Here is a 54,915-nt window from a genome sequence, read left to right on the forward strand (position 1 = left end):
CCCGGCGCTATCGCGCAACCTGCGACTCGCAATCAAGAAGAACGACTACAATTGCGTCGTGGCGGATGAGCGGCAGGAGACGGTAATTGAATTCCTCGACAGCATCGATCTGTCCTTCGATTACCATCGCATCGAACCGGCGGTCATCGACTATGTGCTGGCCGAGATGGAGCGGGTCGAGAGCGCGGCCCGCGACGGTGGCTTCGACGCCGAGGCCTACCCCAGCGATCCCACCGAGTTCGAGCATTGGTGCGCCGCGCAGCTTCGCCGCTTCGGCTGGGATGCGGATGTCACCAAGCGCGGCTACGACCAGGGCATCGACATCGTCGCCCGCAAGGGTGCGCTGGTGATCGGCCTGCAGGTAAAGCGCTACAATTCGCCGGTCGGCAACAAGGCCATCCAGGAGGCTTTTACCGGCAAGAACTATTACGGTCTGGCCGGGGCGGGGGTGCTGGCGACCGCTGGCTTCACGCCGAGCGCCCGGCGGCTGGCGGCGACGACGGGCGTGCTGCTGCTCAGCCCGCACGACCTGCCGAGCCTCGACCGCGAATTCGGCGTCGAGGGTTTTACCGAAGCCTGGGCCATGTGAGGCCATGTGAGGCGATGTGAGGGGCCGCAGACCGGCTCTCGCCGCGTCTCGCCCCGAGGACGGCCACGGCGATTGACATGCGCGCAAAGGGCCGCAAGCTGAGCGAGGGTTCCGGCGCTTTCGGCACGATATGCGCGATCCGCGGGACCCACGGCACCGACGCAAGGGAGGGATGACATGATCGCACCGCGGCTGTCGTTGGGGGTGTTCGCCCTTGCTGCCCTTACCGGATGCACGTCAGCGCCCGGCACAGCTACCCTCGTTGCACAGGGCAGGCCGATCGAGGTGATCTACCCCATGAAGTCGGGCGCGACGCCGGGGCTGATGGAGCGCGATCTTGTCGCTTGCGAGATGGAGGCGGCCCAGAGCGTGCCGCAGCGGATCGCGCCGATGCTGCCCCCGGCCCTCCCGGGGCAGTCGCTGAACCCCTGCACCGAGATGGGCTATTCGGTGAGCTGCAGGGCGCCTGGCGGGCAGATTTTCGGCAGCGAGCGTTATTCGGCCTATTCCTACGATGCGACCGCGAGTGTCATGGCCGAGGTCGAAGCGCGCTGCATCCTGCGCTCCGGCTACCGGCTGGCGACGCTCCCAAGGTGCCCCGAGGGCGTGCAGACCAGACCGGTGGCGTCCCGGATGTATCCTCTCTCGGAGCGCACCTGCTATCTTCCCGACGCCGTGGCAATTTATGCGGTGACCGAGACCCTGCGCTGACCACCGGCGTCGCCCTCCAGACCGGTTCAGCGGAATTTGCGCATCGCTGGGGCGTGGGAAACCCTCTCCGCCGCAATGCCTGCCGTCCGGGGGGGCACGCGAGCGCGGGCTCCGACCCGGGGTCCGTCCGTCGGTCGGGGGACTCGCCGAGGGTGCGCTGCTCGCCCCGGGCGGCGTGGCGCCCGGGGAATTGTCCGGCAGGTCCGCTGCGTCAGGCGACCGCAGCACCCACCGTCAGGTTGGTGACCGCCCGCGCGAGGCTTTCCCGGTCCAGCCCGAAGTGCCGGTAGAGATCGCCGATGGTGCCGGTCTGGCCGAAATGCTCCACGCCGTGCGGGATCACCCGGTGTCCGGCCACCGCGCCAAGCCACGAGAGCGTTGCCGGGTGGCCGTCGATGGCAGTGACCAGTGTGCAATGGCGGGGCAGCTCGCCGAGCAGCGTCTCGACGTGCGAGCGCGCCGCGGGATTGCCGCGCGCCCGGTCGCGCTGCGCCGCGGTCCAGCCGGCGTTGAGCCGGTCCGCCGAGGTCACCGCCAGCACGCCAACGTCGCGGCGATGCTCGCCGATCATCCCCGCCGCGGCGATGGCCTCGTCGGCCACCGCGCCCTGGTAGGCGATGACCACCGAGCAGTTCGGCCCCGGCTTGCGCAGCCAGTAGGCACCGTCGATGGCGCCCTGCACGAAGGCATCATCATGCCGCTTGCCCGGCTGCTCGAGCGGCTTGGTGGTCAGCCGCAGGTAGACCGAGCCGCCGGTCTCGTCGCGCAGCCATGTCCGCTCGTCGGGATCGCCGCCACCATCCTTTTGCCCGTCGCGCTGCATGTAGTCGAAGGCCCATTCCATGATCACCGCCAGTTCGTCGGCAAAGGCGGGCTCGAAGGCCGCCAGCCCGTCCTGGCTCATGCCGATGAGCGGCGTGCCGATCGACTGGTGCGCGCCGCCCTCGGGGGCCAGCGTGACGCCCGAGGGCGTGCCGACGATCATGAAGCGCGCGTCCTGGTAGCAGGCGTAGTTCAGCGCATCGAGGCCGCGTGCCACGAAGGGATCGTAGACCGTGCCGATGGGGATCACCCGCTTGCCGAAGAGGCTGTGCGACAGTCCCGCCGCGCCGAGCAGCAGGAAGAGGTTCATCTCGGCGATGCCGAGTTCCAGGTGCTGCCCCTCGGGGGCGAAGTTCCACTTGGCGGTCGAGGGGATGCGGTGCTCGATGAAGGCGTCGCTCTGCGCTTCGCGGGCAAAGAGCTTGCGCCGGTTCACCCACGGGCCGAGCCCGGTGGTGCCCGTGACGTCGGGCGAGGTGGTCATGATCCGCGCCGCCAGATCGCTGTCCCCGCGCGCCAGCTCGTCGAGGATCTTGCCAAAGGCCATCTGCGTCGAGATCTCGCGGCTCGTATCCACCGCCACGGCGGGAACAGACAGTCGGACATCGGAATAGCGCCGCGCGCCCTTGGCAAAGAACGGCACGCGGGCGAGGAACTGCTGGAGCGCCTCGGCGTCCTTCACCGTGGCGAAGGGCTCCCATTCGTCACCCTCGGCGACACCCATATGCGCCTGCCATTCGGCCATCTGCGCCTTGGTCATCAGCCCGCCGTGGTTGTCCTTGTGCCCGGCGATCGGCGTGCCCCAGCCCTTGATCGTATAGGCGAGGAAGCAGACGGGGCGGTCATGATCCACCGCGGCAAAGGCCTCGGCCATGGTCGCCACGCAGTTGCCGCCGAGGTTCTCCATCAGTGCCGCCAGCTCGGCATCGCTGCGCCGCTCGATCAGCGCGGTGACCTCGCCCTGATCGCCCAGGTCCTCCATCAGTCGCTCGCGCCAGACCGCGCCGCCGCGATAGGTCAGCGCCGAGTATTCCGCGTTGGGGCAGGCGTCGATCCAGTCGCGCAGCCGCGCGCCGCCGGGCTCGTTGAACGCCGCGCGTTGCAGCGCGCCGTATTTCACCCGCACCACGTCCCAGCCGAAAGCCTCGAAGATTTTCTCGACCCGCTCGAACAGACCCTCGCGCACGATGCCATCGAGCGACTGGCGGTTGTAGTCGATCACCCACCAGCAGTTGCGCAGGTCGTTCTTCCAGCCCTCCTGCAGCACCTCGTAGATATTGCCCTCGTCAAGCTCGGCATCGCCGACCAGCGCGACCATGCGGCCCGCGTCGACCTCGGCCCCCCAGTCCTTGGCGCGAATGAAGTCCTGCACCATCGAGGCCAGCGCGGTGATGCCGACGCCGAGCCCGACCGAGCCGGTGGAGAAGTCGACGTCATCGATGTCTTTTGTGCGGCTCGGGTAGCTCTGCACGCCGCCGTAGCCGCGGAAGTTTTCCATCTTCTCGCGCGTCTGGTTGCCCATCAGGTACTGCATCGCGTGGAAGATCGGTGAGGCGTGCGGCTTCACCGCCACCCGGTCCTCGGGGCGCAGCGCCGAGAAGTAGAGCGCCGTCATGATCGACACCATCGAGGCGGAGGAGGCCTGATGCCCGCCGATCTTGATGCCATCCTCCTTGGGGCGGAGATGATTGGCGTTGTGGATCATCCAGTGCGACAGCCAAAGCAGTCGCTGCTCGATCACCCTGAGGTGCTGCGCGTCGTTGGTCATGAAATGCCTCCCTTTGCGCGCGAGGATACACGAGCCGGGGAAGCGGAAGCCGCTTTTCGCGTTGCCAGGAGTGCGGAACTGTAGTGGAAATGGGCGTCAAACCAGAAACCGGCGGCGGAAATCTGCGCAGATGAGCGAAGACCTCGATGAGATTGATCGAAAGCTCCTGCGGGAGCTCCAGAAAAATGCGCGGGCGAGTCACCAGGAGCTGAGCGAGCGGGTGGGGCTCTCGGCCTCGCCCTGCGCGCGGCGAATCCGCAGGCTGGAAGCCGAGGGCTACATCACCGGGTACAGCGCCCGCATCGACGAGGAAAAGCTCGGCTTCGGCTTCAGCGTGTTCATTTCTGTGCGGCTCGACCGGCAGATCGACGACCGGCTCGGGGCCTTCGAGACCGAGGTCAGGCGCTTTCCGGAGATCGTCGACTGCTGGCTGATGACCGGCAGCTTCGACTACCTGCTGCGCATCTCGGTGCGGGACCTTGCCGAATACGAGCGGTTTCTGACCGGCCGCCTGACCAAGCTGCCCGGGGTCGCCTCGCTGGAATCCTCGATCCCGATCCGCCGGGTCAAGTATCAGCCGGCGCGACTCGACTGAGTCATGCCGCCGCGGCCATGGCCGTCGACTGGGGTCAGGTGGGCGGCCACATGCGACTGAAGACGCCGTCCCGCTTGACCAGACCGTGGAGCGCCGCCGCGCCCACGTGCGCGGCGATCACGAAGATCAGGACCGACTTCAGCAAGTCGTGGAGCCCGCTTGCGGATTTTGCAAGCGCCTCGTCCTTGCCGAACATGCCGCCGAACAGCGGGTCCCAGACCTCCATCGGAAAGCCGCCGGCCTGCACCCGTAGGGTGCCCGAAATCACCAAGGCCACCAGCAACAGGTAGAGCAGCCAGTGCACCGTGCGCGCGATCATGGCCTGCAGTGCGGGCAGACTTTCCGGAAGCGGCGGTGGCGGCGAGATCAGCCGCACCGCGAGCCGCAGCACGACTAGCAGCAGGATGATCGGGCCGATGTTCTTGTGATAGAGAAACAGCCCGTCCTGCAGCGCCCGCGGCAGCCCCTCCTGCACCATCACGAGACCGGCGGGGATCGTGGTGAACACCAGCAGGACCGTGAGCCAGTGCAGCAGCCGTGCCGCCCGGCAATAGCGCGTCGGATTGTATGGCGAGGATGCGCTGACCATGCGCGGATCTCCCTGAGGTGCCCTCACAGGCTAGTGAGTGCTTTCCTCAACGTAAAGAGCAACGCTTGACAGCCGAGGGCAGGGCGGCACTTCTTTTCTTATGAGCCTGCCGTCCGATCCTTTGCCGCATGCCGTGGCCCTGACCCGCGCAAGGACACCCCTTGCGTCTCTGGTGATGCTGTCGGTCGGCCTGTCTTTGGCGCTTTTCGCGCTGTCGTCGTGGCTGGCCGGCTCCGCGGTGTTGCTGCCGGTGCTGGGCTTCGGGATGGGCGCGACCGTATCGTGCCTGTTCCTGATCCGTCACTGGCCGGCGCGGCGGCTCGGCTATGCCAATGCGCTCACCCTCGGTCGGCTGGCCCTGGCCGCGTTGATGCTTGTGCCGCTGGCCGAGCCGGGGTTGACCGAAGGCAGCAGCGGGTGGGTCTTTTTCTGTCTCGCGCTGGTAACGCTGTCGCTCGATGGCGTGGACGGCCCGCTGGCCCGGCGAAGCGGGCTGGCTGGCCCTTGGGGGGCGCGCTTCGACATGGAGGTGGACAGCGCCTTTGCCTTCGTTCTGGCGGCGGTGGCCTGGCGCAGCGAGGCGGCGGGCGGCTGGGTCCTGATGCTGGGCGGGCTGCGCTACCTGTTCGTCATGGCGGGCTGGTTGCTGCCCTGGCTCGATGCGCCGCTGCCGCAGCGCTTCCGCCGCAAGCTTGTCTGCGTCGTGCAGATCGCGGTTCTGGCCGGGCTCCTGGCGCCGATCGCGGTGCCGCCTTGGTCCGAGTTCGCGGCGCTGCTCGCACTGGCGGCGCTGGCGTGGTCCTTCGCGCTCGACGTTGTCTGGCTAGCGAGGCGCCGATGAGCGGGGTGGCGCGCCGCTGGCTGGCGCTGCTGCTTTCGGCGGTGCTTGTCTATCTGCTGCTCATCCTGCCGAACCACCCGGGCGCGATGCGCTGGCGGGCACTGGCCGTGGTGCCGCTGGAATTGCCGGTGCTGCTGCTCGGCATGCTGGCGCTGGGAGCGCGTGCCCGCCCCCTGGCATTCGCGGCGACAGCGGCGCTCACGTTGATGACCGTGCTGAAACTGGCGGACTTTTCGGCCTATGCCGCGTTCGGACGCAGTTTCGATCCGCTGGCCGACATGCACCTTCTACCCGCGGCCTCGCATCTGCTGCGCGGAAGCGCCGGTCTGGCGGGCACTCTGGCGGTCGGTGCCGCGCTGGTGCTGCTGCTGGGTGGCGCGATGGTCCTGCTCTACCGTGCATTGCGGTGTTGGGCGCGCAGCGGCAGCCGCCTGCCGCGCGGCGCGCGCGTGCTGGCGGGAGGTACCGCGCTGGTCTTCGCGGGGCTTTGCGCCGCCGAGATCCGCACCGCGCTCGACGGTTGGCAAGGCTGGCGCCCCCCGGGCAGTGCCTTCACCGCGCGGCTCGGGGCCGAGCACATCAGGGACTTCGCGCGCTCGCGGGTGGCGCTGGCCGACTTCGAGCGCGCCGCCGCAGCTGATCCCTGGGGATCTCGCGATGGTCTGCTGTCGGAGCTGGATGGCCGTGAGGTCGTGATCGTCTTCGTCGAGAGCTACGGTCGTGCCGGTTTCGACAATCCGCTCTACGCGCCGCAACATCTCGCGACGCTGGCCGAGGGCGAGGCGGCGCTTTCCGAGGCCGGGCTGGCGGCGCGCTCGGGCTGGCTGACCTCGCCGGTTCAGGGCGGGCAAAGCTGGCTGGCGCATGCGACGCTGGCGGCCGGGGTCGAGGTCAGCGACCAGCGCCGCTATCGCGCGCTTCTGGCAAGCAAGCGGCAGACGCTGTTCACCCTCGCCGCGGGCGCTGGCTACCGGACCATGGCGGTTGCCCCGGCGATCGTCATGGCCTGGCCCGAGGGGCCGGCCATTGGCTTTCAGGAGATACGTGCCGCCGCGGATCTCGGATACGCCGGGCTGCCGTTCAACTGGGTGACCATGCCGGACCAGTACACGCTCGCCGCCTTCGACCGGGAGGTGCTGGCGCGGCAGATGCAGGACGGGGCGGGGCCGGACGGGGAGGGGCCGGACGGGGCGCCGCTCATGGCCGAGATCGCGCTGATCTCCAGCCACGCCCCCTGGACGCCGGTGCCGCGGATGGTGCCCTGGGACGCGGTCGGGGACGGCAGCATCTTCGATGCCGAGGCTACCTCTGGCCCGAGCCCGAAGGAGGTCTGGGCCGATCCCGATCGCATCCGGGATCACTATGGCCGTTCGCTCGACTACGCGCTGCGCACGGTTCTCTCCTGGGCGGCGCTGCCACGCGGGGAGCCGCCGTTGATCATCATCCTGGGTGACCATCAACCCGCCGAGTTCGTCGCGCAGGCCGGGGGCAGGGACGTGCCGGTGCACCTCATCGGTCCGCCGCAGGTGCTGAGGCTCTTCGACGGCTGGGACTGGACCGAGGGGCTCCGGCCCGCCGGCGCGCTGCGCGCCTGGCCGATGCGCGATTTCCGCGACCGGTTCCTGGCCGCGACAAGCTCTGCGAACACCGATCTGCGGGCGGACGGGTCATGAGGGCGCTGCGCCTGATCCTGCCGCTGGCGCTGATCGGGATCTGCCTCGCGCTTGCAGGTGGGCGGGAGACGCTTCTGCGCCTCTCGGCGCTGTCGCCGGGCTGGGTTGTCATCACACTGGCCCTGCTCAACGGGGTCACCCTGCTCTCGGCGCTGCGCTGGCGACGAACCGCTGAGGCCTTGGATCTCAAGATGCCACGTGGCGAGGCGGTGCGGGAATATTACATGGCGCAATTCGTCAATCAGACGCTGCCCGGAGGCGTTCTCGGTGATGCGGCGCGGGCCGTGCGCAGCCGGCAGGGAGGCCCGATGAGCCGTGCCGCACAGGCGGTGGTGCTGGAGCGCGCGGCGGGGCAGGCGGGTATGGCGGCGATTTGCCTTTTGGGACTGGCTGCAGGCTTCGCCGAAGGCGGTACGGCGGCCCCGGGCCGCTCTTTGGGCATCTGGCTGGCCGGCGCTGCACTGGTGGCTCTGCTGGTCGCGCTTGTCTTGCGCGCCGGCCACGGCGGGCGTGCGGATGGCTGGCGCGCGGCGGCCCGCAAGGCGCTGTGGGAGCAGCTGCCAGCTCAGGCCGCGCTGTCCCTGCTGATCGCGGCGCTGACCGTTGCGGCCTTCGTCACCGCCGCCCGTGCCAGCGGCAGCGCGCTCACCTCTGGCATGGCCGCCCTCATCGTGCCGCTGATCCTGACCGCGATGTTGCTGCCAGCCTCGGTCGCCGGCTGGGGCTGGCGCGAGGGTGCGGCGGCGGCGCTGTTCCCGCTCGCGGGGCTGGGTCCCGAGGCCGGGCTGGCGGCCAGCATCGCCTTCGGCATCGCCGGGCTGATCTCTGCCCTGCCGGGGGCATTCTTCCTGCGGCGGACGGCGCCAGGGGCCGCCCGCGCCGCCACGCGCATTGCCTCACACCGCGAATAGCCTAGTCTCATTTTCAAACCGGGAGGGTTCCATGCATTTCCAGACACCCACACGCCGCCTGTTTCTTGGAGGCGCCCTGACCACCGCCGGGGCGGCGTTCATCGCCCCGCATCGGGCGAGGGCGCAGGACGCCGTTGCCCTGCAACTGTCTTGGCTGCACTCGGTGCAGTTTGGCGGCAGCTACATCGCGCAGAAGAACGGCTATTGGAGCGACGCGGGGCTCGAGGTCTCGCTGCTGCCGGGCGGACCCAACGCGCCGGTCGAGCCGCCGGTGGTGGCGGGCACGGCGCTGGTCGGCATCTCGGCGGCGGATTACACCGCCGCTGCGGTGAACCAAGGCGCGCCCTTCAAGATCATCGGCGTCGCCATGCAGAAGAACCCCTTTGCCATCGCCTCGCTGGCCGAGAACCCGGTGAACAGTCCCGCCGATCTGGTTGGCAAGAAGATCGGCATGGCGCTGGCCAATACCCCGGTGCTGGAGGCGCTCTGCACGATCAACGGCGTGGATATCGCCGGGATCGAGGTTGTGCCGACGCAATATGACGCCGCGCCGCTGGTGCAGGGGCAGGTGGATTGCCTGCTGTGCTGGGCCACGGACCTGCCCGTGGCGATGGAGATGCAGGGCGTCGAAAGCGTCACCATGCTGCTCGCCGATCACGGCTACGCGGTGCATTCGCAGACTTATATCGCCACAGAGGACAGTATCGCCAACCGCCGCGACCAGCTTGTGGCGCTGATGAAAGGCGAGGTCATGGGCTGGCAGGACTACCTCGCCGATCCCGAGGCCGCGGCGGAACTGACCGTCGAGATGTTCCCCGATGCGGGGCTCGATCTTGCGACGCAGAAGCTGCAGGCCGAGCGGCAGGTGCCGCTGATGTTCTCGGAGCTGACCGAGGCCGAGGGCTTTGGCTGGTTCACCGATGAGACCGTCGCCGCCAACGTCGAAACGTTGGCGCTTCTGGGCAAACCGGTCTCGCCCGACCTCTGGGACCGCTCGATCCTGGAAGAGGTCCATGGCTAGGCGGCGCCGCGTCATCTTGCGGGCCTCTGAGGGGGGATGACCGCGCGCCCGGATATCGTGCTCGCCGGCGTGGCCAAGAGCTTTGCCACGGCAGGCCGCCCGGTGGAGGCGGTGGCGCCGGTCGATCTCACCCTCGCGGGCGGGCAGATGACCGCGCTTGTGGGCCCCTCGGGCTGCGGGAAGTCGACGCTGCTGCGGCTGATCGCCGGGCTCGAGCTGCCCAGCGAGGGCCGGATCACCATCGGCAGCGAAAGCCCCGACGATCTGCGCCGGCGCGCCGGGGTCGCCATGGCGTTTCAGGACGCGGCGTTGCTGCCGTGGCGCACGGTCGAGGGCAATATCGCGCTGGGACGGGGGTTGGCGCGCAAGCCGCGCGACCCTGAAATGATCCGCGAGCTGATCTCGCTGGTCGGCCTCTCGGGCTTCGAGGGTCGCCGACCGGCGGAACTGTCGGGGGGCATGCGGCAGCGTGCCGCCATCGCCCGCGCGCTGGCCGGTGAGCCCGAGCTTCTGCTGCTCGACGAGCCGTTCGCCGCCGTCGATGCGCTGACCCGCGACCGGCTCAACACCGAGCTGCCGCCGCTCTGGGAGGCACGCGGCGCGACCTTGGTTCTGGTGACCCATTCGGTGGCCGAGGCTGTGCGCCTGTCGGACCGCATCCTCGTGCTGACCCCGCGCCCGGCGCGTGTCGCCGCCGACATCCCGGTGCCGCTGCCGCGCCCGCGCGGGCCGGAGGTGCTCGCCTCGGAGGCGTTCCGCGCGCTTTGCGCAGAGGTCACGGGCGCGCTGCGTGACCACCAGTATCCCGAGAGCGTCGCGGCGCAATGAGCGCAGGCCCCGCCGTATTGCGTCTGTCCCGCCCGCTGCCGCGCGGCCTCGGGCTTTTTCTGGGCCTGCTGATCTGGGAGGTGGCCGCCCGCGCCACCGCGGGCAGTTTCATCATCGCCGCTCCGAGCCAGATCGCCGGGTACATGGTCAGCCATTCCGGCCTGCTCTGGCGGGCGTTCGGCGCCACGCTGGCCTCGGCGGTGCAGGGGTTCGTCTGGGGCAACCTCGCCGGGGTGCTGCTGGCGCTGCTGGCGGTGCTGCTGCCGCGCAGCGAGCGTCTGCTGTTGACGCTGGCGCTGCTGGTCTTCTGCCTGCCGCTGGTGGCCACCGGGCCGATCCTGCGGGTGCTCTACGGGCCGGGCTGCGGACCGCAGGTGACGCTGGCGGCGCTGGCGGTCTATTACACCACCTTCCTGCCGGTGCTGGTGGGGCTGCGCGCCGCGCCGCAAGGCTGGTTCGATCTGCTGCGCAGCTACGGGCGCGGGCGGATGACCGCTCTGCGCGAGGTACGGCTGCCAGCGGCGCTGCCTTATCTGGTTGCCGGTCTGCAGATCGCCGCCCCGGCGGCCTTCCTCGGGGCGATGGTCGGCGAGTTCACCGGCGCCGAGCGCGGGCTTGGCGTGCTGACCGTGCGCGCGCTGCGGGCGCTCGATCTGCCCGCCACATGGGCGATCGCGGTGATCGCCGCCGGGGTCTCGATACTGGCCTTCGCGGCGGTGGGTGCGCTTGGCCGCAAGTTCGACCTTGCCCCGCCCGAAGTGCTGATGGCCGCGCCCGTCGCGCGCAGCCGCCGGCTGTGGGACGCGCCCGCGCAGGCGCTGCTGGCGCTTGGCGTGACGCTGCTGATCTGGAAGGGCAGCATGGAGATCTTCGGCCTGCCGCGCTTCTTTGCCAAACGCCCCGAGGACGTCTGGGGCTATTTGGTCACCAGCCCCGGCGCAGAGGCACAGCGTGCCCGGCTCTTCGGCGCACTTGGTGAGACCTTGGCGCTGGCCGGGCCGGGCTATCTTGCGGGGCTGGGGCTGGGCGCGGGGCTCGCGCTGCTGCTGGTGCTGCTGCCGCGCCTCGCCGGGGCGGTGATCCCGCTGTCGATCGCCCTGCGCTCTATCCCGATCATCGCCACGGCGCCGCTGATCGTCTGGGCGCTCGGGCGCGGCGCGGCGGGCACCATCACCGTGGTCGCGGTGATGATCTTTTTCCCGACGCTGATCGCCTGCCAGCACGGGCTGGCACGCACGCCGCGCGCGGTGCTTGATCTCTTCGAGGTCTATGCCGCCAGCCCGCTGCGCCGTCTCATCGGCGCGCAACTGCCCGCCATGCTGCCCGCCTTCTTCGCCTCGGCGCGCATGGCCATCCCCGCGGCCATCCTTGCCGTCACCACCGCCGAATGGCTGGCGACCGGGCGCGGCATCGGCGCGCTCATGGCGACGGTGGCCTCGACCTCGGATTACGGCATGCTGTGGAGCGCCATCGCGCTCGTCGGGCTGGCGGCGGTGCTCGCCCATGCGCTGGTGGCCGCGCTCGAGCGTGCGGTGCTGGCCCGCACCAGCGCGGAGCAGCTCGCCCGATGAGAGCCTGCGCCTTTGCCATCCCCGGCGATCATCGGCAGAAGACCGGCGGCTTCATCTATGAACGCCGCCTGCTCGAAGAGCTGCAGGCGGCGGGCCGTGAGGTGACGCATGTCGCGCTGCCCGCCGAGGCGGCCGCGGCAGAGCAGGAGGAGGCGCTGCGCCGCGAGGTGTCGGAGGTGCTGGAGGCCCTGCCGCCGGACCGGCCGCTGATCCTCGACGGGTTGGTCTTCGCCGCAATGCGCACCGGGGCGATGGCCCGGCTGTCCTGCCCGGTGGTTGCCATGCTGCATCATCCGATGGGTCTCGAACAGGGGCTGACGCCGGAGCTGTCGCGGGAACTTCTGGCGCAGGAGGCGGCCAATCTCGGCCATGCGGCGCAGGTCGTGGTCACCAGTCCGCACACCCGACAGACCTACATCGACCTCGGTGCCGACCCGGTGAAGATCACCGTGGCGCTGCCGGGCCATGACGGGCCACGGGATCTGCGGCGCGTCGAGGCGGGGCCCCACATCCTCTCGGTCGGCCTGCTTGCGCGCCGCAAGGGGCATGATGTGTTGATCCGGGCGTTGTCGCGGGTCTCCGATCTCGATTGGAGCGCGCAGATCGTCGGCAAGACCCACGACCCGGCGGTCGCCACGGAGTTGCAGGGGCTGATCGACGAGCTCGGCCTTGCGGGCCGGATTGCGCTGGCCGGCGAACTGTCCGACGAGGCGCTGGCAGAGGCCTACCGCAGCGCGCGCATCTTCGCGCTCGCGACCCGCTATGAAGGCTATGGCATGGCGCTCGCCGAGGCGCTCTGCCACGGGCTGCCGATCGTCAGCTGCGCCACCGGCGCCGTCCCCGGCACGGTCGGCGACGCCGCGCTCCTGGCACCGCCGGACGATCCTGCCAACTTCGCCGGGCACCTGCGGAGGCTGCTGCAATCGGGCGCAGCGCGGCAAAGGCTGTCGGCACGCGCGCGCGCACTGGGAAGGGCGCTGCCCCGCTGGCGCGAGACGGCGGCGGTCATGGGGGCGGTGTTGGACGGTCTGTGAGACAGAACGCCTTATATTTCAGATAGGGCGCATCAGGTGGTGTCCGGACCGCGACCGGAAAGCCGGGGCTGGCTGCGCGCGGGATATCATTGCTGCGCGGCGTGCTCGCGTGGCTCGGCGGACTCGTCGCCGGTCGCCCCGATGACCGAGGCCCGCTGAAGTTCCCGCAGCCGCGCCTCGGAATAGCCGAGCTTTTCGCGCAGCACCTGCGCCGTGTCCGCCCCGAGCCGCGAGGGTGGGGCAGCAGCCGACGGCCCCTCGCCATCGAAGAGGATCGGCCCGCGCACCAGCCGCATCGGGCCAAGCTCCGGGTGGTCCACGGTCTCGACCAGCCGGTGCGCCGCCACGTGCTCCTGCTCCAGCGCCTCGCCCACCGACAGGATCGGTGCGTTGGGCACGTCAAACTCGGACAGTCGCTCGAGCCAGTACGCCGTGCCCTCGCGGCCCATCGCGCCAAGGATGATCGGTTCCAGCTCGGCGCGGTTCTGCAGCCGTGTCTCATAGGCCGCGAAGCGGGGGTCCTCGATCAGCTCGGGGCGGCCGATGCAGCGGGCGAAGTTGTGCCAGAAGCGCTCGGTCAGGCAGGCGACGATGACGTGCCCGTCGGCGGTCGCAAAGGACCCGTAGGGCACGATACTCGGGTGCTGGGTGCCGACCGGCTGTGGCGTCTGGCCGGTGACGAAGTAAATCTGCGAAAGATAGCCCTGCATGGCGATCAGGCTGTCGAGCATCGCCACTTCGACGTGCCGCCCGTGGCCGGTGACATGCCGCTCGTGCAGCGCCGCCAGCACGCCGAAGAGCGAAAAGATGCTGCCCGCCATGTCGCCGAGCGGCAGGCCGAGCTTGTTCGGCGCCTGCCCAGGCTCGCGGTTCACGCTCATCACCCCGGAAAGCGCCTGCGCCACGATGTCGAAGGCGGGCTTGTTGCCATGCGGGCTGTCCTTGCCGAAGCCGGTGATCGAGCAATAGACCAGCTTGGGGTTCTCGGCCTTCAGCGCGGGATAGCCGAGGCCCAGCCGGTCCATCACCCCGGGGCGAAAGTTCTCGATCACGATGTCGCTCTGCGCCGCCAATTCCTTGGCGATGCGGATGCCCTCGGGCGATTTCAGGTCCAGCGTGACGCTTTTCTTGCTGCGGTTGAGGGCGATGTAATAGTGGCTCATGTCGCCGATGAAGGGTGGAAAGGCGCGGGTCTCGTCGCCGCGCTCCAGCGGTTCGATCTTGATCACCTCGGCGCCGAGATCGGCCAGCACCATGCTGGCATAGGGCCCCGAGAGGATGCGTGAGAAGTCGAGCACGCGAATGCCGGCGAGCGGGCCGCTGCGGGTGTCGGTCTGGGGGCTGCTCATGTCTCGGCTCCGGGTCTGGCGGATGGGGTGGCGGAAATCTTCATGACGGCGGTCGCGGTGGCCACCGGAGTGTCGCCGCGCAGTACCTCGCCGTCGACGAAAATCAGCGAGCGTGTCTGGTGGCGGACCTCGGCGCGGGCCTCGAGGAAATCGCCGGCCCTTGCCGAGCCCAGGAACCGCGTGTCCATCTGCACGGTGACCGTGGGCAGGCGGTCTGCCGCGTTCCAGGCGGCGATGGCGATCACCTGGTCGAGCAGCGTGGTCATCACGCCGCCGTGGATCAGACCGATCGGATTGCCGTGCATCTCGTTGGTCTGCAAACCGAAGCGGCTGCGTGCATCGCGCTCCACAGGGCGCAGCAGCGGGCCGACGAGGCTGGCGAAGCCCTTGATCTTCGCGATCTCCCAGCCGTCGAGAGAAATGGAGGTGTCATTCATGGTTCAACCTCCCACCGCGATCTGAGTGTCCTCGAGTTCGTCGCGGATGGCCTGCATCGCGCGCACGAGGCGGGGGATCTCGCCGTCCTTCAGACGCTCGGAAATGCCGATGGCGACCAGCGAGCGGATCATTCGCCCGTCAGGGCCGAACACCGGCACGGCGACGACCGTGACCCCCGAAATGTAGACGCCCTGGTCCACGGCGTATGCCTGTTCCTTTGCCTCGGCGACCTGTGCCTGCCAGTCCTCGAAGCTTGGCGGGTGGTCCCAGACGAGGCGCGTGAACTTCTCCCGAAGCCGGTTCTCGGACATGTCGCTGTAGGCGGCGAAGAGGCGACCGGTCGCGCTGATCAGTGCAGGGAAGCGGCTGCCGAGATCGACTTGCAGGCGGAAGGGCATGCTCGACTGCGACAGCGCGACCACCACCATCTGCGATGGCTCGGAGAGCTGCGTGGCGATGCCTGTGACGCCGAATTCCTGCGACAGGGCCGAGAGCCGGGGCTGCACCAGCGCCGAGAAACTGTTGCGCTGAAGCGCCGCGCGGGCGAGCGGGAGGATGCCGATTCCGATCGAGTAGCGCTTCGTCGCCGAATCGAAATCCACCAGCCCCTCGTCCTGCAACACGCGCAGGATGTGCAGGCAGGTGGAGGGGATCAGGCCCAGCTCGCGGGCGATGGGATTGACCCCGATGGGGTCGGGCGAGCGGCCAAGAAACCTCAATATTGCAACGGCCCGGGTGACCGCGGGCACCTGTCTCTTGCTGCTCGATTTGCTGTCTTCGGCGGCCATCTATCCCTCCCGATCCGGCGGCATTTTGTTGTCGTGAGACAATAATAATAGCGTGTTGACAATAATTCGCCTCGATCCCTACCCTTGTCAACGAGCCGGACGCAAAAGCCGCGACCGGCTCGAGGGAGAGGCTGGGAGGCAGGATCGGATGACCCGACTGACGGATTTCACGTCCTACGCGGAGGCTCAGGCGCAGTACTCGAAGGCGGGTCTGTGGGAGCTGTTCGACGGCACGCGGGAGCGGTTCAACATCGCGCATGAATGCATCGACCGGCACGCCGGCGGCGATGCGGTGGCGCTGCGGATTGCCCATGCGGATGGCGGGGACGAGATCATCAGCTTCGGGGAACTCTCGCGCCGCTCGTCGCAGATCGCGCATTTCCTGACGGCGCGCGGCGTGCAGAAGGGCGACCGGGTCGCGGTGATGATCGAACCCTCGCTCTCCTTCTACTGCACGCTCTTCGGCGCGATGAAGGCCGGGGCGGTGGCGGTGCCGATGTTTACCCTCTTCGGCCCCGACGGCATCAAGCTGCGGGTCGCGGATTGCGAGCCGACGGTGTTCTTCACCAATGCCGAGAAGGCACCCGAGGCCGTGGAGGGCGGGGCGCAAGATGTCATCGTCGCCGACCGCGATTTCCTCGACAGCCTGAACGCGCTGCCCGAAAGCTTCGACTGGGACACGGCGGGCGACGATCTGGCGGTGCTGCAATACACCTCGGGCACGACCCGGTTGCTGCCGGCGGCGGTGCACCACTCGCACCGCTCCATCGTCACGCTGATGGTCGCCGCGCTCTATGCCACCGGCATCCGCCCCGGCGACCGCTTCTTCTGCCCGTCCTCCCCGGCATGGGGCCACGGGCTCTGGCACGGTACGCTGGCTCCGTTGGCCATGGGGGTGTCGACCGGCACTTTCTCGGGCAAGTTCGACCCGGTGCGGCTGCTGAAGGCTTTGCACGACTTCGGGATCACCAATCTCACCGCCGCCGCGACGCATTACCGGATGATGCGTAACTCCGGCGAGGCGGAGCGCTTCACCTACGCCTTCGACAAGCTGTCGTTCACCGGCGAGCCGATCGACAGCGAAACCGCCGCCTACGTTGAACGCGTCTTCGGCACCAAGGTGTGCTCGATGTACGGCACCACCGAGATCGGCGTGATCATCGCCAACTATCCGGGTGCCGAGGACCTCGAGGTCCGCGACGGTGCCATGGGCAAGGCGGTGCCGGGGGTTGAGGTCGAGGTGCAGCGCGAGGACGGCGCGCGCTGCGCGCCGGGCGAGACCGGCGAGCTGATGGTCAAGAAGGGCGGCAAGTGGTTCCCGACCAAGGACTTGGGCCGGGTCGACGAGGATGGATATTTCTACCACGGCGGCCGAGCCGACGACGTGATCATCTCGGCAGGCTGGACCATCGGCGCAATCGAGGTCGAGGACGCCATCCTCAGCCATCCGGCGGTGGCCGAATGCGGGGTGATCGGCGCGCCCGACAGCCTGCGCGGGCAGGTGGTCAAGGCCTATATCATTCTCAAGGGCGCGCCCGAGGAAGGGCTCGACAAGGACATCCAGGAGCACGTCCGCGCCCGGCTCGCCCGCCACGAATACCCCCGTCAGATCGAATTCGTCACCGACCTGCCGAAAACCCCGGCCGGCAAGGTGAACCGCAAGATCCTGCGTGATTTGCAGGCAGAAACACTCGCGGCCGCGGGCTGAACGCCCCGCCGCACCGACATTCGAGGAGGAACAAGATGAACGACATGACCCGCAAGTTTCCGAAGATCACCGAGGAGGGGCTCGACGATCTGCGCCAGCGCATCGGCGTGAAGATCGAGAAGACCGTCGAGCCCTGGTGCTACGAGGCGACCCGCGACAACATCCGCCACTACGCCCACGGCATCGGCGACGACAACCCGCTGTGGTGCGATCCCGAGTATGCCAAGACCACCAAATATGGCGACGTGATCGCCCTGCCGAGCTTCTTGTTCTCCACCAGCCGGATCATCTCGGGCTACGTCGGCGGCCTTCCGGGGGTTCACGCCATGTGGTCGGGTGCCAACTGGACCTGGCACAAGGTCATCCCGCGCAACACCGAGTTCCGGACCGAGGCCTACCTCAAGGACCTCGTCGAGCATGACACGCGCTTTGCCGGCAAGGCGGTGCAGCAGATCTACCACGTCGACTTCTACGACGCGAAGACCGGCGACATGCTGGCCGAGGCCGACAGCTGGTGCTTCCGCACCGACCGCGACGCCGCGCGCGAGAACGGTACCAAGTACACCGAGGCCAAGGCCAAGGGCCGCCGCGTCTACACCGACGAAGAGCTGCAGCAGTTCTACAAGTACTACGAGCAGGAAGAGATCCGCGGCGCCGAGACCCGCTACTGGGACGACGTGAACGAGGGCGACGAACTGCCCACCATGGTCAAGGGCCCGATGACCGCCACCGGCTTCATCGCCTACGCGCAGGGCTGGGGCGGGCTCTATATCCGCGCCAACAAGCTGGCCTGGCAGTTGCAGCAGAAGCACCCTTCGGCCGGGATCAAGAACCGCTTCGGCATTCCCGATTGCCCCGAGCGCGTGCATTGGGAAGAAGAGTTTGCGCTCGAGGTCGGCGCGCCGGGTGCCTATGACTACGGCCCCGAGCGGACCTCGTGGCTGACGCATCAGGTGACCAACTGGATGGGCGATGACGGCTTCCTGCGGCAGGCGAAATGCCAGGTCCGCCGGCACAACCCCGAGGGCGACATCATCCTGATCCACGGCTCGGTGGTGCGCAAATACGAGGAGGACGGGCGCTACCTGCTGGAGATCCAGCAGCGCGCCGAACAGCAGGACGGCGAGATGTCGGCGATCGGCTCGGCCATCGTCGAGCTGCCGAAACGCTGAGGGCCGCGCGCCCGCGCCGGGACAGCCCGAGCGTCAACCAACTGGGAGGTAAGGTTGAACGTCATTGGCACCATCCTGAGAAAACTCGAGGACGCCCTGCATCTGCTGGGGTGCCTCGGCCTGCTGGTCGTGGTCGTATTGATCAACGCGGACATCCTCATGCGGCTGGTCCTGCACGTGCCCGTGCAGTTCCAGTTCGAGCTCACCGAGCTTTACCTGATGCCCGCGCTTGCCACGCTCTCGCTGTCGCGGGTGTTCCGCGACGGCGGGCACCTGGCGCTCGACTTCGTGCCTGAACACCTGCCCGGGGTGCCGGGGGTGGTCGTCGACAAGCTGCGCCTGCTGCTGCCGGCGCTGTTCTTCGGCCTCGTCGTCTGGATGTCCGGGAAATTCGCGCTGCATGCCTTCCAGAGAGGCGAGGTCGAATACGGGGTGGTCGATTGGCCCCTCGGCTGGGCCTACGCAATCGTGCCGCTGGGATGCGGCGTTCTGGTGCTGCGGCTGATCTACGACGCGCTGACGCGGGAGGCGCCAGCGCAGGTCTGAGGAAGATCTGATTTTGTCTATAGGGAGGAGGACAAGATGAAGATGACGAACAAGGTGGTCGCTGCCCTTGCAGGGGCGCTTGCGCTCGGAGGCAGCCATGTGAGCGCCGAAACGCTGCGGCTCGGGGATTTCCAGTCCACCAGCCACATCGTCTCGGTCGAGGGAACGACGAAATGGATCGCCGCGGTCGAGGAGGCGACCGGCGGCGAACTGTCGTTCCAGCACTTCCCGTCCGAGCAGGCGGCGAAATCCAAGGCGCAGCTCGACGCGGTGAAGAGCGGCATTCTCGACGCCGCCCTGCTGGGCACGATCTACCACACCGACGCGCTGCCGCTGAACTCGGTGGTCGGCCTGCCGGGCTACTACGGCTCGGCCGAAGAGGGCACCATGGCGCTGCAGGCGATGCTGGCCGAGGGGCCGATGCGCGACGAGCTGCTGGCCTCGGGGGTGACCCCGGTCTTCGGCTTCGTGCTGCCGCCTTACCAGGTGCTGGCCAAGCAGCGGCTCGGCATGCCCTCCGACTGGGAGGCGCTGGACGTGCGGACCTCGGGCGCGACGCAGGCGATGACCGCGCGCGGCCTTGGCGCTGTGGGTATCTCGATCCCCGGCCCGGAGGTCTATACCGCCGTCGAGCGCGGTCGGCTCGATGCGGTGCTGTTCCCGCTCGCCTCGGTGCCGGGCTACAAGCTCAACGAGGTGGTCAGCCACATTTCGACCAACGGCTCCTTCGGTGGCTACAGCTTCGTCATGGTCGTGCGCAGCGACCTCTATGACAGCCTCGCCCCCGGGATCCGGGACGCGATGAAGGCCGCCGGGGACGAGATCGCCCTGCACGTCGCCAAGGCGCAGGACGAAAGCGTCGGCGAACTGGTGGCCGGCTGGAAGGCCGATGGCATCGACACCTATGAGTTCACCGACGACGAACTGGCGGCGCTGCGCGCCGGCATGGAACTTGTGACCGAGGACTGGGTGGGCCGCATGGGCGGCGAGAAGGCGCAGCAGGTGCTGGACCGCTACATCGAGCTGACCAGCCAGTAACCTCTTCGCAAGTCCCGGACATAAAAGGGCGGTCAGCCGCGCGGCTGGCTGCCCTTCTCAGGAGCCCGTGCCCGCTTCATGCTGACCTTCTTTGCAATACTCGTGCTTCTGGCCCTGTTCATGGCCATGCGCATGCCGATCGCCTTTGCCATGGGGCTGACCGGCTTCTTCGGTCTCGCGCTGGAGCTGGGCCTGCGCCCGGCGCTGGCGGTGCTGGAACGCACCTTCTTCGACAGCTCGTCCTCGTTCATTCTCGTGGCGATCCCGCTGTTCATCCTGATGGCCGAGCTGCTGACCGCCGGCGACGTGACGCGCCGGGCTATCATCGCCTGCCAGGGCTGGATCGGCCACGTGAAGGGCGGGCTCGCGATGGCCACGGTTGGTGCCTCGGTGATCCTCGCCGCGCTGGTCGGCAGCTCCACCGCCTCGACCGCTGCCATGTCCGCCTCGGCCTTTCCAGAGATGCGCAACCACAACTACTCGCAGCGGCTTGCCGCCGCCGTCGTGTCGGTCGGTGGCACGCTCGCGGTCGTAGTGCCGCCTTCGATCGTGCTGGTGGTCTATGGCGTGCTGACCGAGACCTCGATCGGCAAGCTCTTCATCGCCGGGATCATCCCCGGGCTGCTCACCGCAACCGGCCTCGCGGTGGTGATCAAGCTCATCGCCCATACCACCGACCAGGCGCCGAAGGGCGCGCCTTTCGAGCTCGGCAAGGCGGTGAAGGCCAGCCGCCACGTGCTGCCGATGATCCTGCTGATGGTGCTGGTGATCGGGGCGATCTACGGCGGCATTGCCTCGCCCTCGGAAGCCGCGGCGCTCGGGGTCATGGGCTCGCTGATCATCGTGATCTTTCAGCGCACCCTGTCCTTTGCCAACTTCAACCGCTCGGTCTCCGGGGCAATCCGCGCGACGGTGATGATCGTCGCCATCGTCGCCTGCTCGGCGATCTTCTCGAACTACCTCGCCTTCACCCGCATCACCCATGCGTTGCTGGAGTTCGTCGCCACCACCAGCCTGCCGCCCGCGGTCATCATGGGGTTCATCGTGGTGCTGCTGCTGGTCATGGGGATGTTCATGGACCAGCTGGCGATCCTGTCTCTGGCGATGCCGCTGGCCTTTCCCACGGCGATGGCGCTGGATTTCGACCCGGTGTGGTTCGGCATCGTGGTGACCAAGACCGTCGAGATCGGCCTGCTCACCCCACCTCTGGGGCTCAACGCCTATGTCGCCGCGGCGCAGACCGGGGTGCCGCTGGGCAAGATCTTCCGCGGCATCCTGCCGTTCCTGGCGATGGAGATCCTGATCCTGGTGCTGCTGCTCTGCTTCCCGCAGATCACCCTCTGGTTGCCGGGACTCATGCTGCGCTGACGCTGGCGCCGGGGCAGTCGTGCCATAGGGCCTCCGGTGTGCGAGGTGAGCAGGGGCGGGCCTGCCCTAGGCTCCGGGCCGTCGGGTCCGGGGCTGGCGGTCAGCCGGTGCTGCCCCGGCGCAGCAGGTAGGTGTCCATGATCCAGCCATGCCGCGCCCGTGCTTCCGCGCGTGCGGCGATGATCTCGTCCGCCACTTCGGCAAGCGGTCCGGCAAGCAGCCTCTGCGCCGGGCTGCCGAGATAGGCACCCCACCAGATGTGCACGCCCTCGGGGTCGAGCCCGGCGAAGCTGCAGGCACCGTCCAGCATCACCACCAATGTGTCTTCGCCCTCGGGCCAGCCGTGGTCGCGCAGCCGCCGTCCGGTGGTGATCTTCACTGCCCCGTTCACCTCGTTTAGCGGGATGGCGTGGGCGGCGGTCAGCGCCTGTATCGCAGTGATGCCGGGGATGACCCGCAGGGCCGGGCGCGGCGTCAGCCGCCCGGCGATGCGGAGCGTGCTGTCATAGAGCGCCGGATCGCCCCAGACCAGCAGCGCGACCGGCCCGTCCGGCGCGGCATGCAGCGCGGCACTCCAGCGCCGCGCGATCTCGTCGTGCCAGGCGGCGACGCGCGCGGCATAAGGGAGCGCCGGGTCGCGCTCGGGATAGTCGAAGCTGCGGATCTCGGCCCGCGTGCCCGCGGCCTCGAGGATCACTTGGCGCAGCGCCAGCAGGTTTTCCTTGGCCTCGCCCTTGCGCGGCAGCAGGATGACCGCGGCGTCCCGCAGGGCCTGCATCCCGTCGAGCGTCACGTGCCCGGGGCTGCCCGTGCCGATGCCGACAAGCCAGAGGTCCTTGATCATGCGGCTCTGTCCTTCCGTGGTGCCCGGCCCCGGAGCGGGGGCCGGGCGCGTGTATCAGGCGGTGTAGAGCCGCGGCGCGAAAAGGCGGGCGAGGCCGGTGTCACGCAGCGACTTCGCCGCGGCGAGGGCGGCGAGATCGGCCAGCGGTTCGATCAGCAGCACCAGCATGTAGGCCCCGCCGAAGGTCAGCACCGCGCCGAAGGTCTCGGCCGAGACGCCCTGACCGTAGAACACCCAGAAAGCGACCCAGGCCACGACCCCGGCCTGGAAGACCCCCGAAAGCTTCAGCACGTCGGCGTAGCGCAGATCGACATAGGCCGTGCCCTCGGGGACCACCCGTCGCGCCAAGGCGGCGGTGGCAAAGAGCGGCACCAGCAACGTGGTGACGTTGACGAAGTACATCGGCAGGTCGGTGGGCGCGAAGAACAGACCCTGCACCAGCAGCCCCAGCGCCAGCCCCAGCGCGGCAGGCGCGGCGCCGAGCAGCAGGAAGAGCGTCGAGCCGAGAATGAAGTGCACTTCCGAGACGCCGACCGGGAAGTGCGGCAGCACCTCGAAGAAGACGAAGGTGCCGACGGCGGCCATCAGCGTGCGTGCGGCGAGGGAGATCAGGTTGCTGCGCGCCACGTCCTGTGCAGCGAGTTTTGCGGTATAGCCCGCGGCGCCTGCCGCGGTGACGGCGGCGAAGGCCATCTTGGCGCCGTCCACGACGCCGGGTTCGATATGCATGGTTTTTCCTTCTCGTGAAGCTGCCCCTCCGGCAGCGGATGTGCCCCTGAGGGCGGGAAAGTCGGTCGCATGGCAGGTCTCCTGACTCGCAGATCCTCGCGCCTCGGCCCTTCCCGGCATGCCTGCCAGTGGCTCTTCCTCGGCGCTCCTCGCTTACAGTTGCGGGGGCAGTCCGGGCCTCTCACCCGGTTCCCTTGCGTCCCCTTCGGGACACCATGCGGGGTGGCTCAGGGCCGGTTGGCTGTCTGGGTCGGCACCTCCTTTATCGACGTGTCGCGGCAGGCGGCGGATTCCTCTGCCGAGATCAGGTGAAAGAAGGTCCCCGTCACCCGGCCCCGGCAGGAGCCGGTCTCGGGCACCGGTGCGCCATCGGCGTCGGCGACCTCGGCCAGCGGCGGGTCGGGCTGTTCGAGGATGGTGGAATAGTGGAACTCGTGGCCGCGCAGCGCCGCCCCGGGCCCGAAGCCGGGCATCGGCGCGCGCAGCAGGGCGCGGCGATAGCCGAGGTGGAACTTGCGCTTCTCATAACTGGTGACGAGGCCGAGGAGGCCGGCCATGCGGTGGCGTGTGCCCTGCTTGTCGATCAGCCCCTCGCCAAGCGCCATGTAGCCGCCGCACTCGCCGTGGATGGGCTTCGTCTCGGCATGGCGGAGGAGCCCGGAGCGGAAGGTTTCGGCGGCGGCGAGGCGGCCGGCGTGCAGTTCGGGATAGCCGCCGGGAAGCCAGACGAGATCGGCGTCGGGCGCCGGGGCCTCGTCGGCCAGCGGCGAGAAGGGCTGGATCTCGGCCCCCGCCGCGCGCCAGCCTTCCAGCAGGTGCGGATAGGTAAAAGAGAAGGCCGCGTCCCGCGCCAGCGCGATGCGCTGCGCCGGGGGGGCGGGCAGGGGCGGCGCATCCTCGGGCAGCGGATGGCCCGCGGCGGCGGCTCGGAGCGCAGCAAGGTCGACGTGCTCGCGCAGGAAATCTGCATATCCGGCGATGGCGGCTTCGAGATCGGGATGCTCCAGCGCCTGGATGAGACCGAGGTGCCGCTCGGGCAGCGTCAGGTCGCCGCGCCGAGGCAGCACGCCCAGCACCGGCAGGCCGGCGCGCTCCATGCCCAGCCGGGTGAGCCGCTCGTGCCGGGGCGAGGCGACCCGGTTGAGGATCACCCCGGCGAAGGGCAGGTCGGGCATGTATTGCCGGAACCCCAGCGCCGTGGCGGCAGCGGATTGTGCCTGGCCGCTCACGTCCAGCACCAGCACGACCGGCCAACCCATTGCCCGCGCCGTCTCGGCGCTGCTGCCAAATCCCTGCTGGCCGCACGTCGCGACCCCGTCGTAGAGCCCCATGGAGCCCTCCGCGACGCAGATCTCTGCCCCCGCCGCCTGCGCCGCGATGCCCTGCCATAGCCGTGGCCCCATGGCCCAGCCGTCAAGGTTGAAGCTCGGCCGCCCGCAGGCGGCAAGGTGAAAGGCCGGATCGATGTAATCGGGGCCGGACTTGAACGGCTGCACTGCAAGCCCGTCCTCGGCCAGCGCCCGCAGCAGGCCCAGCATCACCGTGGTCTTGCCGGTGCCCGAGGAGGGCGCCGAGACCAAGAGGCCGGGAACCTCAGCCATCGGTTTGCACCTCCGCGTCGGGAGTCCAGTCGCTCCACGGGCTCTCGGCGCTTTGCGGGCGGTAGCGGCGGTCGTAGTCCACCGCGTAGAGGCAGCTCTCGTCGAAGCCTTCGCCCGCCAGCGCCGGTCCGACGAGGATCAGCGCCGTGCGGGTGATGCCCGCGCCGAGCTTGCTTTCGATGTCCGAGAGCGTGCCGCGCAGGATCACCTCGTCGGGCCAGCTGGCGCGGTAGACCACGGCCACGGGGCAATCGGGGCCATAGGCGGGGGAGAGGTCGGCGACCACGCGCGCGATGTTCTGGATCGACAGGTGAATGGCCAGCGTCGCGCCGGTGGCGGCGAAATTGGCCAGCGTCTCGCCCTCGGGCATCGACGAAGCGCGGCCCGGGGTGCGGGTCAGAACCACCGACTGCGCGAGGCCGGGCAGGGTCAGCTCGGCCCCGAGCGCGGCGGCGGCGGCGGCGAAGGCGGGCACGCCGGGTGTGACCGAGACGGGGATGCCGAGCGCTTTCAGCCGGCGCATCTGCTCGCCCATCGCCGACCAGACCGACAGGTCCCCCGAATGCAGCCGCGCCACGTCCTGACCCGCCTCATGCGCCCTTTGGATCACGGCGATGATCTGATCGAGGTCCAGTGGCGCGGTATTCACGACCCGCGCGCCAGGCGGGCAATGGGCAAGGATCGCCTTGGGCACAAGCGATCCGGCGTAGAGGCAGACCGGGCAGCTGGCGATGATGTCGCGGCCGCGCAGGGTCAGCAGGTCGGGCGCGCCGGGTCCGGCGCCAATGAAGTGAACGGTCATGGGTCTTGTCCTTCTGCCAGCGCGCAGCTGGCCATGCGGTCGGAGGAGATCGCCCGGGGGCCGAGCAGCCGCGCGCCTGAACCTCCGGCGGCAAGGGCGGCGGCCTCGGCGACGGAGCCGGTGGCGCGTTCGGCCAGCACGCGCGCGGATCGGGTCAGGGTGGCTTGCGCGGAAAGTTGAGCGGCAGGAACACCACGGGTCGGCAGGCCGAGCTCGCTGGCCAGCGCGTCGAGCGCTGGGGCGTCGGCCTTGTCGGCGGCGGTGGCGAGGGCGTCCGCCCGACGCCCTGCGCGTGCGCGGTCGTAGGCGTCGCGCAGGCTGCCCGCGTCCGCGCCTTGCCTGAATCCGAAGCCCGCGACGATCATGTGACGTGGCTCCACTGGACAATGGGGTAGGCCGCCTTCCAGCCGCGGCGCGCGCCGAGAGGCTGGGTGGAGGAAAGCTCGATCCGCAGCAGCTCGCCGCCGAGCCGGGCCTGCACCTCGGCGAGCAGCGCCTCGGACTCCAGCGTCACGGCGTTGGCGACAACGCGTGTGCCGGAGGGCAGATGCGCCTCCAGCCAGTCGAGCAGCGCGCGCGACAGGCCGCCGCCGATGAACACCGCGTCGGGGCGCTCTAGCTCTGCCAGCGCCTCGGGAGCGCGGCCCTCGATCACCCGCAGCCGCTCGGCGCCGAGCCGCGCGGCATTTGCGGCGATCCTCGCGGCGCGGTCCGCGCGGGGCTCGATGGTGCTGGCGCTGAGCGTGGGGTCGCAGAGCAGCCACTCGATGCCGATCGAGCCGGAGCCGCCGCCGATGTCCCAGAGGTGTTCGAAGGGGCGGGGGGTGAGGGCCGAGAGGGTGAGCGCGCGCACCGGGCGCTTGGTGATCTGGCCGTCGCTTTCGAACCAATCGTCGGGGCGACCGGTGGCGAGGGGCAGCACCGGGCCGTCGCCCCTGACCGTGAGCGCGACGCAGACCGGATGCGCAAAGGCAAGGACTGGGAGTGTATCCGCGCGTGTCTGCGTCAGGCGCTCGCGCGGGCCGCCGAGCGCTTCCATCACGGTGATCTCGGAGGCGCCGAAACCTTCTTCGGCTAGGTAGTTTGCCAGCGCCGCGACCGCCGCACCATCGCGCAGGAGCACGATCATCTGCCGCCCCGGCGCAAGCTGCGGACGCAGGCGCGCAAGCGGTACGGCGTGCAGGCCGAAACAGGAGGTGCCTTCGAGCGGCCAGCTCATGCGCGCGGCGGCAAGCGAGAAGGTCGAGCGCCCCGGGAAGGCCTGCCAATCGCCGCGGTCCAGATGCCGCGCCAGCACCGACCCGGCGCCGAACCAGAAGGGATCGCCCGAGGCCAGCACCGCCACCTGCCGCCCGCGCAGGGAGAGAAGCTGGGGAATGCCCTCGACGAAGGGCACCGGCCAGGTGATCTGCCTTGCCTCCCCGTCAGGAAGCAGCGACAGATGCCGCGCGGGGCCAATGACGATTTCCGCCGCCGCGAGGGCGGCACGGCTTGCGGCGCAGAGCCCGTCCGGGCCATCTTCGCCGAGGCCGATGATCGACAGCCAGGGAGCCTTGGACGTGATAGCCTCAGACATGGAGCCGAACCTTCTGGTGCTGGGCGGCACGCTCGAGGCGACGCGGCTCTGCCGGGCGCTCGCCGGGGCCGGGCTGCGGGGCACGGTATCCATGGCCGGGCGCGTGGCGCGCCCGGCGGATCAGGCACTGCCGCTGCGGATAGGCGGCTTTGGCGGGGCCGAGGGACTGGCAACCTACCTGCGGGCGCAGCGCATCACCCATGTGATCGACGCCACCCATCCTTTCGCCGCGCAGATGAGCGCCAATGCCGTCGCCGCCTGCCGCGCGGTGGACGTGCCCCTCATCGCGCTCACCCGCGCACCGTGGGGGGAGACCGCCGACGACCACTGGACCCGCGTGCCGGGTATGGCGGGTGCGGTTGCAGCGCTCGGTGGTGCGCCGCGCCGGGTCATGCTGGCGGTGGGCCGGATGCATCTGCCTGACTTCGCCGTGCAGCCGCAGCACTTCTACCTGCTGCGGCTTGTCGATCCGCCCGAGGCGCGACTGGATTTCCCCGATCATCACGTGGTGGTCGATCGCGGCCCCTTCGGTCTCGAAGGTGATCTTGCGCTGCTGCGGGACCATGCGATCGACCTCGTGGTCTCGAAGAACTCCGGAGGTACCGGGGCCTTCGCCAAGATCGCAGCGGCGCGGGAGCTGGGCCTGCCGGTGATCATGATCGACCGGCCGTCCATCCCGGCGCGGCACGAAACTCATGAGGTCGAGGAGGTTCTGCGCTGGCTGGATCATGCGGGGACCGACCTCGGGGTGTAGACAAAGGGCGCGCCCTCGCGCGGGATCACCCGCGTCGTCGAGGCCCCGACGATCACCATGGTCCGCATGTCGGCCATTTCCGGCGTGCAGCGATCCAGCGGCACGACGCGGATCTCCTCCTCTGGGGTCGAGACAGCGCGGGCGAAGATCACCGGGCGGGCATCCCTGCACGTCTCTTGCAGGATGTTCAGGGTCTTCGCGAATCCCTCGGGCCGGGCCTTGGAGCGCGGATTGTAGAAGGCCATGGCGAAATCTGCCTCGGCGGCGAGGCGCAGGCGCTTTTCGATCAGGGGCCAGGGCTTGAGGTTGTCGCTGAGGTTTATGGCGCAGAAATCATGCCCCAGCGGCGCGCCCGCGCGGGCGGCGGCGGCGAGCATGGCGGTGATGCCGGGCAGCACCCGGATGTCGAGCGCGCGCCATGCGGCCGGCCCTGCCTCGGCGGCCTCGAAGACCGCGGCGGCCATGGCAAACACCCCGGGATCGCCCGAGGAGACCACCACCACCGAGCGCCCGGCGCAGGCCATCTCGAGCGCGTGGCGGGCGCGGTCGAGTTCCACCCGGTTGTCGGAGGCGTGCAGCGTCAGACCGGGGCGCGGCGCCACGCGGGCGACATAGGGGATGTAGCCGACCACGTCCGTCGCCTCGGACAGCGCGGCGCTGACCTCGGGCGTGACGAGGGCCCCGGCGCCGGGGCCGAGCCCGGCGATCACCAGCCGGCCGCTCATGGCCGCCGCCCCTGTCCGTGCACCAGCACGATGGAGAAATAGGGGGTCACCCGACCCTCGGCCTCCGACAGGCGCTGCACGGATTGGCCGGGCATGGCGGCATGTTCCACCAGCCAGGCATCTTCAAAGCGCCCGGCGGCGCGCAGGGCGCGGCGGACCTTGTCGATGTTGCGGCCGATTTTCATGATCACCAGCGCATCCGCATTCCGCATCTGCCGGACCAGCTCGTCCTCGGGCAGCGTGCCCATGAGCGTGCTCATCACGTCGTCGCCCCAGGTGATCGGCAGGCCGGTGGCACACCAGGCGGCGGCCATGCCGGGGATCGCCGGCACCACTTGCAGGGGCGCATGACCTTTGAGGCGCGTGAACAGATGCATGAACGATCCGTAGAAGAACGGATCGCCCTCGGCGAGCACCAGAACCTCGTGGCCCGCATCCGAAAGCGCGCGCAGCTTTGCCGTGCAATCCTCGTAAAAGGCCGAGAGCAGCGCGTTGTAGCGCGGGTCGGTGAGCGGGATCTCGGTGGTCACCGGGTATTCCATGGCGATCTCGATCACGTCGGCGCGCAGCATCCCCTCGACGATGCGCCGTGCCTGCCCGGGCCGTCCGGCCTTGCGGAAATAGGCGACGTGGCGGGCATTGCGCAGCAGCCGGTCGGCGCGCACCGACATGAGCTCGGGATCGCCCGGCCCGAGGCCGACGCCCCAGATGGTGCCTCGCGTTTTCGCCTCCAGCGGTGTCTCCACCGGCGCAGCCGCCTGCGCGCTGATCTCTCCCTGCACGTTCATTCGGCGCGGCTCGCAATGGCGTTGACGGCGGCGACGGTGATCGCGCTGCCGCCGAGCCGCCCCTCGACGATGCAGCAGGGCACCGGCTGCGCCTGCCAGAGCGCGTCCTTGCTCTCCATCGCGCCGACGAAGCCGACCGGGCAGCCGATGATCGCCGCCGGGCGCGGGCAGGTCGGGTCCTCGAGCATGTTCAGCAGGTGAAAGAGCGCCGTGGGGGCATTGCCGATCGCCACCAGCGCGCCCGCGAGATGGGGGCGCCAGAGCTCCAGCGCAGCGGCCGAGCGGGTGTTGCCCACCGCGCGGGCCATCTCGGGCACGGCGGGATCGTGCAGCGTGCAGATCACCGGGTTGTCCGCGGGCAGGCGGGGGCGGGTGACCCCTTCCGACACCATGCGCGCGTCGCAGAGGATCGTCGCGCCCTGCGCCAGCGCGCGACGGGCCGCTGTGGCGAACTGCTCGGAGAAGCGGATGTGCCGCTCCAGTCCGACCATGCCCGCGGCATGGATCATCCGCACGGCGATGGGCTCCTCGTCGGGCGAGAAGCGCGCGAGATCGGCCTCGGCACGGATCGTCGCGAAGCTCTGCCGGTAGATGGCCGCGCCATCCTTTTCGTAGTCATAGGGCATCAGGGCATCCCCGTTAGAAGGGTGGCGGGATCGTCGAATAGAAGGGGCGAGAGGCCGGTGCGTCTGGGCGGGTCCCAGGGCGCGCCGTCCCGCACGAGATCGAAGGCACCGTCCGTTCCCACCAGCGTGAGACGCGCCGCGCGCGGCAGGGCGCAGCCCTTGGCGCAGCCCGAGACGTGCAGCGTGCCATCGACCTCCGGGGCAAGCCGGGTCGCGAGCGCGCGGGTGGCCACCGTGGCCTGCGGGCAGAACGGTGCGCCGGGGCAGGCGTGGGCGGCCAGCAGCGGGCTGCCGGGGGTGGTGACAAAACCGGGCGCGGGCACCTCGCTGTCCCCGTCGAGCAGGCAGAGGAGCCGTCCGGTCATCAGCCGCAGTGCCCGCGCGCCGCTGCGCTCCATGACTTCGGCGAGGGCTCCGGCGTCCACGCTGCCGAAGGGAACGCCGAGCAGGCGTCCGTTCGCCGTGTCTCCGGGCTCGAGGGTGGGGCGGGGCGCGCGTGGCAGCGCTCTTTGCCATTCATCGGGGAGCGAGATCTGCCTAAGGTGGCGTGCCATGCGACCGGACGCGGCCCCGCCGCTGTCGACGAACCAATTGGCCAACTGGGCAAGGGCCGCCATGGCGTCCTTCTCCACGACCGGCCGGCCCGTTGCCGCCCCGTCCGCCCGCAGCAGCAGCCCGCCCGCAGGGTCCAGTTCGAAGCGGATATCGGCGGACTCCGACGCAAGGTGCCCCTGCGGCCCCGTGTCGAGGGCAAAACCGATCTTTGCGGGCATCGGTGGCAGTGTGGGCAGTGTCTCCAGCAGCGCAGCGTGCAGCCGGTCGGTCAGGTCGCCGTCCCGCCAGCCGGCGGGCATGAGGATGTTGCGCCGGGCCTCGACCGCCGGGTCGGCATCGATCAGGCCAAGCGCGTCCAGCTCCTCCAGAAGCCCGGGAAAGGCGGCCTCGGACACGCCCCGGATCTGCAGGTTGGCGCGGGAGGTCAGCTCAAGCGTGCCATTGCCATGGGCCCGCGCGAGCTCACAGAGCGCCAGCACCCGCGCCGCACGCAGCTCGGCGCGGAACGGGCGCACACGCACGACCAGCCCGTCGCCCGACAGCATCGGGCGATGCGCGCCGGGGCACCAGCCCTTGATCTGCGGCGCGCTCATGGCTGTTGCTCCAGCGCGGCGATCACCGAATTTCTCCGGCTCTCCCAGAGCCCCGCATCGCGCAGCGCGCGGAAGCGCCCCAGCATGGCCGCATGGGCGCCGGGGTTGGCGTCGCGTAGGAAGGCGTCGGTTTCGGGATCGCCCAGCGTCGCTGCGTGGTAGAGGTCGAACAGATGCCCGCCGACCGCCCCGGCCAGATGTGCGAAGGCGGCCATGTGCTCGAGCGTCGCGGCGATCTCGGCGGCGCCGCGGAAGCCATGGGCGCGCATCCCGGCAATCCAGCGCGGGTTGGTGGCCCGGGCCTGGACCACGCGGGCGATCTCCTCTGGGAGCGCCCGCGCCCGCGGGTGCGCCGGGTCGGTGCTGTCGAGATGGTAGAGCGCGGCTTGCCCGCCGACCGTCGCCTGCGCGGCGGCAAACCCTGCCTCATGCGCAGCATAATCAGCGGCGAGCAGCAGGTCGGTTTCGGGCAGGTCCTGCAGGTGCACGAAAGCCTCGGCCTGCGCCACGCGGGCGCGGATTCCGGCCTCGTCATGCGTGGCGCCCGCGCCGTCCAGCGCCCAGGCGGAGGCGGCGAGCCAGGCCTCGCCAGCGGCGCGGCGGGCCTGCTCGTCGTAGCTGTCCAGCGCCGCCCCCATGCCAAGCCCGAAGCTGCCCGGTGCCGGCCCGTACACCCGCGCGCCCGGAGCGTCGCCGGCATAGGGGTTCCATTCCGGGGCCTCGTCGCGCGCTGCCAGCGCGGCAACGGCCTGCGCAAAGAGTCCCGAAAGCGTGGGGAAGACATCGCGGAACAGGCCCGAGACCCGCAGCGTGACGTCGATGCGCGGCCGCTCAAGCTCGGCGATCGGCAGGATCTCGAAGCCGGAGACCCGCCCCGAGCCGTCGACCCAGACCGGCCGCACCCCAAGCAGGTGCAGCGCCATGGCGAACTCCTCGCCGGCGGTGCGCATGGTGGCGGAACCCCAGAGGTCCACGACCAGTCCACGCGGCCAGTCGCCGTGGTCCTGCAGGTGCCGGTGCATGAGGTCCTCGGCCAGCTTCACACCTTGGGCAAAGGCGGCACGGCTCGGCACCGCGCGCGGGTCGGTGGTGTATAGATTGCGCCCGCTCGGCAGCACGTCGCGCCGCCCGCGCCAGGGCGAGCCGGAAGGGCCCGCCTCGATCCGCCGCCCATCTAGCGCGGCGACGAGCGCGGTGCGTTCAGCCCGCACCGAGGTGGCGATCTCGGGCGCGCATGTGCCCGGCGGTGGGCGGCCCCAGATGTGGAGCCCTTCGCCGAAACGGCTCTCCTTGATGTCGCAGACGAAGCGGTCGATGCGGGGGATCGCCTCTGAGGTGGAGGCGGCACCGTCCAGGCCGAGATCGGCCTCGACTCCCTGCGCCTGCGCCTCGGCGCGAATATCGGCCTGCAGCCGGTCGCGGCGGCGCGGGTCGAGCCCGTCGGCGGTGGAGAACTCGTCGAGCAGCGCTTCGAGAAGGACCAGCCTGTCCGGGGTTTCGCTGTCGGTCAGCGGCGGTGGAAGGTGGCCGAGGGTCAGCGCGCCGATCCGCCGCTTGGCCTGCGCCGCCTCACCCGGATCGTTGACGATGAAGGGGTAGAGCACCGGCAGCGCGCCGGTCAGGACCTGCGGCCAGCAGGTCTCGGACAGGGCCACCGATTTGCCGGGCAGCCATTCCAGCGTGCCATGCGCGCCGATGTGCACCAACGCGTCGGCGCGGCGCTGCAGCCAGAGATAGAAGGCGACATAGGAATGGCGGGGCACCCGCGCGAGATCGTGATACGCTTCCTCGCGCTCTACCGGAGTGCCGCGTTCGGGCTGCAGGGCGATCAGGCAGGGGCCGAGCTCCAGCGCCGCCATGCGGAAGGCGTCGCCGTCGACCAGGTCATCCAGCTCCGGCGCGCCCCAGGCGGCGGCGATCTGCTGCCGGAGCGCCTCGGGCAGGCAGGCCAGCGCCGCGCGGTATTCCGCGAGCGGCAGCCGCAGGCTGCGCTGCTGCAGGGTCACCTCGAGATCAGGGGGCGCGTCCGGCAGGGCGTAGCCGGCGGCGCGCAGGTCCCCGAGGATGGCGCGCGCCGACGCAGGGGCGTCGAGACCGACCGCGTGGCCGAGGTTCCAGTCCTTGCCGGGGTAGGTCGAGAGGATCAGCGCGACGCGACGCTCCGCCGGCGGCCTGGCGGCCAGCCGCAGCCAGCCAGTGACCCGCGCCACGACGGCGGCAATCCCCGGCACATAGGGGCGGTGCAGGGTCCGGGAAAATTGCAGCTCCGGGTCGCGCACGCCGGGCTCCTTGAAGGAAATCACGCCGGCCAGAAGCCGTCCATCCACCTCCGGAAGCACCACGTGCATGGCAAGATCGGCGGGCGACAGCCCCCGCTCCGCCTCGGCCCAGGCCGCTTCGGTCGAGGTTGCCAGCGCCACCTGGAAGACCGGAACCCCGGCCCCATCGAGCGGCGAGCCCGAGGCGCCGCGTCCGCTGAAGGCGGTGGCATTGACGATGGCATCGGGCGCGAGGCGGGTGACCGCCGCAGCCAGCGCCTCCGCCGCGGCAGGAACCTTGAGCGAGGGAGCAAACAGCCCGACCACCTCGCAGCCTTCCCGCCGAAAGGCGGCGCAGAGCGCCGTGATCGGCGCCATGTCCGCCGCCACCAGGTAGGCGCGATAGAACACGAGGAGGACCCGCCGCCGCTTCTTCTCTTTCCAAATACGCCGGGGAGCGCGAGGGGCAGCGCCCCTCGCATCATCGCTGGCCACGCCTCCGGCACCCTGCTCAGCGCCCCCTGCATGCATGTACGCTTTCGTTTCGGCATGGACGCCGGTGTCCGGGATCGCCTCCAGCGTCCCGGCCTCCAGCACCCCGGTCTCCGGGGTCCAGAGACCGACCTGGGGCAGGGGCCGCGCCCCGCCGCGCACCGGCGGTGCGCTCAGGCCCGAGGCCAGCGCCAGTTGCGCAAGGGCGGCCTGCGCCGCAGCCGCGCCCCCCGTGTCGCAGAGCTGGGCAAGGCGGCGCAGGGTCGAGAGCGGCAGGCTGGAGGCCTCGTCCAGCCGCGGATCGGGCCGTCCGTCGCCGGGCAGCACGGCCAGCGCGATCCGCCGCCGCTGCGCGAGCGCCTGCAGTTGCGAAAGCCCGTAGTCCCAGTAGGATCGGCCGCCGATCAACCGGACGAGGATGCCCTTCGCGCCCTCCAGCGTCCGCTCGACATAGGTGTCGACCGACAGCGGGTGGCGCAGCTGCGCAAGGTTGGCCAGCCGCAGCGATGGCAGCCCGCCAGCCTGTCCCCCACCCATGTGCCATGCCTCCGCGAAGGCGCCGAGGTCGCTGTCGGAAAAGGACAGAACCACGAGATCCGCCGGATCCTGCATCAGGTCCGTCGGGGTCTCGACCTCCTCGAGGCCGTGGCTTTCGCGGAAGACGACGTGCATGACCTAGAGGGCCGCGTCGAGCACGGCACGGTGCAGCGCGGCGCGGATCTCGTCTTCGCGGATGTCGTCATGTTCGGCAATGACCACCAGCCGGCCACTGCGCGCCTCGCCCGGCTGCCACGGGCGGTCAAACTGGTGGCGCACCCGCGCGCCCACCGCTTGCACCAGCAGGCGCATCGGCTTGCCGGCAACCGCCGCGTAGCCCTTGACCCGCAGGATGTTGTGGCTGCGCGCGAGCGCTTTGATCGCATGCACCAGCTGCGCGGGGTCGCCCAGTTCGGGCAGCTCCACGGTGAGCGACTCGAAGTCCTCGTGGTCGTGGTCATGCGGCGTGTCGTGATGGCTCGGGCGGGCGTCGAGGTCGTCCTCGGCGGCGGCGCCGAGACCGAGGATCACCCGCGGGTCGACGACACCTTCGGCCACTTCGATCACCGGCAGCGGGCGCGGCGCCTCGGCGGCGATGATCTCCTTGGCGCGCGCGACGCCTTGGGGCCCGGCGAGGTCGGGCTTGGTCAGCAGCACGATGTCGGCACAGGCGATCTGGTCCTCGAAAACCTCCGAGAGCGGGGTCTCGTGGTCGAGGCTGTCATCGGCGGCGCGCTGTGCGTCCACCGCCGCCACGTCGGGGGCGAAGCGGCCCGCGGCCACGGCCTCGGCGTCGGCCAGCGCGATCACCCCGTCGACGGTGATCCGTGCGCGGATCTGCGGCCAGTCGAAGGCCTTCAGCAGCGGCTTCGGCAGGGCCAGCCCCGAGGTCTCGATGAGGATGTGGTCGGGACGCGGTTCCAGCGCCAGCAGTGCCTCGATGGTGGGGATGAAGTCGTCGGCCACGGTGCAGCAGATACAGCCGTTGGCCAGCTCGACGATGTTCTCGGCAGGGCAGTCCGGGATCGCACAGCTGCGCAGGATGTCTCCATCGACGCCGACATCGCCGAACTCGTTGACAACCACGGCCAGCCGCCGACCGCCGGGATTGCGCATCAGGTGGCTGACGAGCGTTGTCTTGCCCGAGCCGAGGAAGCCGGTGATGACGGTCACGGGGAGTTTCGAAAGGTCGGCCATGTCAGCTGTCCTGTTGCTTTTGAGAGGCTTGGGGAGAGGTTTGGGAGGTGTCCTGCGACGCATCCTTGGGCGCGGGGGAGAGCGGCGGGATGCGGGCCACGCAGTTGCGCTTGAAGTGTTCGGGGCGCTGGCGCCAGGGGATCACCCCGTCGGGTGCCGCGTGGAATTGCGCGGCGCCTGCGAGGATCATCTCGGGGTGCGCTGCCTCGTCGACATTGGCGAAGACGTAGGTCCATTTCTCCGCCCCGCCGCGCAGCGCGACGGTGCAGCCGAAATCGCAGTTCTGCAGGCAGTCGGTGGGCGTGACGCGCACCCCCCGGGGCCGCTCCAACGCGGTGATCTGGTCGTAGAGCGCCCGGCCGGGGCGCCGTTCATCCTGCGGGGTCACCCCCTCACGGCGGCAGGTCACGCAGACCAGCAGCTCGGTGTCGCTCTCCTGTCGCGTGTCCGCGCAGTCCATCATTCGTGTCGCCTCATCGGTTGGGCGCACAGGGGTAACGGCGGAATGGATCCCGGGCATGGGAACACCCCGACACCGGCACACCCCGTCCGGTCTCAAAAGTCTTGGCTGGCAGGTCTCCCGGCTCACGGAATTCAGGGCTGCAGATCCAGTCTGTGGCCCGACGGACGCTCTGCCTTCCCAGCCTGTCGGCCAGTGGCTTTCCGAGCGCCCTTTTCCGTTCACGGTCGCGGGGGCGGCTGTGCCTGACCGCGATCTCTCGCGGCTGCACATTCCCTTTTCACCCGTTTACACGGGCACCAGCGTGATGCCAGATCGCCCGGAAATTCGCCCCCTGTCAATACCGGAGAGAGCAGCATGAGCGACGAGGCAAACACCCGCCACGCCGAAAAGATGAAGAAAATCAAGGCGGCGCGCGACAGGATGATGAAGGAAAAGACCGAAGAGAAGGGTCTCATCATCGTCCACACTGGTCCCGGGAAGGGCAAGTCCTCCTCGGGTTTCGGGATGATCCTGCGCTGCATCGCCCATGGCATGCCCTGCGCCGTGGTGCAGTTCATCAAGGGCAACTGGGTCACCGGCGAGGCCAGGATGATCCGCGAGAAATTTGCAGGGGAGTGCCGATTCTTCGTCTCGGGCGAGGGCTTCACCTGGGAGACGCAGGACCGCGAGCGCGACATAGCGGCGGCGCAGCGCGGATGGCAGATCGCGCAGGAGCAGATTCTCGATCCCGAAATTCGCTTCGTGCTGCTCGACGAGATCAACATCGCGCTGCGCTACGGCTACCTGGAGATCGACGAGGTGGTGGGTTTCCTGCTGGAGCGGAAGCCCACGATGACCCATGTCTGCCTGACCGGGCGCAACGCGCAGCCGGAACTGATCGAGGCGGCCGATCTGGTGACCGAGATGACGCTGGTCAAGCACCCGTTTCGCGACGGGATCAAGGCGCAGCAGGGGGTGGAGTTCTGAGCTCTCAGAGCATGGCGAAGGCGGTTTCGAGTTGCTCCCAGCGGTCCGAGGGCGGCAGGCCAAGGCGGATCCAGCTGCCCGAATAGGGGAAGATCCGGCTCCAGATGTGCCGATGGGAGAGGCGTTCCTGCGCTGCCTGCGCATCGGTGCAGGCATATGTCCGGAACAGCGGCGAGCCGCCCACGAGGTGCCAGCCCGCGGCCAGCGCCAACGCGTCGAGCCTTGCGGCGTCTTCGGTCAGCCGGGCTATGGTCTTTGCCTGCCACCGGCTGTCGGCCAGCGCCTGCGAGCCGATCTCTATTGCCGGACCCGACACCGGCCAGGGTCCGGCCAGCTCGGCCAGTCGCGCGCCGAGGGCCCCATGCGCCAGTGCGAACCCCAGACGCAGCCCGGCGAGGCCATAGAACTTGCCGAAGGAGCGCAGCACCACGACGTTCGGCAGGCCCGCGTCGAGGTCGGGCGCGATGGAGAGATCGGGCTCGGGGTCGGCAAAGCTCTCATCGACCACCAGCAACCCCACCTGCGCGGCCAGCGCGGAGAGCGCCTCGGGCGAGCTGCGCTGCCCGTCGGGGTTGTTGGGATTTACGACCACTGCGAGGTCCGCACCGTGCAGCGCGTCGAGGTCGCCCGCCTCGTGAACCTCCCAGCCGGCCGCATGCAGTGCGGCGGCGTGTTCGTTATAGGTCGGCCCCAGAACCGCCGCCCTTCCGGGCGCGCGCAGCGATGGGGCCATCTGGATCGCTCCCTGCGCGCCGTTGACCGGCACGATGCGTGCGGGCGTCCGATAGGCCGCGCGGGCGGCGCCGATCAGCCGGTCCATGTCGGGGCGGCGCGGCAGCACGGCCCAGGCCTCGGCCGGGATCTGGGGCACCGGGTAGGGATCGGGGTTGATGCCGGTCGACAAATCAAGCCAGTCGGCACGGCTGCCCCCGAAGCGCGCCATCGCGGCATCGAGGTTGCCTCCGTGATCTCTCGCGGGCGGGGCGGGCGGTATCCGGGGCGGGCTGTCCATGCGGCTCACCCGAACAGGATCAGCGCGGCGAGCGCAAGGGCGCAGAGCGCCATGCTGCGGCGGTAGAGCCGCAGCGCGCGGATCAGATCGGTCGGCGCAGGGTCGGGCGCGCCCGCGTTGAGCCAGGGCTCCTCGGCCACCCGGTCGCCGTAGGCCCGCGGCCCCGAGAGCCGGACATTCAGCGCCGCCGCCATGGCGCCCTCGGGCCAGCCAGCATTGGGTGAGCGGTGCTTCGGGGCATCGCGCCGCATCACCCGCAGCGCCTCGGGCAGACGGCGGCCGCCGGCCAGCGCGAAGAGCAGCCCGGTGATCCGCGCCGGGAGCCAGTTCACCACGTCATCGAGCCGGGCCGCGCATTTACCAAAGGCCTCGTAGCGGTCGTTGCGGTGGCCGATCATCGAGTCGAGCGTGTTCACCGCTTTGTAGGCGGCGATCCCGGGCAGCCCGGCGACGATACCCCAGAAGAGCGGCGCGATGATCCCGTCGGAACTGTTCTCGGCGAGGCTCTCGGTGGCGGCGCGCGCAACGCCGGCCGCGTCGAGCCGCGCGGGATCGCGCCCGACGATCATCGACACGGCATGGCGGGCGGCGTCGAGGTCGCCTTGCGCCAGCGGCGTGGCAACGGCGGCGACATGGTCGTGCATCGAGCGCATGGCGATCAGCGGCCAGGCCAGCGCTGCTCCGATCAGGCTGCCCGCGAGCCCGGCGGGCAGCAGCATCTGCAGGGCGAGGGCGGGCAGGGCGGCGAGGCCGACGATCGCCGTGGTGGTCAGGGTGCCGAGCCACAGGCGTCGGCGCCGGCTGCCGCGGTTGAACCGCGTCTCGAGCGCAGCGATCGCGCGGCCTAGCCATGTCACGGGGTGGCCGATCCGCGCGTAGAGCGTCGCGGGCCAGCCAAAGACCAGGTCGAGCGCCATCCCGCCGAGCATCATCAGCGCGAAGCTCATGCCGCGCCCGTCCCGAAGCTGAGCACGCCGGTGAGCCCGGCCTCGATCAGGGCTGCCTTGCCGTGTTTGGGCGTCTCGCCGGGGGCAAAGACCAAGCCGCGCGCGGATCCGGTATGGGCGCGCAGCCAGCCGAGTGCGCCGAGGTCGCGCGCAAGCTCCGGTGTGGGGTCGGGCATCGGGCCGCGCCGGTCGCTGCAGCGCTGCGCCGAGGTGCTGGCGATTGTGGCGCAGCGCTGAAGGTTCTCCAGAACGACCGCCTCGGCCCATGCGTCGATCAAATCGGTGATGTCGTCGAAATCCTTGTCGCCGGGGGTCGTGCGTTGCGGTGTTCCCCAGAACCCCCCGAGGATGTGGCAGGCGGGGGGCGGGGGCAGGTGGCGCAGGATACGCCCCTCGCGCGAGGCCCAGAGCAGGGCATCGGGCTGCGGGAACATCAGCGGATCGCTTGCGCCCTCGGTTGCGATGCAAGCCGCGGCAAGGTCGGCGGCGCTATTGGAGGCCCCCGCGCTCCGGGCCAGCGCGACCAACGTGGCGGTGGAGGCCCCGGCACCACCGCCGAGCGGGGCATCCCGCGTCACGCCGGGAAAATGCCCTGCGATCCCGAGCCGGGCGGCGAAGACTGCGAGCTGGTCGCGGGAGAAGGGCAAGTCGTCCGCGCCGGGGGCGCAGACGCGCAGCGCCGGGCAGCGGACCGTGACCAGCGCAACCGGGCCGTCCGCACCCATGCGCCCCTGCACCCATTCGCCGAAATGGCCCTCGACGCTCACCGGGGAGAAACTCATGTCCGGCCCGCCTCGATCACCGAGAAGGGCCCCTCGGCGCCGCAGCGCAGACGGGTCACCGAGAGGGTCGCGATCTCGAAGGCGAGCCCGGCGTGCAGGGCGGTGGTCACCTGCGACAGCGCGGCGCGGATCACCCCGGCGTGGACCACCAGCACCACCGGCACGCGCTCTTGCGCCGCCCTTTGCCCATAGCGGAGCAGCGCGGGCCGGACGCGGGCACAGAGGTCCGCGAAACTCTCGCCGCCGGGTGGCGTCCATTGTGCCAACTCGGGACTGTCCAGCGGGCCGAGGTCGGGCAGATCGGCGTAGGGCAGCCCGTCGTGGGCGCCGAAGTCCTGCTCCCAGAGCAGGGCGTCGGGCGCGGCGGAGCGCCCGGGCCAGAGGGCGTCGGCGGTCTGCCGGCAGCGCAGCGCCGGACTGCTCACCAGAAAGCCCGGAGCGGGCAGGGCGGCGCGCAGGGAGGCAATTCGCGCGGGCTCGATCCGCGCCGGAAAATCGGTGCGGCCACAGAGCCTGCCGGGCTCTGCGATCGGGGCGTGACGGATCAGGATCAGCTCTCCGGAGCCGGGTGTTTCGTGCTGCAACGGCCTGCTTGCCTCTTCCCTTTTGGCGACATTGATGCTTTCCCATGCGGAAATGACAAGGTCGATACTCATCACGGGCGGGGCACGGTCAGGCAAGTCGACGCTTGCCGAACGCAGGGCGCTCGCCCCCTGTGGTCGGGCGATTTATATCGCCACCGCAGAGATTTACGAGGGCGATGAGGAAATGGCCGCGCGCATTTCCGAGCACCGGGCTCGGCGCGGAACCTGCTGGCAGGACCTGCATGCGCCGCGCGATCTCTGCGCCGCGCTGCGCGCCAGCGACGGCGATCTGCCGCGGCTGGTGGATTGCCTGACGCTCTGGCTGACCAACCTGCTTCTGGCCGAGGCGGACTGGCGCGGCGAGGTGCAGGCACTGGTTGAGGAGATCGCGCGGCAGCGCGCCCCCATGATTTTCGTGACCAATGAAGTCGGGGCGGGAATCGTCCCGGAGAACCGGCTCGCCCGCAGCTTCCGCGACGCCGCGGGCTGGATGAACCAGGCGGTGGCCGAGGCCTCCGACGAGGTCTGGCTGGCGGTGGCGGGCTACCCAGTGAAGGTGAAACCGAATGAGCATTCTTTCTGACATCCCCACGCTCGCGGCGGTCGCGGATCTGGCGCGGTCGCTGCCGGTGGCCGACGCGGCGGCAGCGCAGGCGGCGCGCGCGCGGCAGGCGAGCCTGACCAAGCCGCCGGGCTCGCTGGGTCGGCTCGAGGAATTGGCGGTCTTCATGGCGGGCTGGCAGAGGCTGGAGCGCCCGCGGATCGACAAGGCGAAGGCACTGGTCTTCGCCGGCAACCACGGGGTCTGCGCGCAGGGGGTGAATCCCTTCCCGCAGGAGGTGACCGCGCAGATGGTCGCCAATTTCGAGGCCGGGGGCGCGGCAATCAACCAGCTCTGCCGCGCATCGGGGGCGGATCTGACGGTGGTGGCGCTCGATCTGGACCGGCCCACGGCGGATATCACCCAAGCGCCGGCGATGAGTGAGCCGGAGACGCTGGCCGAGATGCGGCGCGGTGCCGAAGCGGTCTCTGCCGAGGCACAGGTGCTGATCCTCGGCGAGATGGGCATCGGCAATTCCACCATCGCCGCGGCGCTGGCCTGCGCCGGTTTCGGCGGCGATGTTCAGGGGTGGATCGGGCGCGGCACCGGCTCGGACGCGGCCGGACTTGCGCGCAAGGCCGATGCCGTGCGCCGCGCCTGTGCGCGGCACGCCGGCGTGCAGGGTCTGGGCATCCTCGCGGCGCTCGGCGGACGCGAGCAGGCGGCGATTTGCGGCGCGGTGCTCGAGGCGCGGTCGCGGCGCATTCCGGTGCTCCTCGACGGCTTCATCTGTACCGCGGCCACCGCGCCGCTCCATGCCGCCGACCCAAAGCTGCTCGACCATTGCCTCGTAGGCCACGTCAGCCGCGAGCCCGGTCACGCCCGGCTGCTCGAAGCCATGGGCAAAACCCCGGTGCTGTCCCTCGACATGGCGCTCGGCGAGGGCTCGGGGGCGGCGCTGGCGCTCGGCGTGCTGCGCGCGGCACTTGAATGCCACAACGGCATGGCGACCTTTGCGCAGGCCGGGGTCGCGGGCGGATGACCGGGCCAAGGGGCCGGCTGCGCGAGCTGCAGGTGGCGGTCATGCTGCTGACCCGCCTGCCCGCGGGGCGGATCCCGGGGCAGGCGCCGTCGCTGAGCGCGGCCCGCTGGGCCTTTCCGCTGGTCGGCGCGCTGGTCGGGCTGATCGGCTGGGCGGCGTATGCCGGCATGATGGCAGCCGGAGCCGGCCCGCTTCTGGCTGCGGTGGCTGCGGTTGCCGCCCAGGTTCTGGTGACCGGCGCGTTGCATGTCGACGGCTTGGCGGATTTCGCCGACGGCATGGGCGGCGGCCGCGACCAGGCGCACTGCCTGGAGATCATGCGCGACAGCCGGATCGGCAGCTACGGAGTCATGGCGCTGCTCCTTGCGGCGGCGTTCTGGATAGCGGCGCTGGCGCAGCTCGGGCCGCAGCTCGTGTCGTTGGGCGGGGCAGGGTGGTTCGTGCTGGTCGGCATGTTCAGCCGCGCCGCCATGGTGGGCCTGCAGGAACTGCTGCCCCCCGCGCGTGCGGACGGCATGGGCAGGCTGGCGGCGGGCCGCAGCACGGCCGCGCGCGTCATGCTGCTGTGCCTCGGGCTGCTTGGCGCGGTGCTGGCGGGCACGACGGGGCTCCTTCTGGCCCTGCTTTGTGCCACGGTGGCGACGGCGCTGGGGCGCATGGCGCGTCGGCGCCTCGGCGGGGTGACCGGCGATGTCCTCGGCGCGGTGCAGCTCGTCTCGGAGGCGGCAAGCTGGGTGGCGCTTGCGCTGATGCTCGCGCCGTGGGGGGGCTAGCGAACGGGCCGCGGGTCTGGTGGCGCGGATCGACGAATCCACGTCGGCTGCTGGCCTCCCGAGACATCGCGGCGCGATGCACCGGCTTGCAAAGAGGGCTGCCGGTCTTGAGGGCCACCGCTCGACGTTGGGCCTTCAGGTCGCAATGGCAGAAGACACCCGGGCGATGCATCGTAGGTGGCAGGACCGGGAAGCCGCACACCACCATCGACGCAGTGGGGGAAGCGGCAATACTCTCGGGGCCGGACCGGGGCAAGCTGTTGGAAAAGAAACCACACCTCATCGGATAGGCGCGGGGCACGGTTGCCCGGCTCTCAGCGAAGCCTGAACTGATAGAACGGGCGACGAAGATGCGCGTTGCGCCGAGGGTCGCGCATGATCAGATTTTCGCCCATGTTCAGGCTTGGATCAACATTGCCAGTGCGAGTGGCGGGTAATTTTCGGACAAAGTTGGAAAAACTGGCGACCCCTGAAGGACTCGAACCCTCAACCTGCTGATTAGAAGTCAGCTGCTCTATCCAGTTGAGCTAAGGGGCCGCGCGCGACAGCGATAGCGCATGTGTTCGGTATTGCCCAGAGGGTTGCGGCCCGGGAGCGGTTCGAAATTCCTGACGTTGCGGCCCTGCTGGCAGGTAGGGGGCTGCGGCGCAAATGCCGCGCTCGGCGTTCCATGTGGTGCGCTACGCTTGCCCAAAGGTCAGGGCTCGGCGAGCCTGATCGCCTGAGGCAAGGATGCGAGGCCCACATGTTCCGGTCACTTTGTGCATTTCTCACCTGTTTGCTGCTGGCCAGTTGCGCCAGTCAGGCCCCGGAAGGGCCCCGGCCAACGAGCGTTGCGCTGACCGCGCCGGGCACGGCGCCGCTGTCGGGCATCACCCGTAAATGGCAGGGCCGGGCCGACGGCACCTCGGGGGTGCATATCGTCGGCAATGGCATCGACGCGCTGGCGTTGCGGCTCGCGCTGTCCGACCTCTCGGTGACCAGCATCGATGCCCAGTACTACCTGCTGCACAACGACGACGCGGGCCGGCTCTTTGCCGACGCGCTGCTGCGCGCGGCGGACCGCGGCGTGCGGGTCCGGCTGCTGCTCGACGACATGGACACCCGCGGCTACGACCAGACCACCCGCGCGCTCGAGACGCACCCCAACATCGAGGTCCGGCTGTTCAACCCCTTCGCGCGCTCGCGGAGCAAGGCGCTTTCGGCCCTGCTGGAATTCCGCCGCATCAACCGGCGCATGCACAACAAGTCGATGACCTTCGACGGGCGGGTGACCGTTGTCGGCGGGCGCAACATCGGTGACGAGTATTTCTCGGCGCGGGAGGATTCCAATTACGACGACCTGGACCTTCTGGCTGCGGGGCCGGTGGTGGGCGAGGTCGGCGACACATTCGACAGCTACTGGAACAGCCGTTACGCGATTCCGGCAGCCTTGATCATCGAGCCGGAAGACGGCGGGCCGGATCTTGCCGCGGTGCGCCAGCGGCTGTCCCAGATGCGTGAACAGATCGCCCAGACGCCCTATGGCCAAGCGCTTGCGGGCCGTGTGGAGACGCTGAAACGCCAGCCTCCGGCGCTGACGGCGGCCCGGGCCCGGCTGCTTTCGGATCCGCCCGAGAAGGCCGCCGGAGACCTGCCCGCCGGCGAGACCTTCGCCGCCTCGATGCTGCCCTATGTGAACGCGCTCGAAAAAGAATTCCTCGTGGTCTCGGCCTACTTCGTGCCCCGCGACAGCGGCACGGCGCTGCTGTCCTCGCTCGAGGAGCGCGGGGTGGAGGTGACTGTGCTTACCAATTCGCTCGACGCCACCGACGTTCCCGCGGTCTACGCGCATTATTCGCATTCGCGCCGCGAGCTGCTCGAGGCCGGGGTGGACCTGTGGGAGCTGCGCGCCGAGAAGGACCGGCCGGACCGCACGCTCTCCGGCCTGGGCTTGTCGCGCTCGGCGCTTCACGCCAAGGCCTTCGTGCTGGACGAAAAGCTGCTCTTCATCGGTTCGTTCAACTGGGACCCGCGGTCGGTGCGGATCAACTCGGAGATGGGCATTCTGGTCGAGTCCCCCGAACTCGCGGCCAAGGCCGCCGCGAATTTCAACCGGCTGCTGCCAGAGGCGGCCTTTCACCTTCAGCTCGACGAGGATGGCCGGATGCAGTGGCTCGAGCACGACGCGGGCAACCGCTGGCGCCTCTATCGCGCCGAACCGATCCTGTCGAAGATGCGCGCCACCACCGCCTGGCTGACCGGACTGCTGCCGATCGGCGGCCAGCTCTGAGCCCATCGCGTTGACATCCCCGCCCGCATCGGTCCCACTCGGTCCGATGCGGGCCGGAGGATGAACGACTGCTGATGAAGGATACCCCGTTCCAGACTCTCGTGCTGTCCACGGTGTTCGTGCTGGCGGTTGGAACCTTGCTGGTGCTCGGCCGGACGATCCTGATGCCAATCGTCACGGCGACGATCCTTGTCTACCTGCTGGAGTCGGTCGCGGCCGGCCTGCGCCGCCTGCCGGTGCTCCGGCATCTGCCGCTCGGTGTGCTGCGCCTGCTGCTTCTGGTCTGCGCCGCGGCTGTGGTCTTCGTGCTGGCGGCGGTCTTTTCGGCCACGGTGCGCGAGATCATGGCGGTGGCACCGACCTACGAGGAGAACCTGCGCACCATGGTCGACGGGATCGCGGGCTATTTCCATTTCGAGGATGACGTCCTGTGGGACCGGGTGACCGCGGAAACCATCGGGCGGATCGATCTGCGGCGCTTCTCGCTGGCGGTTCTGGGCGGCTTTACCAACCTCGGCTCGGTGGTGCTGATGGTGATTATCTATGCCGCCTTCATCACCGTCGAGCGCCGGTCCTTCCAGCGCCGGCTAACCGCCGGGCTGCGCTCGCCGGACCAAAGCGCTCGCGTGCTGGCGGTGGTCGGGGCGATCAACGAGAAGATCAGCCGCTACCTGGCCTTCAAGACGCTGATCAACATCGTCCTTGGCACGATCTCCTATGCGATCCTCTGGGCCTTCGGGGTGGATTTCGCGCTGTTCTGGGCGGTGGTGATCGGCGTGCTGAACTACATCCCCTACGTCGGCTCGCTGCTCGCCGTGGCGTTTCCGGTGGCGCTGTCGCTGGCGCAGTTCGGCTCCATCGGGCTCACCGTGGGGCTGGGAGCGGCGCTGACGGCGGTGCAGGTCACGCTCGGCAATATCATCGAGCCGCGGCTGATCGGGCGGCAGCTCAACCTCAGCCCCTTCGTGGTGCTGCTGGCGCTGGCGCTCTGGACGACGCTCTGGGGCATCCCCGGCGCGATTCTCGCGGTGCCGCTGACCTCGATCCTTGCGATCGTCCTTGCCAGCTTCGACAAGACACGATGGCTGGCGCTACTGCTGGCCGAACGGGTCGACGGACCCGAGCGCCCCGGCAGCGACACCGGTTCTTCGCAAGCGTTAACAGACAGTTGACAGAAGCGGGGAAGCGGGAGCACGGTCGGGGTGCCGGCAGCGTGTCGGGAATTATTGAAGGAATTTTGAAATGCAGCATTGGCTCACGTGGATACTCCTCGGCGCCGCGAGCGTCATCGGAGGGGTGATCGCGCTCTTCAACCCGTTCGCCGCCTCGGTGGCCGCGCAGACCATCGTCGCCTGGTTCTTCCTGATCATCGGCGTGATCCAGGCGATCAGCATCTTCCGCGTCACGCGCATGAAGGAACGCCTGCTGGCGATCCTGATGACCATCATCTACCTCTGGCTCGGCATCAGCTTCCTGGCCAATCCGCTCGAAGGGCTGATCTCGCTGACGTTGGTCGCGGCGATCCTCTTCCTGGTCAGCGGCATCGCCAAGGTGGTCTATGCCTTCTCGGTCTCCGAGAGCCGGTACAAGATGATGATGTTGATCAGCGGCGCGATCTCGGTGGTGCTGGCGATCATGATCTTCACCCAGTTCCCGTCTTCGGCGACCTGGGTGCTCGGCGTGCTGCTCTCTGTCGAGCTTCTGTCGACGGGTGTCGCGATGGTGATCTTCGGTCTGGTGCTGAAGCAGCACCCCGAGCTGCGCAAGGCCGCCAGCTGATGCGAACCGTTGCCCGTCAGCCCTCGGTCGAGGTCGCGGGTGTCGCCGCCTCGACCTCGGCGGGGTAGCGCTGGCGGCACTCGGCCTGGCCGGCCGCCGCGTCGCGCCGCAACTGCGGCAGCTGCGCCTCGAGGTCCGCATCCCTGCGGTGCAGCTCCTCGGCGTTGATCGGCACGCGGCGGGTGACCGTGTCGGTGTGGTCGCGCCAGCAATAATGCGGGCGCCCGCTGTAGGCCCCGCACAGCTGCCAGCTGGTCCGGGTTTCGAATCCGGTCTCATAGGTGAAGCCCCGCGCGAGATCCTTTGCGATCTCCGTGCGCTCGCGCATCGCCTTGCTGTAAAGGTTCGCCGCATCGCGGTTGCAGCGCTCGTAGGGCGTGCCGCAGGCCGCTAGGCCGAGAAGTGGGATGAGGAGCAACTGGCGCATGCGAAGAGGCTACTCCCGAAGCGCGCATGGGTCGAGCGCGAGATTCATGGACGTCTTCTGTTGAGACGCACGTTCGCGTGACCTATCTCACTGACATATCGAGCGAAGGAGACAGAAAATGATGGGACGGATCGCGATGCTGCTGGGGCTCTGCGCGGGCATTGCCGGCTGCAGCGAGGCGGAGACCAAGGCCGAAGACGACACCTGCGGCGCTGCAGCCTACCAGACCCGCATCGGCCAGCCGGTCGATGAACTGGGGCTCACCGCCGGGGACAAGCTGCGCATTCTCGGGCCGGGGCAGCCGATGACCATGGATTTCCGCCCCGACCGCATGAACATCGAGACCGACAGCGCCGGGCAGATCCTTCGGGTGTTCTGCGGCTGACCGCTGCCGCGGCCAGTGAACGCGCAACGTAACGCATTGGTTCCGGAGAATATTTCCGGAACCTTCAAGCCGGTCTCACGGTTCCTTTACCGAGCATCACGGCGCCGCAAGCGCCGATGCAAACAAACGGAAGGGAATTGAACATGCGTACCGGATCCATTGTTGCCCTTGTTGCTGCCGCCGCCGTCGTGATCGGCGTGGGTGCCTACATGATCGACTTCGACGTCACGAAAGAGGGCAGCTTGCCCGATGTGGATGTCTCGGTCGAAGGGGGCGAAATGCCCGAGGTCGATGCCGAGGTTGGCTCGGTCGAGGTCGGGACCAAGACCGAGGAGGTCACCGTGCCGGATGTCGACGTCGAGGTCGACACCAAGGAGGCCGAGGTCACGCTGCCCGACATCGAGGTGACCCCGCCGGACGAGAAGAACGACAGCTGATCGCCCGCGACAAATGAGCGAAGCCCCTCTCCAAGCATTGTGGAGAGGGGCTTTTTCTTGTCCGGGTATCCTGCTTCAGCGCTTGCGCCGTTTTACGTTGCCGCCGCGCTGGCCGGGGCGCCCGGCGGTCGAGCGACCGCGCGATTTCACCGCCTGCTCCGAGGCCGCCTCGACCGCCGACTGCCGCGCCAGCGGGTCGTCGTGGATTGCCAGATCGACCGCCTCGAGCCGCTTGACCTCGTCGCGCAGCCGCGCCGCTTCCTCGAACTCGAGGTTCTCGGCGGCCTTGCGCATGTCGGCGCGCAGCCCGTCCAGCACCGCCTCGAGGTTCGAGCCCTGCTGCTTGGGGTCGATGGTGGCGGTGACGCGGTTCATGTCGACATCGCCCTGGTAAAGCCCGGCGAGGATGTCGTCGACGTTCTTCTTCACCGTCGCCGGGGTGATACCGTGCTCTTCGTTGTAGGCGATCTGCTTCTCGCGGCGGCGCTCGGTCTCGGCCAGTGCCCGCTCCATCGAGCCGGTGACCCGGTCGGCATACATGATGACCCGGCCGTCGGCGTTCCGCGCCGCGCGGCCGATGGTCTGGATCAGCGAGGTCTCGGAGCGCAGGAAGCCCTCTTTGTCGGCATCTAGGATCGCCACCAGTCCGCATTCGGGGATGTCGAGACCCTCGCGCAGCAGGTTGATGCCGATCAGCACGTCGAAGGCACCGAGCCGCAGGTCGCGCAGGATCTCGATCCGCTCGATGGTGTCGATGTCCGAGTGCATGTAGCGCACCTTGATGCCCTGCTCGTGCAGGTACTCGGTGAGATCCTCGGCCATGCGCTTGGTGAGCACGGTGCAAAGCGTGCGATAGCCGTCTGCGGTCACCTTGCGGATCTCGTCGAGCAGATCGTCCACCTGCATCTTCACCGGACGGATTTCGACCTGCGGATCGAGAAGGCCGGTGGGGCGGATCACCTGCTCGGCAAACACGCCGCCAGCCTGTTCCAGCTCCCAGTTCGCCGGGGTCGCCGAAACGAACACCGACTGCGGGCGCATGGCGTCCCATTCCTCGAACTTGAGCGGGCGGTTGTCCATGCAGGAGGGCAGGCGGAAGCCGTGCTCGGCGAGGGTGAACTTGCGCCGGTAGTCGCCCTTGTACATCGCGCCGATCTGCGGGACCGAGACGTGGCTTTCGTCGGCGAAGACGATGGCGTGATCGGGGATGAATTCAAAGAGGGTAGGGGGCGGCTCGCCCGGCGCGCGGCCGGTCAGGTAGCGCGAATAGTTCTCGATGCCGTTGCAGACCCCGGTGGCCTCCAGCATCTCGATGTCGAAGTTGGTGCGCTGCTCGAGCCGCTGCGCTTCCAGCAGCTTGCCCTCGGCAACCAGCTGGTCGAGCCGCTGGCGCAGCTCCTTCTTTATCTGGATGACCGCCTGCTGCATCGTCGGCTTCGGCGTCACGTAGTGCGAGTTTGCGTAGACCCGGATGCGCTCGAAGCTGCCGGTCTTCTCGCCGGTGAGCGGGTCGAACTCGGTGATGCTCTCCAGCTCCTCGCCGAAGAACGACAGTTTCCACGCCCGGTCTTCAAGGTGGGCGGGCCAGATCTCGAGGCTGTCGCCACGCACCCGGAAGGCCCCGCGCGAGAAACCTGCGTCGTTGCGGCGGTACTGCTGCGCCACGAGATCGGCGATGATCTTTCGCTGGTCGTATTCGCTGCCGGCATGCAGGTCCTGGGTCATCGCGCCATAAGTCTCGACCGAGCCGATGCCGTAGATGCAGGAGACCGAGGCGACGATGATCACGTCATCCCGCTCGAGCAGCGCCCGGGTGGCCGAGTGGCGCATCCGGTCGATCTGCTCGTTGATCTGGCTTTCCTTCTCGATGTAGGTGTCCGAGCGCGGCACGTAGGCCTCGGGCTGGTAGTAGTCGTAGTAGGACACGAAGTATTCCACCGCGTTGTCCGGGAAGAACCCCTTGAACTCGCCGTAGAGCTGCGCCGCCAGCGTCTTGTTGGGCGCGAGGATGATCGCAGGGCGCTGGGTCTCTTCGATGATCTTGGCCATGGTGAAGGTCTTGCCGGTGCCGGTGGCGCCGAGCAGCACCTGGCTGCGCTCGCCGTCGTTGACACCCCGCGCCAGCTCGGCGATCGCCGTCGGCTGGTCGCCGGCCGGGGCGAACTCGGTCTGCATGCGGAAGCTGATGCCGCCCTCGAGCTTTTCCCGCGTCCGGACGTCCGGCGCGGGCGCGTGCATCATCGGGTCGGACTTGTCGGAATGGGCATAGGGCATCGGGCATCTCCTGGCGCCTGCAAGACGTGTCGCGCCGCGCGGCGTTTTCAAGGGGCCGTTCTGGCAGGTCCGGGGACGGGCCGCCGGGGAATGGCCGGGGAATGGGACGGGAGCGCGGATTCGCGGAGCAGGGCGTTTTCACGGAATGTTCCTCTTCTCCGGGCAAGACGCAAGGGTTCGGGAAGATTTGCGGCACTGCCGCGCCGCGATCTCTTGCCCCCGCAGTATAAATTCCCGATAACGCCAGAGAACGTCAGGAGGGATTCCATGCGCGCACGGATTTACCAGCCGGCCAAGACGGCCATGTCTTCGGGACAAGCGAAGACGAAACAGTGGATTCTCGAATTTTTCCCGGCCTCGCCGCGCGAAGTTGACCCGCTGATGGGCTGGACCTCCTCGTCCGACACCCAGAGCCAGGTGCGCCTGACCTTCGACAGCAAGGAGGCCGCGCTCGCCTATGCCGCCGAGCACGGCATCGAGGCGCAGGTGAACGAGCCCAACAAGCGCAAGCCAAACATTCGCGCCCGCGGCTACGCCGAAAATTTCGCCGTAGACCGTCGCGCGGTCTGGACGCACTGAAGTTTGTAAGAGACACCTGAGTTTTTCCCATGGAAGGCTAAGTTTTTCCTGGGAGCTACATGTAGGGCGCCCATTGGGCGCCCTTTCCATATCTAGCGCATGCTTGCAAAGCGCGCGGCTGGGCGCATGATCCGGCGCAAGGCAATTGCATACGAGGAGGATCCCGATGGCGGCAGGCAAGGCTCTGAACAAGAAGAACCTCCTTGAGCTGGGTGCCGACACGCTGGCCGACCTGCTGCTCGAGGCGGTGAAGGGCGACGCGGCACGCCAGAGGCGGGTCCGCATGGCGCTTTCCGCCGATCTGGGCCCCGAGGCGATCACCGCCGACGTGCGCAAGCGCTTCGCCTCGATCCACCGCGGTCGCAGCTTCATCTCCCGCAAGGCGCAGAAGAAGCTTGCGCAGGAACTGGCGGAACTGACGACGCTCATCGAGACCCGCATCGCGCCTGATGCACCGGACGCGGCCTTCGATCTTCTCTGGGCGCAGCTGCAGCTTGCTGCCGGCATTCATGAACGTACCGACGACAGCTGGGGCACCATCGGCGATGTCATGCGCGAGACGATGGCGGCGATCAGTGAAGTTGCTCCCAAGCTCAGCAAAGACCCCGAAGCTCTGGCCGACAGCGTCTTTGAGGCGATCTCGGACGATGGCTACGGTGCCTTTGACCATGCCGTACCGGCGCTGGCCGACGCGCTCGGGAGCGCCGGCCTATCCCGCCTCAAGGCGCTGGCCGAAGCGGCCTGCGAAGCGCCGCTGACCGATGCCGACCTCGCCCGCTACGATTTCATCTCGGACCGCGATGCCCGCGCCGAGCGCGCCCTTGCCGGGCGCAACCGTACGGCGGAGATGATTCTGCAGGACGTGGCCGATGCCGAGGGCGACGTGGACAGCTGGCTCGCGCAATACACCCCCGAGCAGTTGACCTACTCCACCATCGCTCCCTCCGCCGTGACCCGGCTGCTAGCGGCGGGCCGGGCCGAAGACGCTCTGCGGCTGATTGAGGCCGCCTTGCCCGGCGACAGCGGTGATCCATGGTTCGACACGCCCGAACTGGACGAAGCGCATTTCGCCTGCCTTGAGGCACTCGGCCGCAAGGACGACCTACGCGCCGCGCTCTGGAACCGCTTCGAGCGGCGGCTCTGCCCCAACGCGCTGCGCCGTCACCTCAAACTGCTTCCCGACTTCGAGGATATCGAGGCCGAGGACGCCGCGCGCCGCATCGTCCTCACCTACAAACCGGTCGAGAAGGCGCTGGCCTACTGCCTGCAGGCCCCTGACCTGCCGCTGGCGGCAGAATTGATCGAAGCCCGCAGCGAGGAGATCGACGGCGACGCCTATGAGATCCTCACCCCGCTCGCCGAGGCCCTCGCCCCGTCTCGCCCGCTCGCCGCCGCGCTGCTGTGGCGCGCGATGATCGACTTCGCGCTGGATAGGGCCCGCTCCGGGCGCTATGGCCACGCCGCTCGGCACCTGACGGACTGTGCTGCCGCGGACGCCGAGATCCTCGACTATGGCATGCATCTGTCGCACGCGGACTATCTTGAAGCGCTGCGCAAAGCCCATGTAAGGAAATCGGCCTTCTGGGAGCGTCTACGGTAAGGGTAACTCCCGCGGGTCATCACGTGGTCGACAGCAGCCCCTGGTCATCCCTGCGCATTCGATCTGCGCGCAGAGAGCTGCCATTTCGAGCGCTCCTGGCTAGGATCGACGGTCCGCGGCTTCAAGGCTCGCCGGGCATCCAGCGCTATCGCCGCGACGATGCGCGACGGCACTGAGTTCAAGACTGCTAGTTGCTCGAGGCCGACACCCCACTGAGCACTGCCGCGTGCGACCCTAAAGAAGTATTCCTAGAATGACACCTTTGCGCAGTTAGCAGCTGATCGTGGCGCTGCCCTAGACGAACAAGGCAGCGCAGAATTTGCGATCATTGCGGAGCTGGTAATAGAGGTTCATCCTAGCGAAGCTCACCCCTAAAGGGTGCCGTCGCTAATCACATGCAGCACCACGCGCCTCGGGTGACCGTTGCGAGATTTTGGCCATTCTGCACATTCATACCTTGCAAACAGCCTTGGCGCTCGACTTGCATCGGATATGCGACCGTACCTGTAAGATCAGTTACACTCGCATGAACCTCCACATCTGAAACCCAGCCCCACGCACACTGCTCTATTCCCTTTTCGTAAGCGCTGGTCAACTCATTCAATGTGCAGAGGCGAGCGCCACGAGCGGCACAAGAAGCAGAGGCGGCTCCATAGTTAAGAGTATACTTCCCCTCCGGAAGAATCTGGAAAATACACATCTCGGTTTTTTCGGTAAATCTTTTGTCGAAACAACTCTTGATCAGTGCAGAATTTATGGCCGCGGCGTTGAGTTCTGCCGTATCGCGCAGCGTCGAGATCTCTGAAGCGGCAGCTTTCGCTACGCCTAACTGAACTTCGTCAAGAGCGCGCCCATAAAGATCATATATGCCAAGCGCAGTCCCTGCTCCTAGGAAAGCGATAATCGCAAGAATGGAGGTCCTCCAGCCTTTGAATTTATCTTCGATGGATTGCGTCTTCAGCTCGAGGCTATGAATTCTGTCAAGTTCGCTCAATTCTAGATTCCTTGAAATAATTTTATATATGTCTATTCGGCAATCAATGATAGTGATTAAAAGATCATTTTTCCATTGCAAATAATCATTTCAACTTATAGTTGTTTGTGAGGTGCGAAATGCACCGATAAGGAAAAATGTTTAAGTTGCTGCAGAGAAATCGGCTACTTGATCCAGGAAGAATGTCTGCAGGAATAATGTGAGGTTTTATACTTGTATATTCAGGTGATATGAAAGGGGCGCGGATATCGTATCGATATAGCATATCAGAATCTATGTGATTTGCAAAGTGAAAGAACAAGGGGACTATCTCCCGCAAGGCGTCTTGAAGGTTGACCCTTGCAGAGAAACTGCTTGCAGGAAAAGCAGCGAGAGTGCGTTGTGCTTCGTTCGAGCGTGACACATCCAGAGCACCACTACTGGAACGAATGTCGCAATTGGGCTGCAAGCAGCCGAACGGCCTTGTCCAGAAAACCCGCAGGGGCCGCTCAGCGCAGTTTGCGGACCTAGCGCCGCTGCCTTCACCTCCCGAAATCTTCAGTTCAGGCGGAGTGCAGCGATCGGCTCCAACGGGCCCAAACTACTGTATGTTGCGACTTGCACGAATGTCCGGGTTTTAATGTACCTAACCTTGGGTCGCTGGGGGCTCGAATTTTCGGTTTGTGTACTGCCCCAACAGAACAAGAGTTGGACAGCAGGAAAACGGCTCTTCCCAAGTCTGCGGACGGAGAGTACAATAATTACTGCTCTACATTCCTCGCTAGAGCTTTGTTCTTGAAGGTATATGAGATTTTTCCGGAGTCGCCTAAGAAAATCCAATTTTTCGAGGCTTACGCCCAGAAATGAAATTCATACACAAAACCGCAGTAGCCGCACTGAGCACATTGATCTTGATGTCGTGCGAGACACGCGAAGAGCTTGATACATCCATTAGCGTTCTGATCTCGTCAATTGATCAGGCAGAAGAAGATGCGATGGTTCATAGCGAAAGCGTCAAATCACTCTATGAAAAAATAGAAAGAAGTAAGGCACAAAACTGGTGGTCACTAGTTTCGGGATGTCGCGGCTGCGAATACTCTAGCTCTGATTCCCTTCAGGCGAGAAACATTTTGCGCCTCGACTTGGAACAAGATTTGAGAAATGAGGAGCGTGAACTCGCTGACGCTCAGGCGAAGCTTAGAGAAGTGTGTCAACAACTGATCGATAAAACCGAGGAGCTGGAACGGAGGCTTGGTGAACAAACGTCCATACCTAAGGCATGTGAGTTATGAGCACCGAAAGTGAACCAGCTGACGATGACAACGCTTTCAGATTGTTTGGGTTTCGCATAAAGCGGGAACTCGACCTCCTCGCATTTTTGGCGTTCATCGGATCCTTGAGCGCTCTTGGATGGCAAGCCTGGAATGCGCTGCGTGGACCGGAAGTATCATTCGCGCCCATAACGCAAACCGTGTTCTATTTCAAGGAAGTTGGAAACTCTTTCGGTGAGAGAGGAGACGTTCTTTACTTAGCAGCTGTGAATACACTCTATAACCTCGGGGCCCCCGGCTACGGTGATTTTGTTTCCGTGCAAACCGCGACTCTTTCACTTGGAACATGCAACGTGGTTTTCGACGCTCAG

The 54,915-nt window shown here is 68.2% G+C and carries 54 protein-coding genes, 1 tRNA gene and 2 riboswitches (2 of these 57 cut by a window edge); of the genes, 29 read left to right on the plus strand and 26 right to left on the minus strand.

The genetic code is table 11. The annotated features are described in order from the left end of the window. Together BM397_RS22350 and BM397_RS22355 are read left to right on the plus strand one after the other, a co-directional pair. Positions 1-589, plus strand: the 3' portion of a protein-coding gene (locus tag BM397_RS22350; RefSeq protein ID WP_092428682.1) for a restriction endonuclease. Its footprint begins 224 nt before the window's first position; the window shows 589 of its 813 coding nt (coding positions 225-813); the start codon falls outside the window, past its left edge; the stop codon is at positions 587-589. A 177-nt stretch (positions 590-766) separates the two neighbouring features. After that, a complete protein-coding gene (locus BM397_RS22355) occupies positions 767-1,300 on the plus strand; it encodes a hypothetical protein (protein WP_092428684.1) in 534 nt (177 codons plus the stop codon). A 211-nt stretch (positions 1,301-1,511) separates the two neighbouring features. On the opposite strand, the gene BM397_RS22360 is transcribed toward BM397_RS22355, so the two are convergent. Next, positions 1,512-3,890, minus strand: a complete 2,379-nt coding sequence (locus tag BM397_RS22360) for a thiamine pyrophosphate-binding protein (protein ID WP_092428686.1) — start codon at positions 3,888-3,890, stop codon at positions 1,512-1,514. Between the two features lie 130 nt (positions 3,891-4,020). On the opposite strand from BM397_RS22360, the gene BM397_RS22365 reads away from it, so the two are divergent. After that, the gene (locus BM397_RS22365; RefSeq protein WP_092428688.1) at positions 4,021-4,485 is read left to right on the plus strand and encodes an Lrp/AsnC family transcriptional regulator; all 465 of its coding nucleotides are present in this window, start codon (positions 4,021-4,023) and stop codon (positions 4,483-4,485) included. Positions 4,486-4,519: 34 nt separating this feature from the next. On the opposite strand, the gene BM397_RS22370 is transcribed toward BM397_RS22365, so the two are convergent. Continuing rightward, positions 4,520-5,074, minus strand: coding sequence for a cytochrome b (locus BM397_RS22370; protein WP_092428690.1), 555 nt, complete (start codon positions 5,072-5,074; stop codon positions 4,520-4,522). A 100-nt stretch (positions 5,075-5,174) separates the two neighbouring features. Here BM397_RS22370 and BM397_RS22375 point away from each other — a divergent pair, with 100 nt between their 5' ends. From BM397_RS22375 to BM397_RS22405, 7 genes are read left to right on the plus strand one after another with little or no spacing between them, the layout of a single operon-like run. Further along, positions 5,175-5,915: a CDP-alcohol phosphatidyltransferase family protein gene (locus BM397_RS22375; protein ID WP_245696178.1), complete on the plus strand. Its 741-nt coding sequence runs from the start codon at positions 5,175-5,177 to the stop codon at positions 5,913-5,915. Next, on the plus strand, positions 5,912-7,588 hold the full coding sequence (locus tag BM397_RS22380; protein ID WP_176806790.1) for an alkaline phosphatase family protein: 1,677 nt from the start codon (positions 5,912-5,914) through the stop codon (positions 7,586-7,588). The genes BM397_RS22375 and BM397_RS22380 overlap by 4 nt, the downstream gene beginning before the upstream one ends. Continuing rightward, entirely contained in the window at positions 7,585-8,499 is a 915-nt protein-coding gene (locus BM397_RS22385; RefSeq protein ID WP_092428694.1) for a lysylphosphatidylglycerol synthase transmembrane domain-containing protein, read from the plus strand. The genes BM397_RS22380 and BM397_RS22385 overlap by 4 nt, the downstream gene beginning before the upstream one ends. 31 nt (positions 8,500-8,530) lie before the next feature. Then, positions 8,531-9,520 carry an ABC transporter substrate-binding protein gene (locus BM397_RS22390; RefSeq protein ID WP_092428696.1) on the plus strand — a complete coding sequence of 330 codons (990 nt, stop codon included), beginning with the start codon at positions 8,531-8,533 and terminating at the stop codon, positions 9,518-9,520. Between the two features lie 36 nt (positions 9,521-9,556). Beyond that, positions 9,557-10,348, plus strand: coding sequence for an ABC transporter ATP-binding protein (locus BM397_RS22395; RefSeq protein ID WP_092428698.1), 792 nt, complete (start codon positions 9,557-9,559; stop codon positions 10,346-10,348). After that, positions 10,345-11,919 carry an ABC transporter permease gene (locus BM397_RS22400; RefSeq protein WP_245696179.1) on the plus strand — a complete coding sequence of 525 codons (1,575 nt, stop codon included), beginning with the start codon at positions 10,345-10,347 and terminating at the stop codon, positions 11,917-11,919. The genes BM397_RS22395 and BM397_RS22400 overlap by 4 nt, the downstream gene beginning before the upstream one ends. Beyond that, positions 11,916-12,953, plus strand: coding sequence for a glycosyltransferase family 4 protein (locus tag BM397_RS22405; RefSeq protein ID WP_092428700.1), 1,038 nt, complete (start codon positions 11,916-11,918; stop codon positions 12,951-12,953). Before BM397_RS22400 ends, BM397_RS22405 begins: the two co-directional genes overlap by 4 nt. Before the next feature lie 86 nt (positions 12,954-13,039). Here the strand turns inward: BM397_RS22405 and BM397_RS22410 are convergent, their stop codons facing one another. The 3 genes from BM397_RS22410 to BM397_RS22420 are packed head-to-tail and all read right to left on the minus strand — an operon-like array spanning position 13,040 to position 15,528. Beyond that, a complete protein-coding gene (locus BM397_RS22410) occupies positions 13,040-14,302 on the minus strand; it encodes a CaiB/BaiF CoA transferase family protein (RefSeq protein WP_092428702.1) in 1,263 nt (420 codons plus the stop codon). Further along, complete coding sequence (locus BM397_RS22415; RefSeq protein WP_092428704.1) at positions 14,299-14,739, minus strand: PaaI family thioesterase; 441 nt, start codon at positions 14,737-14,739, stop codon at positions 14,299-14,301. Before BM397_RS22415 ends, BM397_RS22410 begins: the two co-directional genes overlap by 4 nt. Positions 14,740-14,742: 3 nt before the next feature. Continuing rightward, positions 14,743-15,528 carry an IclR family transcriptional regulator gene (locus tag BM397_RS22420; RefSeq protein WP_092428706.1) on the minus strand — a complete coding sequence of 262 codons (786 nt, stop codon included), beginning with the start codon at positions 15,526-15,528 and terminating at the stop codon, positions 14,743-14,745. 148 nt (positions 15,529-15,676) lie between these two features. Between BM397_RS22420 and BM397_RS22425 the strand changes: the two genes are divergently transcribed. The 5 genes from BM397_RS22425 to BM397_RS22445 all read left to right on the plus strand — a co-directional run bounded on the left by BM397_RS22425 (position 15,677) and on the right by BM397_RS22445 (position 21,360). Next, positions 15,677-17,236, plus strand: coding sequence for an acetate--CoA ligase (locus tag BM397_RS22425; protein ID WP_092428708.1), 1,560 nt, complete (start codon positions 15,677-15,679; stop codon positions 17,234-17,236). Between the two features lie 35 nt (positions 17,237-17,271). Next, a complete protein-coding gene (locus BM397_RS22430) occupies positions 17,272-18,408 on the plus strand; it encodes an FAS1-like dehydratase domain-containing protein (RefSeq protein WP_092428710.1) in 1,137 nt (378 codons plus the stop codon). Positions 18,409-18,462: 54 nt separating this feature from the next. After that, positions 18,463-18,954 (plus strand): TRAP transporter small permease, encoded by a 492-nt coding sequence (locus BM397_RS22435; protein ID WP_218124910.1) that lies wholly within the window; start codon positions 18,463-18,465, stop codon positions 18,952-18,954. Positions 18,955-18,990: 36 nt separating this feature from the next. Further along, positions 18,991-19,992, plus strand: coding sequence for a TRAP transporter substrate-binding protein (locus BM397_RS22440; protein ID WP_092428712.1), 1,002 nt, complete (start codon positions 18,991-18,993; stop codon positions 19,990-19,992). A 78-nt stretch (positions 19,993-20,070) separates the two neighbouring features. Next, the gene (locus BM397_RS22445) at positions 20,071-21,360 is read left to right on the plus strand and encodes a TRAP transporter large permease (RefSeq protein ID WP_092428714.1); all 1,290 of its coding nucleotides are present in this window, start codon (positions 20,071-20,073) and stop codon (positions 21,358-21,360) included. Between the two features lie 100 nt (positions 21,361-21,460). Here BM397_RS22445 and cobF read toward each other — a convergent pair whose 3' ends face one another. The 6 genes from cobF to cbiE form a co-directional block, all read right to left on the minus strand. Further along, positions 21,461-22,204, minus strand: a complete 744-nt coding sequence (cobF, locus tag BM397_RS22450; RefSeq protein WP_092428716.1) for a precorrin-6A synthase (deacetylating) — start codon at positions 22,202-22,204, stop codon at positions 21,461-21,463. 54 nt (positions 22,205-22,258) lie between these two features. After that, the gene (locus tag BM397_RS22455) at positions 22,259-22,933 is read right to left on the minus strand and encodes an energy-coupling factor ABC transporter permease (protein WP_092428718.1); all 675 of its coding nucleotides are present in this window, start codon (positions 22,931-22,933) and stop codon (positions 22,259-22,261) included. Positions 22,934-22,987: 54 nt separating this feature from the next. Continuing rightward, positions 22,988-23,166: riboswitch (cobalamin riboswitch) on the minus strand. Further along, positions 23,161-24,534 carry a cobyrinic acid a,c-diamide synthase CobB gene (locus tag BM397_RS22460; RefSeq protein ID WP_092428720.1) on the minus strand — a complete coding sequence of 458 codons (1,374 nt, stop codon included), beginning with the start codon at positions 24,532-24,534 and terminating at the stop codon, positions 23,161-23,163. Its footprint overlaps the riboswitch before it by 6 nt. Then, positions 24,527-25,336 carry a precorrin-4 C(11)-methyltransferase gene (gene cobM / locus BM397_RS22465; protein WP_092428722.1) on the minus strand — a complete coding sequence of 270 codons (810 nt, stop codon included), beginning with the start codon at positions 25,334-25,336 and terminating at the stop codon, positions 24,527-24,529. The genes BM397_RS22460 and cobM overlap by 8 nt, the downstream gene beginning before the upstream one ends. Next, the gene (locus BM397_RS22470; protein WP_092428724.1) at positions 25,333-25,701 is read right to left on the minus strand and encodes a cobalamin biosynthesis protein; all 369 of its coding nucleotides are present in this window, start codon (positions 25,699-25,701) and stop codon (positions 25,333-25,335) included. Before BM397_RS22470 ends, cobM begins: the two co-directional genes overlap by 4 nt. Beyond that, complete coding sequence (gene cbiE, locus BM397_RS22475) at positions 25,698-26,912, minus strand: precorrin-6y C5,15-methyltransferase (decarboxylating) subunit CbiE (RefSeq protein ID WP_092428726.1); 1,215 nt, start codon at positions 26,910-26,912, stop codon at positions 25,698-25,700. Before cbiE ends, BM397_RS22470 begins: the two co-directional genes overlap by 4 nt. On the opposite strand from cbiE, the gene BM397_RS22480 reads away from it, so the two are divergent. Then, entirely contained in the window at positions 26,911-27,666 is a 756-nt protein-coding gene (locus BM397_RS22480) for a cobalt-precorrin-6A reductase (RefSeq protein ID WP_092428728.1), read from the plus strand. The two genes, cbiE and BM397_RS22480, sit on opposite strands and share 2 nt — an antisense overlap. Here BM397_RS22480 and cobJ read toward each other — a convergent pair. From cobJ to BM397_RS22515, 7 genes are read right to left on the minus strand one after another with little or no spacing between them, the layout of a single operon-like run. After that, complete coding sequence (gene cobJ / locus BM397_RS22485; RefSeq protein WP_092428730.1) at positions 27,639-28,391, minus strand: precorrin-3B C(17)-methyltransferase; 753 nt, start codon at positions 28,389-28,391, stop codon at positions 27,639-27,641. The genes BM397_RS22480 and cobJ overlap by 28 nt on opposite strands. Then, positions 28,388-29,179 carry a precorrin-2 C(20)-methyltransferase gene (gene cobI, locus BM397_RS22490; RefSeq protein WP_092428732.1) on the minus strand — a complete coding sequence of 264 codons (792 nt, stop codon included), beginning with the start codon at positions 29,177-29,179 and terminating at the stop codon, positions 28,388-28,390. Before cobI ends, cobJ begins: the two co-directional genes overlap by 4 nt. After that, positions 29,176-29,805, minus strand: coding sequence for a precorrin-8X methylmutase (locus tag BM397_RS22495; protein WP_092428734.1), 630 nt, complete (start codon positions 29,803-29,805; stop codon positions 29,176-29,178). Before BM397_RS22495 ends, cobI begins: the two co-directional genes overlap by 4 nt. Continuing rightward, positions 29,805-30,953 carry a ferredoxin-like domain-containing protein gene (locus tag BM397_RS22500; RefSeq protein ID WP_092428736.1) on the minus strand — a complete coding sequence of 383 codons (1,149 nt, stop codon included), beginning with the start codon at positions 30,951-30,953 and terminating at the stop codon, positions 29,805-29,807. Before BM397_RS22500 ends, BM397_RS22495 begins: the two co-directional genes overlap by 1 nt. Continuing rightward, a complete protein-coding gene (gene cobN, locus BM397_RS22505; RefSeq protein WP_092428738.1) occupies positions 30,950-34,375 on the minus strand; it encodes a cobaltochelatase subunit CobN in 3,426 nt (1,141 codons plus the stop codon). Before cobN ends, BM397_RS22500 begins: the two co-directional genes overlap by 4 nt. 3 nt (positions 34,376-34,378) lie before the next feature. Continuing rightward, entirely contained in the window at positions 34,379-35,437 is a 1,059-nt protein-coding gene (gene cobW / locus BM397_RS22510) for a cobalamin biosynthesis protein CobW (RefSeq protein ID WP_092428740.1), read from the minus strand. Position 35,438: 1 nt separating this feature from the next. Then, a complete protein-coding gene (locus tag BM397_RS22515) occupies positions 35,439-35,900 on the minus strand; it encodes a DUF1636 family protein (protein ID WP_092428742.1) in 462 nt (153 codons plus the stop codon). Positions 35,901-35,990: 90 nt separating this feature from the next. Then, positions 35,991-36,216: riboswitch (cobalamin riboswitch) on the minus strand. 38 nt (positions 36,217-36,254) lie between these two features. Between BM397_RS22515 and cobO the strand changes: the two genes are divergently transcribed. Next, positions 36,255-36,866, plus strand: coding sequence for a cob(I)yrinic acid a,c-diamide adenosyltransferase (gene cobO, locus BM397_RS22520; RefSeq protein WP_092428747.1), 612 nt, complete (start codon positions 36,255-36,257; stop codon positions 36,864-36,866). Between the two features lie 4 nt (positions 36,867-36,870). Here the strand turns inward: cobO and cobD are convergent, their stop codons facing one another. Genes cobD through BM397_RS22540 form a run of 4 tightly spaced genes read right to left on the minus strand, consistent with a single transcriptional unit; the run spans position 36,871 to position 40,191 of the window. After that, positions 36,871-37,878, minus strand: a complete 1,008-nt coding sequence (cobD, locus tag BM397_RS22525; protein ID WP_092428749.1) for a threonine-phosphate decarboxylase CobD — start codon at positions 37,876-37,878, stop codon at positions 36,871-36,873. A 5-nt stretch (positions 37,879-37,883) separates the two neighbouring features. After that, positions 37,884-38,825: an adenosylcobinamide-phosphate synthase CbiB gene (gene cbiB / locus BM397_RS22530; protein ID WP_092428751.1), complete on the minus strand. Its 942-nt coding sequence runs from the start codon at positions 38,823-38,825 to the stop codon at positions 37,884-37,886. Further along, positions 38,822-39,607, minus strand: coding sequence for a hypothetical protein (locus BM397_RS22535; protein ID WP_092428753.1), 786 nt, complete (start codon positions 39,605-39,607; stop codon positions 38,822-38,824). The genes cbiB and BM397_RS22535 overlap by 4 nt, the downstream gene beginning before the upstream one ends. Next, positions 39,604-40,191 (minus strand): histidine phosphatase family protein, encoded by a 588-nt coding sequence (locus BM397_RS22540; protein WP_245696180.1) that lies wholly within the window; start codon positions 40,189-40,191, stop codon positions 39,604-39,606. The genes BM397_RS22535 and BM397_RS22540 overlap by 4 nt, the downstream gene beginning before the upstream one ends. A 52-nt stretch (positions 40,192-40,243) precedes the next feature. On the opposite strand from BM397_RS22540, the gene cobU reads away from it, so the two are divergent. Genes cobU through cobS form a run of 3 tightly spaced genes read left to right on the plus strand, consistent with a single transcriptional unit; the run spans position 40,244 to position 42,547 of the window. After that, positions 40,244-40,774 carry a bifunctional adenosylcobinamide kinase/adenosylcobinamide-phosphate guanylyltransferase gene (gene cobU, locus BM397_RS22545; protein WP_092428817.1) on the plus strand — a complete coding sequence of 177 codons (531 nt, stop codon included), beginning with the start codon at positions 40,244-40,246 and terminating at the stop codon, positions 40,772-40,774. Then, complete coding sequence (cobT, locus tag BM397_RS22550) at positions 40,758-41,774, plus strand: nicotinate-nucleotide--dimethylbenzimidazole phosphoribosyltransferase (RefSeq protein ID WP_092428757.1); 1,017 nt, start codon at positions 40,758-40,760, stop codon at positions 41,772-41,774. Before cobU ends, cobT begins: the two co-directional genes overlap by 17 nt. Beyond that, positions 41,771-42,547, plus strand: a complete 777-nt coding sequence (gene cobS / locus BM397_RS22555; protein WP_092428759.1) for an adenosylcobinamide-GDP ribazoletransferase — start codon at positions 41,771-41,773, stop codon at positions 42,545-42,547. The genes cobT and cobS overlap by 4 nt, the downstream gene beginning before the upstream one ends. A gap of 460 nt (positions 42,548-43,007) precedes the next feature. Here the strand turns inward: cobS and BM397_RS22560 are convergent. Then, positions 43,008-43,084: transfer RNA gene (locus tag BM397_RS22560), tRNA-Arg, on the minus strand. A 208-nt stretch (positions 43,085-43,292) separates the two neighbouring features. Here BM397_RS22560 and BM397_RS22565 point away from each other — a divergent pair. From BM397_RS22565 to BM397_RS22575, 3 genes are all read left to right on the plus strand, one after another. Beyond that, positions 43,293-44,819 carry a phospholipase D family protein gene (locus BM397_RS22565; protein ID WP_176806792.1) on the plus strand — a complete coding sequence of 509 codons (1,527 nt, stop codon included), beginning with the start codon at positions 43,293-43,295 and terminating at the stop codon, positions 44,817-44,819. Between the two features lie 74 nt (positions 44,820-44,893). Continuing rightward, positions 44,894-45,991: an AI-2E family transporter gene (locus BM397_RS22570; protein ID WP_092428763.1), complete on the plus strand. Its 1,098-nt coding sequence runs from the start codon at positions 44,894-44,896 to the stop codon at positions 45,989-45,991. 70 nt (positions 45,992-46,061) lie between these two features. Continuing rightward, positions 46,062-46,598, plus strand: coding sequence for an HdeD family acid-resistance protein (locus BM397_RS22575; protein ID WP_092428765.1), 537 nt, complete (start codon positions 46,062-46,064; stop codon positions 46,596-46,598). A gap of 16 nt (positions 46,599-46,614) precedes the next feature. On the opposite strand, the gene BM397_RS22580 is transcribed toward BM397_RS22575, so the two are convergent. Further along, entirely contained in the window at positions 46,615-47,025 is a 411-nt protein-coding gene (locus BM397_RS22580; RefSeq protein ID WP_092428767.1) for a hypothetical protein, read from the minus strand. 118 nt (positions 47,026-47,143) lie between these two features. Between BM397_RS22580 and BM397_RS22585 the strand changes: the two genes are divergently transcribed. Continuing rightward, positions 47,144-47,410, plus strand: coding sequence for an I78 family peptidase inhibitor (locus BM397_RS22585; RefSeq protein ID WP_245696181.1), 267 nt, complete (start codon positions 47,144-47,146; stop codon positions 47,408-47,410). Positions 47,411-47,553: 143 nt separating this feature from the next. Continuing rightward, positions 47,554-47,847, plus strand: a complete 294-nt coding sequence (locus BM397_RS22590) for a hypothetical protein (protein WP_092428769.1) — start codon at positions 47,554-47,556, stop codon at positions 47,845-47,847. Between the two features lie 75 nt (positions 47,848-47,922). On the opposite strand, the gene uvrB is transcribed toward BM397_RS22590, so the two are convergent. Further along, the gene (uvrB, locus tag BM397_RS22595) at positions 47,923-50,121 is read right to left on the minus strand and encodes an excinuclease ABC subunit UvrB (RefSeq protein ID WP_092428771.1); all 2,199 of its coding nucleotides are present in this window, start codon (positions 50,119-50,121) and stop codon (positions 47,923-47,925) included. Positions 50,122-50,388: 267 nt separating this feature from the next. Between uvrB and BM397_RS22600 the strand changes: the two genes are divergently transcribed. Beyond that, positions 50,389-50,700, plus strand: coding sequence for an ETC complex I subunit (locus BM397_RS22600; protein WP_092428773.1), 312 nt, complete (start codon positions 50,389-50,391; stop codon positions 50,698-50,700). 166 nt (positions 50,701-50,866) lie between these two features. Next, positions 50,867-52,300 (plus strand): DUF6880 family protein, encoded by a 1,434-nt coding sequence (locus tag BM397_RS22605; protein WP_092428775.1) that lies wholly within the window; start codon positions 50,867-50,869, stop codon positions 52,298-52,300. 391 nt (positions 52,301-52,691) lie between these two features. Here the strand turns inward: BM397_RS22605 and BM397_RS22610 are convergent, their stop codons facing one another. Next, positions 52,692-53,294: a hypothetical protein gene (locus tag BM397_RS22610; protein ID WP_092428777.1), complete on the minus strand. Its 603-nt coding sequence runs from the start codon at positions 53,292-53,294 to the stop codon at positions 52,692-52,694. An 842-nt stretch (positions 53,295-54,136) separates the two neighbouring features. On the opposite strand from BM397_RS22610, the gene BM397_RS29075 reads away from it, so the two are divergent. Both BM397_RS29075 and BM397_RS29080 read left to right on the plus strand, forming a co-directional pair. After that, a complete protein-coding gene (locus tag BM397_RS29075; RefSeq protein ID WP_143015407.1) occupies positions 54,137-54,565 on the plus strand; it encodes a hypothetical protein in 429 nt (142 codons plus the stop codon). Then, positions 54,562-54,915, plus strand: partial view of a hypothetical protein gene (locus BM397_RS29080; RefSeq protein WP_143015408.1) — the 5' portion only. It continues 327 nt past the right edge of the window; the window shows 354 of its 681 coding nt (coding positions 1-354); the start codon lies at positions 54,562-54,564; the stop codon falls past the right edge of the window. Before BM397_RS29075 ends, BM397_RS29080 begins: the two co-directional genes overlap by 4 nt.

This window comes from Alloyangia pacifica, assembly GCF_900116195.1.
GTDB classification, from domain to species: domain Bacteria; phylum Pseudomonadota; class Alphaproteobacteria; order Rhodobacterales; family Rhodobacteraceae; genus Salipiger; species Salipiger pacificus.

Bases quoted from the DNA above. Each gene is read 5' to 3' on its own strand.
- BM397_RS22415 (WP_092428704.1), bottom strand. From the start codon at position 14,739: ATGAATGACACCTCCATTTCTCTCGACGGCTGGGAGATCGCGAAGATC.
- BM397_RS22380 (WP_176806790.1), top strand. From the start codon at position 5,912: ATGAGCGGGGTGGCGCGCCGCTGGCTGGCGCTGCTGCTTTCGGCGGTG.
- cobM (WP_092428722.1), bottom strand. From the start codon at position 25,336: ATGACCGTTCACTTCATTGGCGCCGGACCCGGCGCGCCCGACCTGCTG.
- BM397_RS22605 (WP_092428775.1), top strand. From the start codon at position 50,867: ATGGCGGCAGGCAAGGCTCTGAACAAGAAGAACCTCCTTGAGCTGGGT.
- BM397_RS22375 (WP_245696178.1), top strand. From the start codon at position 5,175: ATGAGCCTGCCGTCCGATCCTTTGCCGCATGCCGTGGCCCTGACCCGC.
- BM397_RS22370 (WP_092428690.1), bottom strand. From the start codon at position 5,074: ATGGTCAGCGCATCCTCGCCATACAATCCGACGCGCTATTGCCGGGCG.
- BM397_RS22410 (WP_092428702.1), bottom strand. From the start codon at position 14,302: ATGAGCAGCCCCCAGACCGACACCCGCAGCGGCCCGCTCGCCGGCATT.
- BM397_RS22425 (WP_092428708.1), top strand. From the start codon at position 15,677: ATGACCCGACTGACGGATTTCACGTCCTACGCGGAGGCTCAGGCGCAG.
- BM397_RS22515 (WP_092428742.1), bottom strand. From the start codon at position 35,900: ATGATGGACTGCGCGGACACGCGACAGGAGAGCGACACCGAGCTGCTG.
- cobS (WP_092428759.1), top strand. From the start codon at position 41,771: ATGACCGGGCCAAGGGGCCGGCTGCGCGAGCTGCAGGTGGCGGTCATG.
- BM397_RS22400 (WP_245696179.1), top strand. From the start codon at position 10,345: ATGAGCGCAGGCCCCGCCGTATTGCGTCTGTCCCGCCCGCTGCCGCGC.
- BM397_RS22535 (WP_092428753.1), bottom strand. From the start codon at position 39,607: ATGAGTTTCTCCCCGGTGAGCGTCGAGGGCCATTTCGGCGAATGGGTG.
- cobU (WP_092428817.1), top strand. From the start codon at position 40,244: ATGACAAGGTCGATACTCATCACGGGCGGGGCACGGTCAGGCAAGTCG.
- cobN (WP_092428738.1), bottom strand. From the start codon at position 34,375: ATGCACGTCGTCTTCCGCGAAAGCCACGGCCTCGAGGAGGTCGAGACC.
- BM397_RS22355 (WP_092428684.1), top strand. From the start codon at position 767: ATGATCGCACCGCGGCTGTCGTTGGGGGTGTTCGCCCTTGCTGCCCTT.
- BM397_RS22565 (WP_176806792.1), top strand. From the start codon at position 43,293: ATGTTCCGGTCACTTTGTGCATTTCTCACCTGTTTGCTGCTGGCCAGT.
- cobF (WP_092428716.1), bottom strand. From the start codon at position 22,204: ATGATCAAGGACCTCTGGCTTGTCGGCATCGGCACGGGCAGCCCCGGG.
- BM397_RS22390 (WP_092428696.1), top strand. From the start codon at position 8,531: ATGCATTTCCAGACACCCACACGCCGCCTGTTTCTTGGAGGCGCCCTG.
- BM397_RS22495 (WP_092428734.1), bottom strand. From the start codon at position 29,805: ATGCCCTATGACTACGAAAAGGATGGCGCGGCCATCTACCGGCAGAGC.
- BM397_RS22585 (WP_245696181.1), top strand. From the start codon at position 47,144: ATGATGGGACGGATCGCGATGCTGCTGGGGCTCTGCGCGGGCATTGCC.
- cobD (WP_092428749.1), bottom strand. From the start codon at position 37,878: ATGGACAGCCCGCCCCGGATACCGCCCGCCCCGCCCGCGAGAGATCAC.
- BM397_RS22440 (WP_092428712.1), top strand. From the start codon at position 18,991: ATGAAGATGACGAACAAGGTGGTCGCTGCCCTTGCAGGGGCGCTTGCG.
- BM397_RS22460 (WP_092428720.1), bottom strand. From the start codon at position 24,534: ATGGCTGAGGTTCCCGGCCTCTTGGTCTCGGCGCCCTCCTCGGGCACC.
- BM397_RS22365 (WP_092428688.1), top strand. From the start codon at position 4,021: ATGAGCGAAGACCTCGATGAGATTGATCGAAAGCTCCTGCGGGAGCTC.
- BM397_RS22420 (WP_092428706.1), bottom strand. From the start codon at position 15,528: ATGGCCGCCGAAGACAGCAAATCGAGCAGCAAGAGACAGGTGCCCGCG.
- cobI (WP_092428732.1), bottom strand. From the start codon at position 29,179: ATGAACGTGCAGGGAGAGATCAGCGCGCAGGCGGCTGCGCCGGTGGAG.
- cbiB (WP_092428751.1), bottom strand. From the start codon at position 38,825: ATGAGCTTCGCGCTGATGATGCTCGGCGGGATGGCGCTCGACCTGGTC.
- BM397_RS22575 (WP_092428765.1), top strand. From the start codon at position 46,062: ATGCAGCATTGGCTCACGTGGATACTCCTCGGCGCCGCGAGCGTCATC.
- BM397_RS22360 (WP_092428686.1), bottom strand. From the start codon at position 3,890: ATGACCAACGACGCGCAGCACCTCAGGGTGATCGAGCAGCGACTGCTT.
- BM397_RS22600 (WP_092428773.1), top strand. From the start codon at position 50,389: ATGCGCGCACGGATTTACCAGCCGGCCAAGACGGCCATGTCTTCGGGA.
- BM397_RS22430 (WP_092428710.1), top strand. From the start codon at position 17,272: ATGAACGACATGACCCGCAAGTTTCCGAAGATCACCGAGGAGGGGCTC.
- BM397_RS22385 (WP_092428694.1), top strand. From the start codon at position 7,585: ATGAGGGCGCTGCGCCTGATCCTGCCGCTGGCGCTGATCGGGATCTGC.
- BM397_RS22445 (WP_092428714.1), top strand. From the start codon at position 20,071: ATGCTGACCTTCTTTGCAATACTCGTGCTTCTGGCCCTGTTCATGGCC.
- BM397_RS22405 (WP_092428700.1), top strand. From the start codon at position 11,916: ATGAGAGCCTGCGCCTTTGCCATCCCCGGCGATCATCGGCAGAAGACC.
- cbiE (WP_092428726.1), bottom strand. From the start codon at position 26,912: ATGTCTGAGGCTATCACGTCCAAGGCTCCCTGGCTGTCGATCATCGGC.
- BM397_RS22500 (WP_092428736.1), bottom strand. From the start codon at position 30,953: ATGAGCGCGCCGCAGATCAAGGGCTGGTGCCCCGGCGCGCATCGCCCG.
- BM397_RS22570 (WP_092428763.1), top strand. From the start codon at position 44,894: ATGAAGGATACCCCGTTCCAGACTCTCGTGCTGTCCACGGTGTTCGTG.
- BM397_RS22470 (WP_092428724.1), bottom strand. From the start codon at position 25,701: ATGATCGTCGCGGGCTTCGGATTCAGGCAAGGCGCGGACGCGGGCAGC.
- cobW (WP_092428740.1), bottom strand. From the start codon at position 35,437: ATGGCCGACCTTTCGAAACTCCCCGTGACCGTCATCACCGGCTTCCTC.
- BM397_RS22395 (WP_092428698.1), top strand. From the start codon at position 9,557: ATGACCGCGCGCCCGGATATCGTGCTCGCCGGCGTGGCCAAGAGCTTT.
- BM397_RS22455 (WP_092428718.1), bottom strand. From the start codon at position 22,933: ATGCATATCGAACCCGGCGTCGTGGACGGCGCCAAGATGGCCTTCGCC.
- cobO (WP_092428747.1), top strand. From the start codon at position 36,255: ATGAGCGACGAGGCAAACACCCGCCACGCCGAAAAGATGAAGAAAATC.
- cobT (WP_092428757.1), top strand. From the start codon at position 40,758: ATGAGCATTCTTTCTGACATCCCCACGCTCGCGGCGGTCGCGGATCTG.
- BM397_RS22480 (WP_092428728.1), top strand. From the start codon at position 26,911: ATGGAGCCGAACCTTCTGGTGCTGGGCGGCACGCTCGAGGCGACGCGG.
- uvrB (WP_092428771.1), bottom strand. From the start codon at position 50,121: ATGCCCTATGCCCATTCCGACAAGTCCGACCCGATGATGCACGCGCCC.
- BM397_RS29075 (WP_143015407.1), top strand. From the start codon at position 54,137: ATGAAATTCATACACAAAACCGCAGTAGCCGCACTGAGCACATTGATC.
- BM397_RS22580 (WP_092428767.1), bottom strand. From the start codon at position 47,025: ATGCGCCAGTTGCTCCTCATCCCACTTCTCGGCCTAGCGGCCTGCGGC.
- cobJ (WP_092428730.1), bottom strand. From the start codon at position 28,391: ATGAGCGGCCGGCTGGTGATCGCCGGGCTCGGCCCCGGCGCCGGGGCC.
- BM397_RS22590 (WP_092428769.1), top strand. From the start codon at position 47,554: ATGCGTACCGGATCCATTGTTGCCCTTGTTGCTGCCGCCGCCGTCGTG.